Here is a 57,671-nt window from a genome sequence, read left to right on the forward strand (position 1 = left end):
GGTTAAAGCTTGCAAGCGCTTCGCTATACTTTTTAAGCCACATTTGGGCGCCGCCCAGGTAACCTAAGGCAGCGCCTTTTGTTGCGCGGCCCAATTCACTGGCCTCATACTCTTCACGCCATGGTAGTAGATTAACTGCTTGCTTTAAATCGCTTTCAACTTGTGCAAAAACCTCGTCCTGGCTGCTGCGCGGGCGTAAACCATCATTAACGCCGGTGGTTAGTTCTAACGGTACGCCGCCAAAACTTGCTGCCAGATAATAGTAGGTCATACCGCGTAAGAAGTAAATTTCGCCGGTTAAACGGTTAGCAAGCGCCTCCGTTAAAATGCCATTATCTTTCATCTTGGCGATGATTGGCAGAGCCGAATTTGCGCGGGCTATACCAATGTATGCGCGTTGCCAAAATACCTGTATAGCGCCAAAGGTAGCCGGTATGGAGTAGGTGTTGTAAAAACGGTCGTTACCCCAGTTAAAAAAGTCGTGCGTTTGAAAGTTGGCATAATACCAGAGTGATTTTTTCATCAAATCAGCATTCTGGTAAGTATCGTAAATTGCGTTTACTAAGGCTATACCATCTGCCGGTTTATCAAATAACGACTGCTCGGTAGGATTAGATGAATCCCGCTGATCGAGGAAACCTTTCTGGCAGCTCAGGGGCAGCATCACTGCAAAAGCTGCCGAAACTGTGTAAATATATCTTTTGATTTTTATAGTCATTTTCATCTTGAAGCCTCCACTTAAAAGGTTACGTTAATGCCCAATGTATAATATCTTGAAAGCGGGTATGTGCCTGCATCCAAACCGGCAACGGTAGGGCCTTGTATTTGATTGTTAGGATTGTTAGTATCCGTACCAACAGGCTGGCCAATTTCCGGATCAAGACCGGTGTACTTGGTAATGGTAAATATGTTTTGTGCGGATAATGCAAGCCTTACTTTGCTCACCCTTAGCCTTTTTGCCAATTCTCCGGGGAATGTATAGCCCAGTGTTACGTTACGCAAACGTAAATAGCTGCCATTTTCAACATATACGCTTGATGGTACGTTATTGGCGCTGATATCATCGTTGTAATTCACGCGGGCGTAACGGTTTGACGGGTTAGTAGGCGTCCAGCGGTTTTCGTAGTAATTTACGCTAACATTTTGTACACCAACAAATGGTGAAGCCTGGAAGCTCTCGAGGCTGCGGGCTGCATAGTTAAATATTTTGTTACCATAGCTGCCGTAAAAGAAGGCGTTAAAGTCAAAAGCTTTGTAATTCAGATCGAGGTTAAAGCCACCGAAGAATTTAGGTAGCGGACTACCAAGACTAACGCGGTCATCGGCGGTGATCTCACCGTCGCCATTAACGTCCTTAAACTTTCTGTCGCCCGGTACAGTTGCCTGCGCACTTGTACCTTGGTAGTGCCCATCTGGTGCGTTAGCATCCAATGCGTCAATCTCCGCCTGTGTTTGGAATATACCTAAAGCTTGATAACCATAGAATTCACCAATGCCCTGACCAATGTAGGTGCGGCTAAATTCATTCCATCCGTTACCTGAAGCTGCAGTAAGCGTTGCGAAGTTTCTCACAAATGTAGAATTACGGTTTATGCTTAACAATTTGTTGCTAACGGTAGTTACGTTTAAGCCTATGCTATAATTGAAATCTGATGAAACCTGACGCTTGTAGTTTAAGGAAATTTCAAATCCTTCGTTACGAATGCTGCCTGCATTTTGTGCTTGTGTTGGTGTTCCTGATTGAGTTGGCGTGGGTACATCAAGCAAAAAGTCTTTTGAGTCTTTGCGGTAGTAGTCAACGGTTAAACCTAAATCATTGTTCAGGAATGCCAGGTCAACACCGATATTAGTTTGGCGTGAAGTTTCCCATTTCAAATTCTGGTTATCCAAATTCAGAAATGCAAGGCCGGTTTGATATGAGCCTCCGAAAGGATAACCAACGTTGCTGCTTGAGGTAGCCGGGCCGCCTGAACCATAACGGGCGAGGAAAAGGAATGGGTTGATACCGGATTGGTTACCAACCTCGCCATAGCCTGCACGGAATTTCAGATCTGAGATGAAGTTAACATCTTTCAAAAAGTCTTCCTGTTTTACACGCCAGGCTAATGAAGCTGATGGAAATATACCATACTGGTTACCGGTATAAAATTTTGACGAACCGTCACGTCTAACAGTAGCCGTTAATAAATATCTGTCATCAAACTTGTAGTTGATACGCCCGAATTGAGAGGCGAGGGTTGTAATAACCTGGTTACCAAATGCTACTAGATTTTTTACCTGGCTTAAATCGCGTATGGCGTTGCTTGGCAAATCGTTACCGTTACCGCCTATTGAGCGGAATGATGTTTTCTGCTCAGACACACCACCTACAAAGTCAATAGAATGTTTGCCGAATGTTTTGCTGTAAGAGATGGTATTCTCCCAAAGCCACTCATAAGTGTTACTTGAATTTTGTGAATAGGTGCTCAACGCGTTCAAGCTGGCTACGCCGTATTGTTGTTGCGAGCGTAAGTCAGAAGGTGTGAAATAATAACCTGAGTTATCTGAAGCATTGATACCCAGGTTGGTTTTTACTTTCAGGCCGTCAACAATGGTCGCCTCCAATGAAGTTGTGCTCAAAAAGTAGTTTCCCTGATTTTTGGTGTCCAGAGTCTCGATAAAATAAACTGGGTTATTCCAGCTGCGGGTATAAATGTTAACCGGGTTGTAATAACCGTAGTTGCCGTTGCCATCTTTTATCTGGTCGGTAAGCTTATTACCTGTTACGGTAGGTATTAGGGCCGCTAATTGCAACAGGTTACCGGTTCCGAATGGATTGGCGCTGTTTTGGCGTGAATACTTAAGGCTTGTATTAGCTTTGAGCCATTTAGTAGCGTTATAATCAACGTTAGTGCTTAAGTTTACACGTTTAAAGAACGAGCCCAGTACAATACCTTTTTGGTCAAAATAACCGGCTGAAAATGCAGTTTGAACCTTTTCGTTGCCGCCGCGTATAGCCAGGTTATAGTTTTGCCTTGAGCCGGTACGGTAAACTGCATCCTGCCAGTCGGCGTTTATAAGTGATGCCGGATCGCTCCACTCAGGTAGTTTGTTAATGGGCGTTTCGTTTGCAAGGGTTGCCCATTGCTGTGCGTTCAGTACATCGTAAGTTTTTGGTCGTGATTGAATTGAACCATTCAAATCAAGCGCTACCTGCACGCCATCCTTACGGCCCTTTTTAGTGGTAATGATAACTACACCATTAGCTGCACGTACACCATAGATAGCGGTTGCTGATGCATCTTTCAATATATCCATTGTGGCAATATCGTTCGGATTGATGTTGTTTAAACCACCGGTTATCGGGTATCCGTCAACTACATAAAGCGGGTCATTGTTTCTTAAGCTACCAACACCACGTATTTGTACGCTCACGCTTGCACCCGGGGCGCCGTCATTATTGGTTACCTGTACACCTGCCGCGCGGCCCTGAAGGGCCTGGTCAAGCTGGGTAACAGGTACTTTTGCCACCTGGTCGGCACTAACCGAGCTTACCGAGCCGGTAAGATCCTTCCGCTGGGTGGTACCGTAGCCTACAACTACAATTTCCTGTAGCGACTGGCTGTTTGATAGCAGCGTTACGTTAATAGTGCTGCGATCATTAACCGGAATTTCCTGCGTGGCATAACCCACGTAGGTAACTACCAGTACCGCGCCATCGGGCACGTTCAGGCTGTAGGTACCGGTTGGTGTGGTGGTTGTACCTGCGGTACTGCCCTTTACGCGTACACTTGCGCCGGGTATTGGTCCTGCATTGTCAGAAACGGTACCCGTAACGCGTTTGCCTTGGGCATGGGCGCTTAAAAAGGCGAAAGCAGTAAGTAACACAGACAGGTAAAGCCTGAGGCACTTACTGTTCCTGAAAAACAGTAAATTTCTTTTCATGTGACTGTAATTTGATTAGAGAACTGGTTTATAATAATTGTATAAAACAAATTTAACAGACGGTACTACTGCGGTATAGTATTAAATTACCATTTTTCGATGCTTTTTAATCGCTTTCAGGGCAAAATGTACGGATTTTAGAAATTTCTGCAATCGATGCCAAAAACCGCTTGATAATTGTCTGTTCAACAAATAATAATGGTTACGGCCATGTTGAGGCTTATTTTATACGTATAATCTTATAAGTATAAGCTAATGCTAAAAAGCATTACATCAACCAATACTTATTTATCAATTGTTTATATTCGCCATTCCAAATATCTGTCTGCATGAAAAAATACGGGCTTATAGGATACCCGCTTTCCCATTCGTTTTCAAAAAAATATTTTACTGAAAAGTTTGAGCGCGAAGGTATAACCGATTGTGTTTACGAATTATATCCCATTGAGTCCATCAGTAATTTCAATGCCTTTTTGCACCAGCATCCTGACCTGTGCGGCCTTAACGTTACCATACCTTATAAGGTGGATGTTATGCAATATATTGACTGGCTGAATACTGAAGCCAAGCATGTCGGCGCAGTAAACACTATCCGTATTGACAAGGAGTCGCCGGTATCGGTAGCGTTTCAGGGTGAAGTAGGTTTTGGCGGCGATGATTTTAGGCTGGAAGGCTTCAATACCGATATATACGGGTTTGAGGAATCGCTAAAGCCATTGTTAAAATCGCGCCATAAAAGTGCTTTGGTACTCGGTAACGGCGGTGCGGCAAAAGCGGTTTTTTATGTGCTCGATAAACTGGAGATCCCTTATAAAATAGTAACACGCCGCGAGCAACCCGGAACCATACTTTTTGAGCAGCTCACGCCCGAAATGGTAGCCGAAAATAAGCTTATCATCAATACAACACCTGTAGGTACATCGCCTAAGGTTGACGAGTGTCCGCCTATACCTTACGAGGCTATAAGTGATGATCATTTACTGTACGATCTGATATACAACCCCGAACAAACCCTTTTTATGCAAAAAGGAGCCGAAGCAGGCGCCACCGTGAAAAACGGCCACGAGATGCTGATATTGCAGGCAGAACGGGCATGGGTAATATGGAACTCAACCGAACGCTATCCATGAGGATTATCGCACTAATAGTTGTATGGGCACTGTTGCTTTCTGCTTGCAGTAACGAGGTCGATTATTCGCCAAAGCCGCGCGGATATTTCCGTATTTATTACCCGGAAAAAGTGTACCGCCAGTATAACGAGGGCTGCCCATACAGTTTTCAGTACCCGGTGTATGCAGATATAATTGCTGACCCCAAAGCCGTTAACAAAAGCTGCTGGATCAACCTGAACTTTAAACAGTTTAACGGTATACTGCACTTGAGCTACCAACCTGTAACCTCAAAAAAGATTTTTAACGAGTTGGTTGAGGATGCGCATACCTTTGCTTTTAAGCATACGATTAAGGCAACATCTATTGATGAAGGATATATCAACTATCCCGACCGGAACGTTTACGGCCTGTATTATACCATTGATGGTAACGCGGCTTCATCCATCCAGTTTTTTTTAACGGATAGTACCAAACATTACCTGCGCGGTGCACTGTATTTTAGCAATGAGCCCCGGCTCGACTCGATACAGCCTGTGCTCGATTTTGTGAAGCAGGATGTTGATATGATGATCAAAAGCTTTAGGTGGAAATAACCGATGCTTTATTCTCCCCGTCAAAATTTACTATTTACAGCAACCTTTTCAGGCTAATTTAAATACTTTTGCTGGCATGGCTAAAGTTGAGGTTTTTGTAAATAACCCGTTTCAGGAAAATACGCATCTGTTATATGATGATAGCGGTGAGTGTGCCATTATAGATCCGGGCATGTATACAGGTACAGAACAAAATGCGGTGGTAAATTATATTGCCGAAAATAACCTGAAACCGGTACTGTTGCTAAACACCCATTGCCATATTGACCATGTGCTGGGCAATAAGTTTGTGTTTGATCAATATGGTTTAAAGCCTAAATTTCATATTGGCGAGAGCGTGGTACTTGACCATGCGCCGGTTAGCGCGCAGCAAATGGGCTTCCGTTATGATAATTCACCCTTGCCTGATGAGTATCTGCCTGAAAGCGGCACCATCACGTTTGGTAATACTACGCTTGAATTGATATTCGCGCCCGGCCACTCGCCTGCGCATTTATGTTTTTACGATAAGAAGGATGGGATACTGATAGGGGGCGATGTGCTTTTCAGGGGTAGCATTGGCCGTACCGACCTGCCGGGCGGTAACCATGCGGAGCTATTAAAAAACATTCGCGAAAAACTTTTTACCCTGCCTGATGATTGTACGGTATACCCGGGTCACGGGCCCGAAACAACCATAGGGTTTGAAAAGCATTACAATCCCTTTTTTAACGATTAATTAGTTTAACACTGCTGTAATAAATTGAATACCTCGGTATACATAGCCAAACGCTACCTTTTTTCACGGAAGAAGGTTCATGCCATCAATATCATATCAGGCATATCCATGCTTGGGGTATTTGTGGGCAGCGCGGCTTTGATCATTATCATGTCGGTATTTAACGGGTTTGAAAAGGTGATTTTGAACCTATACAGCAATTTTAGTCCGGAGTTGAAGATTGAAGCCAAACTGGGCAAAACATTTAACCCCGACACCATACACTTTAACGAATTGCAGAAGGATCCGCGGGTATTCTCTTACACCCGTGTGTTGCAGGAGAAAGCCTTGCTTCGGTATGGCACCAAGCAGTTCATCGGCACCTTAAAAGGGGTTAGCACCGACTTCTTAAAAAATACCGACCTGGATAGCACCATCTTATCCGGATCATTTACCTTGCGGATGGACGGACGTGATTATGCCGTAATTGGTACCACAATACAGGCCAGCCTCGGCGTAAATGTTTATGATCCCAACGCTAACCTGCAGATATATTCGCCACGGCGTAACGCAAGCGCGGCGGCTAATCCGCTTAATGAGTTTGTGGTGCGTAATATAACTCCCTCGGGCGTGTTTGGCATACAGCAGGATTTTGATGACATCGTAGTTGTTCCGTTGGATTTTGCCCGCGACTTGTTGGATGAGCCCCGGCAGGTATCGTCATTAGAAGTGAATTTTAAAAAGGGAACCAGCATCAATGCGGTGCAGGAGGAGTTAGAGGAAAAAATAGGCCGTAACTTTTATATAAAAAACCGGGCTCAGCAAAATACCGAATTATATAAAACGTTAAACTACGAACGGTGGTCGGTGTTTATGATATTGACCTTTGTACTGGTTATTGCTTTGTTTAATATTGTAGGCTCGTTAACCATGCTGGTTATTGACAAGAAAAAGGACATCGCCATACTTACCAGTTTAGGTGCCGGCAAACGGCTTATACAAGGCATTTTCTTTTTTGAGGGTATGATGATCTCGGTGGCCGGTTGCATTGCCGGATTGGCTATAGGGCTCATTTTTTGTATATTACAGCAGCAGTACGGTTTGGTACGCATCAATGGCTCGTTAATGGTTATTGACGCTTATCCCGTAGATATCAAGGTTACAGATTTTGGCCTGGTATTTTTAACAGTGGTCATCATAGCGGTAATAGCCTCGGGCATAAGTGCCAGATTGAGTGTTAAAGGATTAAGTGAAATAAAACAGGATCTATAAATAAAAGATGCAATCATCATCTGTTAAATATGTTTTTTTGGTTTTGGCCATTTTGTTGACCGCGCTTGCATCATGCAGCGGCGATAAGCAGGATGGTAAACCGCATGTATATAAGGGGCTTTACAGCTTTGGCCCCGAAATAAAGTCTTTCAGCGAATGCGGGCGCGAAAAGGAATTCTGGGTTACCGATAGCTCGGCGCAGTTAGAACTGCAATACTCACAGCTAAACTTTGAAAAACCTTACGAGCCGGTATATGTGGAGGTTGAGGGTGTCAAGCTACCGTCGGACAAGGACGGGCTGGGCGCCGAGTACGATAGTACCCTCGTGGTGCGTAAACTTATCAGGATAACCAAGGTTATACCGCAGGATATTTGCCATTAACGCCTGCGATCATTCATCTTTATTTAAACGTTAAAACAAAATTGGCAGCTTATGGCTTTTTACTATAGCTTTGAGCTTTAACCATGCGGCTTCAGCCCTAACAACTTCTTATCATGGAATCAAAACGTCAGCAAAAATTTGCAGGAGTAATACAACAGGACCTTGCCGCAATATTTCAGCGCGAAGGCGCAGCTTATTTGCCCGATACGCTGGTAACCATTACTAAAGTACGTGTAACGCCCGATTTAGCCATCGCACGCGTATTTTTAAGCTTTTTTAACAATAACAATACCCAGCAGGCACTGCAGCTGGTAAAATCGCATGCGTCAGAGATCCGTTACAAGCTGGGTGCCCGTATAAAAGACCAGGTGCGTATTATACCGCAGCTGGAGTTTTTTGTAGATGATACCAACGAGTATGTTGAGCGTATGGATAAGCTTTTTGACAAAATAAGCAAAGAGCCCCGCCAGCCAGACGAAGAGTAAATTTTTTAGCCATGGGAAAAGCATCGGTTACATTGGCGGCACACCTGGCGATGGCTGAGGTGCCGGTTTCGGTTGTGGTTGATTTTGAAAATGTTACAGATAAGCTTTACAGGATTGACCTGACCGCTGCCAATACCAAACTTACGACGGAAATTGTGGATGATGCAGATTCTTTCGGCGATTGGATCACCACACAACTTACCGATAACCAATGCCGATATGCCATAGGCGGCTACCTGGAAAACCGTACCGTTTACAGCCGTAAACAATTGTTCGGCGCAAATGATGATGAACCGCGTAGTGTCCACTTAGGAGTAGATATATGGGCCGCTGCAGGTACCATTGTGCGTGCGGCGCTTGATGGTGCGGTGCATAGTTTTAATGATAATGCCGGTAACGGCGATTATGGCCCAACCATAATTTTACAGCACGAGGTAAACGGGCTTAAGCTTTACAGCTTATACGGCCATCTAAACCGCAAATCCCTACAGAAAATACAAGTAGGGCAGCAGGTGCATGCCGGGCAAAAAATAGCTGAATTTGGCATCCCGGATGAAAATGGTAACTGGCCGCCGCATCTGCATTTTCAGCTTATACTGGATATGCAGGGCAAGCAGGGCGATTTCCCCGGCGTATGTAAACCGTCAGAAAAAACCGGGTACCTGGAAATTATTCCTGATCCGAATTTACTGTTAAACTTTTTGCCTGAGGATTATAAGTAACTCAGCCACCATTGCTTATGCGTCATCTTATACCTCATGTACCAGCGGCAGGGGAAGTATAGGATGATTATTGCAAGTAGCCACATCAGGTAAACAAAATACAACGGAGCGCCGCCCTGAGCTTTAGCGCCGCTACCGGTTGATGTAACGACAAGGTAAGCGATAAAAGCCATCAGGCGCAGCAGGTACAGGTGCAGTATGTAGTAAAACATGGGCACACGGCCAAACACTATAATTATTTTAGTAAAGCCATTCTCGGCATACTCAAACGCGGCTAACAGCAGGTTGCATACGCCGAGCGTAATCAGCAGATAATCTAACGATGGCGGATATTTTTGCACGTTGATGAACGACAGAATAGTGCGATGCCAGACGCCCTGATCCGTCCACTGGTTAGGGTCGCCGTAAACATTTAAAAATCTTAGTATAACGAACAGTGCAAGCGATGACAGGCCGATGGCAACCAGCAGGGGGCGCCTTTTGACGGCGTCAAGCTTAAATATCGTGCCGAATACATAACCTAAAGCCATAACGCCTATCCAGGGTATCAGCGGGTAAAGTATAAATACTTTGGTATAACCGGTAAGTTGTATAATGCCCTGCACATGTAAAATGCCCCACATGGTTCCCCATGGCGCGGGCAGTTGCGCTATCTTAATACCATCAAGCGCGTTATGCCCAAATATCATGATCAGCGCGAAGGTGGCTATTACACCTCGTGGCAGGTAGATCAGTCCGGCCAGTACAATCATGCTCACGCCCAGGGCCCATATCACCTGCACAAAAACAAAATCGAAAGCAATGTTAAGCGCCCAACCAAAGCGTATAATGGTGAACTCAAGCAGTATAAGCCAAAGGCCGCGGGTGATCAGAAACTTAGCGGCCTCGCCCTTGGTTTTGCCCCGGCTAAACGACAGGAATGCACCCGTACCCGCCAAAAAAACGAAAGTCGGCGCGCAAAAATGAGTGATGAACCGGGTAAGGAACAGCGAAGTTGAAGCTTTGGTAAGATCGGTCGGATCAAATTGTTGGGGCATAAAAAAATCGCGTGCATGGTCTAACGCCATGATCACCATGATCAGGCCGCGAACAATATCAATCGAGTCGATCCTCTTTTTAGGCTGAACAACAAAATCGGTCATTGTAATAAAGTTTATGCAAACTACGTAAAACTATCTATATGCGGGGCGTAAATTTAATTTATAGCTATACGATATGTAACTTCGCGGTTCAAGATGCAAAGAGAGCAGATTTCGGTATTCGATATATTTAAGATAGGCATAGGGCCGTCAAGTTCGCACACGTTGGGGCCATGGCGCGCGGCACAGCAATTTGTACAGTTACTTACTGATGCAGGTGTATTGCCGCAGGTGGTACAGGTAAAGGTGTTGCTGTACGGTTCGCTGGCCAAAACCGGTAAAGGCCACGGCACCGATATTGCCATACTGCTCGGCCTGAGTGGCGATGACCCGGTTACCTTTGAGGTTGACCAGGTAGAGCCTAAAGTAAACGAAATTATAACCTCGCGCCAGATGGTGTTGGGCGATGTTAAGCCTATCAGCTTTTATAAGGATGATGACCTGCTTTTTCTATTCAGCGAAAGTCTGCCGTTTCACCCTAACGCGGTAACTTTTCAGGCGTTTTTGAGTAATGGTAAGGCGATGTCGGCTACCTACTATTCCATAGGCGGTGGGTTTGTGGTTAAGGATGGTGAGGATAACAATGCCAGGGCTGAAGTTGACCTGCCTTTCCCTATTGAAACCGCCCGCGACCTGATGGTTTGGTGCATGAAAACCGGCCTCAAAATATCTGAGGTGGTGATGGAAAATGAATTAGCCTGGCGCACCGAGGCAGAAACACGTACGGGTGTGCTTAATATATTCAGGGTGATTAAGGAGTGCATATACCGCGGATGCCATACCGGCGGCTTTTTGCCCGGCGGCCTTAACGTGGCCCGTCGTGCAGCAAGCCTGAATAAGCGCCTAACCAAAGGCTTGCCTTATAGCAATTATGAGGAGTGGGTTGGCGTAATCAGGCAAAGCGGTAACAGTTTTCAAAATATATTGGATTGGGTAAGCTGTTTCGCACTGGCCGTAAATGAGGAAAATGCCTCGTTCGGCAGGGTGGTTACGGCGCCTACTAATGGCGCGGCAGGGGTTATACCGGCTGTGCTGCAATATTACATCGCTTTTTGCGATGGCTTTAGTGAGGATAAGATCATCAGGTTTATGCTGACTGCATCAGAGATAGGCAGCATCTTTAAAAAAGGCGCCACCATATCCGCGGCGATGGGTGGTTGCCAGGCCGAGATCGGCGTATCATCAGCCATGGCGGCGGCGGCGCTTACCGAATGTTTAGGCGGATCGCAAAGACAGGTTTTAATGGCCGCCGAAATTGCTATGGAGCATCACCTCGGTTTAACCTGCGACCCAATTGCCGGGTTGGTACAGGTGCCTTGTATTGAGCGCAATACGATGGGCGCTATCAAGGCCATCACCGCGTCGCAACTGGCCCTGCAAACCAATCCCGATAACGCAAAAGTAAGCCTGGATGCGGTGGTTAAAACCATGTGGCAAACCGCGCAGGATATGAATTCCAAATACAAAGAAACTTCAGATGGTGGCCTGGCGGTAAACATACCGATCAGCTTGCCTGAATGTTAATTTCATCTAAATAGAAACAGCATACCCATGGTCAATATATTCAGATCGTACAACCCGATAGTGATACTATGGCTGGCCGTGCTTGTTTTTGTTTTACGTATAGGCTACCTGGTTAATACGCCCGACAGGTTGGAGTTTATATTTGTTGAGTCGTTTTCACGATTGTTGGTACCGGTATCCTACGAATACGCTTTGTCGCCCTTTTTCAACGTATTGCTGGCCACGCTGCTCGTATTTATCCAGGCTTTATTGCTCAACACCATGGTTAACTATTTTAACCTGCTCAACAAACCATCCTACATGCCGGCGCTCATGTACATCACGGTATCGGCGCTGTTTACGCCATTTTTAAGGCTGAGTGCGCCGTTGATCTGCAACTTTCTGGTAATATGGTTGATGTATAAGCTGTTCAGTTTATATAAGGGCACCGAGGTTAAGTCAACCTGTTACGATCTGGGCTTGATCGTCGCTTTAGGATCATTGATTTATCTGCCTTTCAGTTGGATATTTCTGGTAGTGTTTATCGCCATTATCATATTCAGGCCATTTAACTGGCGCGAGTGGGCGGCGGTAATCATTGGCTATGCAACGGTTTTCTTTTTTTTGGCCGTGGTATACTTTTACAACGACAGGCTGAACCGTTTCTCGAGTATCTGGCTGCCGCTTGGCGGTAAATTTCCTACAAGCATCAGCATTAATAATTATACCTACGTGCTACTGGTGCCGGTAGCGGTAATACTGGTGCTCTCGGTTTATAAATTGCAGCAGGGCTTTTTTAAAAGCTACGTACACATCCGCAAATCATTCCAGTTACTGGTAGCTTATTTTTTGGTGGCGGGCCTGGCATTCTATGTAAAAACGGAATTTCAGCTCAATCATTTTCTGCTTTGCGCTATACCCGTGGCCATCACCTTTGCCTATTATTTTTTACATGCAACAAGCCGCTGGTTTTACGAAACGCTGTATTTATTGTTGGTTGCAGGTATAATTTACTTCCAGTTTAACACTTTTTAACTATAATATTCGTCCTAATTTCAGTGGTTATGTTAGCTTTGTAACATGAAATTTGGAGTTGTTATATTTCCCGGGTCTAATTGCGACGAAGACATTATCTACGTACTAAACAATATATTGGGCCAGGAGGTAGTGCGCCTTTGGCATAAAGACCACGACCTGCAGGGTTGCGATTTTATTGTGCTGCCGGGCGGTTTCTCATTCGGCGATTATTTGCGTTCAGGCGCTATTGCCCGTTTTTCGCCAATTATGCAGGAGGTGATACAGTTTGCTGCCAAAGGTGGTTATGTAATGGGCATATGCAACGGTTTCCAGATACTGACCGAATCAGGCTTGCTTGAGGGTGCTTTGCTGCATAACAAAAACCGTAAGTTTATTTGCCGCAATACCTTTGTGTTGCCACAAACCCAAAACTCATTACTAACCGCGCAGATAGATGCGCAGCGCGTGCTTAAAATTCCGGTGGCGCATGGCGAGGGTAATTATTTTGCCGATGCTGATACCCTGAAATCAATTAATGATAACGACCAGGTATTGTTCAGGTATTGTGACGAAGCCGGTAATATAACCAACGATGCCAACCCTAACGGTACGCTTGAAAACATCGCGGGTATTACCAATAAAAACCGCAACGTGTTTGGTTTTATGCCACACCCTGAGCGTGCGGCCGATGCTGTGTTAGCGAATGAAGATGGTTTGGCGATTTTTGAATCAATACTTTCAATGGTGAAGGCCTGATGGCTAACCTGGTTATTGATATCGGGAATACGCTTACCAAGGTTGCAGTTTTTGAGCAGCAACAATTGCTCGAAACCAGCCACTATGCCGATGCCGATACCGCTTTGTTTGATGAGTTGTTAAGCAAATACAATATTGGTAAGGCCATCATATCATCTGTAAAAAAAGATACGCCTTACTGGCTTGCTGTATTAAGCACAAGGGTAACGGTAGTTCATTTTACGGCAACAATGGCCAGGGGTATTACCAATCATTACCTTACCCCGCACACTTTAGGGCTCGACAGGGTAGCCGCGGTTAACGGCGCGGTAAACTTATTCCCCCAAAAAAACAGCCTGGTTATTGATGGCGGCACCACCATTACCTATGATTGGGTTGATGCCGGCGGAAATTATTTTGGCGGCAGTATATCGCCGGGGCTAAATACCCGTTATAAGGCTTTAAACCATTATACATCAGGCTTGCCGCTGGTTGAGGCCGACGGCGCTTTTGAAATGGCTTATGGTAACAGCACGCAAACCGCCATACAGTCAGGCGTGCAAAATGGCTTAAAATATGAGCTTGCAGGTTTTATTGAAACCTACAGGCAGAAAGATAAACAACTGAATATTATACTAACCGGTGGCGATAGCGATTTTTTTGATACTCTGCTGAAAAATAGCATCTTTGCCCCCCAAATTAATATTGAACCCAATTTGGTTTTAATAGGATTGAATGCCGCATTACTACAACATAATGATTAAATATACCAGGTTATTTGCTACGCTTGTTTTGGTTATAAGCGCACTTGGCGCAAGCGCACAAAACGGATCGACAACGAGTTCACCTTATTCAAAATACGGCATTGGCGATATCGACCCGAACTGGACACCCCAGACCGCCGGTATGGGCGGTATTGCAACGGCAACCAACGCTATAAGCGGTTACTCAACAATAAATACCCTCAACCCGGCTTCATACGGCGCTATAGGTTTAACTACTATTGATGTAGGTGTTTTTGGCAGCAGCCTTAAACTTAGCCGTGACGGGCAGGGCTCGCAAACCAGCAGTAATTTCAGGCTTAATCATTTGTTGTTCGCTTTCCCGGTAACCAAACGCTCGGCTATAAGCTTCGGTTTGCAGCCATACAGTCAGCGCGGGTATGAGTACACGCAAACCCAGGCTAACTTTGGTACTGGCGACCCTGCGGATACCAACGCGGTTAACTTCAAATACAGCGGCGAGGGCGGTTTGACCAAGGCTCATTTTGGTTACGGTTTCGGCATCGGTAAACATATTATGCTGGGCGCAAACGTGTCATACATCTTTGGTAACATGAAGGATTATGGCGTAACTTCTATACCTGATCTTTATGGTGCATTTAATACCCGCGTTGAGCAAAACAGCAGCGTACAGGGTTTTAACTACGATTACGGCGCGCAATTCATGTTCAACCTGAGCGAGCGTAATGTACTTACTTTCGGTTACTCCGGTTCGGCGCCTACAAAGCTCAATATTGAAAACAGTACCTACGTATCGCACTTTACCACCGGTACAGATGGCAGCGAAAACATTCCGCTGGATAGCGTGGTAAACGAGGTAAGCCCTAAATCAAAATTAAAATTACCTTCAATAAACCGGTTTGGTTTATCGTTTAAAGCGGGTGAAAAGTTGCTTTTGGGCGCTGATTACACTATGGGCAAATGGTCTGAGCTATCGGCCACGGGCGATGCTTATCAAACCATTAACCAGGGCATGAAGGACAGCAAGACCTATAACTTCGGCGCACAATTTACGCCCAACATCAATAAACTGAATAACTATTGGGCTTTGGTTGACTATCGTGTAGGTTTTATGTATAACCAAACCAACCTGCGCGTAAACAACACCGACATTAACCAATATGCTGCAACTTTTGGTTTAGGCCTGCCTTTGCGTCCGAGCCAAACCAGCAGCAGTTACTACAAGATCAATATTTCGGCTGAAGTAGGTAAACGCGGCGCGCTTACCAATAGCCTGGTAAAAGAAAACTACATTAATATACGTTTAGGGTTTACACTTAATGATAAGTGGTTTACCCGTTACAAGTTTGATTAATATGTTTTTTAGTTCGCGAACAAAAACAGCTGCTTTACTATTGTTGGCAATTATTTGCAGCAGCTTGTTTTTTGTCTCGTGCGAGAATGATCTGAAGAAGATCAAAGAATTATCGCAGCAGGATATTAAGCCTCAGGAAATAACCACCAATGCCGAAATTACCTATAGCGATTCGGCGCATGTAAAAGCCGTGGTATTTGCACCCGTGCTAATCAACCATAAAGTTGATACACCCTACTACGAGATGCCTAAGGGGGTGAAGATTGTATTTTACGATAAGGAGTTGAAAGTGATCAACACCCTTACTTCTAACTACGCATTAACTAAGGACGATAACAATCGTTTTGAGCTTTACAAAAACGTGGTATCAAAAAACGCGCAGGGCGACGTATTCAAATCGGAAGAATTGATTTGGAACGCCAAGACGCAACTCATCACATCAAGCCAGCCGGTGCAAATACTATTTGCAAATGGTAACATCTCCAACGGAACCAATTTTGAGAGTAACCAGGATTTTAGTCATTACACGATGAACCAGACAACCGGTATCTGGAATGTAGACCAAAAGGCAATAGAGTAATAAATAATTTCAACGTCAATTTTGTTTGATGGAATTTTACTAAAAATTGTATCTTGCGCCCTCTTTTTAAATAGTTAATAATTATAGAGTTTATATGGGAATTATGAGTTTTTTGCGTGAGAAGATGGGGGTGATACTCGTCATCGTTATAGGTCTTGCGCTTTTTGCTTTTGTTGCAGGTGAGGTTATCCATTTTGGCGGCTCGTTTTTCAGGGGCGATGCTAACACCATAGGTGTAGTAGCTGATGAAAAAATATCTGTACAGGAATTTAATCAAAGGGTTGAGCAAAATACAGAGCAGTACAAGCAGCAATCTGGCCAAACCAGCGTTAGCCCGCAAATTTTAGGCTACGTTCAGGAAAATACCTGGAACCAGATGATCAGCCGTTCTATCATCACCAGCCAAATCGCTAAACTGAATATTACTGTTGGCGAAAGCGAAACAAAATCACTCATCAGCGGCAACAACCCAAGCCCGCAAATTGTGCAGATGTTTGGCAACCCGCAAACCGGCCAGCTTGACCGCGCGCAATTAAACAACGTGCTAAGCAGCGTTAATGCCGCTAAAGATGGCGACCCGATGAAAAAACAATGGCAGGATTTTGTTGCCCAGATCATCGAATCAAAAAAGGCGGAAAAATATGTAGCCTTGGTAACCAATGGCCTGTACGTAAACTCGCTTGAGGCTACCGATGATTACGAGGCTAAAAACAAATTGGCTAATTTTCAATACGTAGCGCTTGATTATGCATCAATACCTGATAACAAAGTTACCGTTACTGATGCTGATTACCAGGAGTATTACGATGCGCATAAAAAACTTTTTGTAAACAAGCAGGAGCTGCGCAGCTTTAAATATGTAGCTGTAAACGGTGCCGCTTCTAAAGAGGATAGCGCCGCTGTTAAAACTCAAACTGAAAAACTGGCTCAGGATTTTAAAGCCAGCAATAACGATTCATTATTTGTTCAGTTAAATTCTGACACTAAAACGCCTATCGTTTACCGTAAAAAAGGCCAGCTTGATCCGGCGCTTGATTCGGTAATGTTCAGCGCGGCAAAAGGTTATGTTTATGGTCCATACCTGTCAAACGGTAGCTACAACATCGCCAAACTGATTGATTCACGTGTTGGTCCTGATTCGGTTAAGGCAAGCCATATCCTTATCTCAGCTCAATCAGCAGGTGGTGAAGAAAAAGCCGCTGCTAAAATTGACTCATTGAAAAAGCTGATCCAGGGCGGCCGCTCGTTCGACGAACTGGCCAAACTTTTCTCTGATGATAAACAGTCGGGCGAAAAAGGTGGCAGCTTGGGTACTTTCGGCCGTGGCGCTATGGTGCCTGCTTTTGACGAAGCAGTATTTAACGGCAGCAAAGGTGAGCTGAAAGTAGTTACCACGCAGTTTGGTGTTCACCTTATCCGTATCGAAGATCAAAAAGGTAGCGCTAAAGTAGTTAAGGTGGCCATTGTAAACAAACCGATACAGCCAAGCGAAAAAACACGTTCAACAGCCTACAGTAAAGCGCAGACTTTCCTGGCAAGCGTAAACAACGGCGATTTTGACGCGGAAGCCAAAAAAGAAAAACTTACCGTACAGCAAGGTACTGATGTTACCGGCATCGCGGCAGGCATACCAGGTTTAGATAATGCCCGTGATTTGGTTCGTTGGATATTCAAATCAGAAGTTGGTGACGTATCTGAGCAGGTTTTCACCGCCGGCGATCAGTACGTGGTTGCCCAGGTTTCGCAGGTTAAACCTGAAGGCCAGTTACCGCTCGAGGCTGTTAAAGCATCCATATTGCCTGTAGTACGTAACAAGGTTAAGGCAAAACAATTAATTGAGAAAATGCAGGGCGCTGTTAATGGTGCATCAAGCATTAACCAGGTAGCGCAAAAAGTTGGTGGTAAAGTAACCCCGGCGCAAAACATTGTATTAGCTAACCCGGTAATACCCGGCGTTGGTGTTGAATACAGCGTTATCGGTTCGGTATTTGGCTCGCAGCCTAAAAAGGTATCAAAACCGGTTGAAGGTACAAGCGGCGTATACGCTTTTGTAGTTGATGGTTTTGTTAAACCTGCCCCGTTGAGCAACTTAGTTAAACAAAAACAGCAGCTTGCTCAAATGGCGCTACAGCGTTCGCAAGGGCAGCTGTTTGAAGCCCTGCAAGATAAGGCGAATGTAAAAGATTACAGAGCCAAGTTCTTATAATCGTATTTTAAAGTAATTTTGTATCCGGGAATGATTATCGTTCCCGGATTTTTTATTTTAAGCTAAATGGAAATTCAGGAAAACATTATAAATAAGGTAGCCCAAAGCGGGTTGGTAACGCTTGACCCGGCGGAGTTTTACCAGCAGGGCGAACGTGTGGTATATGATATAAAGGACAATCTTTTCCACGGGCTTATCCTGAAGGAAAAGGACTTTCGTGAGTTTGTAAAAACACATGACTGGAGCCAGTACCAGGATAAATTTGTTGCGGTTACCTGCACTGCCGACGCCATAGTACCGGCCTGGGCATATATGTTGCTGGCCAACCGTATGGCGCCTTATGCCCGTGAGGTAGTTTTTGGTGACGCAGAAGTGCTGGAAACGGTATTGTTTGTAAAAGCGACTGCAAATCTTGACGTAGAGAAATATCGTGACCAGCGTTTGGTTATTAAAGGTTGTGGTGACGTGCCCGTGCCTGTTGCCGCCTATGTTGAATTAGCAAAAAAGCTTACCCCGGTAGCTAAAAGCCTCATGTTTGGCGAGCCGTGTTCAACTGTGCCTATCTATAAACGTAAAGACTGATTTTTTGGCGACGCCGACTACTTTGCAGACAACCCCCAAACAGGTATGTTAAACTATTGTTATCAGTTTCTGTCAAACCGGGTAGAGGAATTGCCTGATTTGTGCCATTCCGTTACAATCAAAATACACCGTTAATGAAGAAATTGATCATAATATGTTACCTGCTGCTGATAGCCGGTACCCCAATTTACGCCCAAACGCTCGATAACCTCGACAAGGCGGTATTTGGTGTTGGCGAGCAGTTGGATTATAAACTTAAATACGGCATTTTTACTGCAGCAGAGGCCAACCTTAAAGTGCAGGAGAGTCCGCAGAAGTTTGATGGTAAGCCCGCTTATCATATTATAGCCGAAGGTAAAACCGCCGGAACCTTTAACGTATTTTACAAGGTGCGTAACCGCTACGAAAGCTTTGTCGACAAAAATACGCTGATGCCTTACTTTTATACCGAGAACCGTAAAGAAGGAAGCTACAAGCATACCGATAAGGTAACCTTTAACCACAAGGATGGTAAGATAAAGGCGGATAAAGGCGAGTTTGAGTTTAAAGGCCAGATGTTTGATTTTGTATCTGCCTATTACTTTGCCCGCTCGCTGGATATATCAAAGATCAAGGTAGGGCAAACCATAGATATGCCATACTTTCTGGAAGATGGTATTCATAAACTGAGCATCACTTATATGGGTAAAGAGCAGGTGAAATGTTCAATGGGAACGTTTAACTGTTTAAAGTTTAATCCAACCATTATACCCGGTAAAATATTTAAAAAGAATAGTAAACTGTATCTTTGGATAACTGACGACGCTAACCGCATACCGGTACGTGCGCACGTTGAAGTAATTGTGGGTAGCCTTAGCATGGATTTGACCGGAGCTAAAGGACTTAAATACCCGCTAAATCCTGTTAAAAAGTAATAGTAATGATGATTGAAGTTGGCAATGTGCTGGTGCATGAGGATGTAATTAAGGAGAATTTTGTTTGCAACCTTAATAAATGTAAAGGAGCATGTTGTATTGAAGGCGACTCGGGCGCGCCACTGTTAAATGAAGAACGCGCTATCCTGGATGAGATATATCCGAAGGTAAAACCCTATATGAATACCAAGGGAATTGCCACAATTGAAAAGGAAGGTACTTATGTTACCGACTTTGAAGGCGATTATACCACGCCATGTGTTGATACGAATAAGGAGTGTGCCTATGTTATTATGGAAAATGGCATCACCAAGTGCGCTATTGAAAAAGCTTACGAGGCAGGCGATATCGATTGGAAAAAACCGATTTCATGCCATCTGTACCCTATACGCATCACAGCCTACCCGGAATTTGATGTTTTGCATTACGACCGTTGGAGTATTTGCAGCGACGCCTGCACCTTTGGCGATCAGTTGAAAGTACATGTCCACGAGTTTTTGAAGGGGCCGCTTATCCGCAAATATGGTGAAGAATGGTATAAGGAACTTGAAGAAGCTGTAGCAGCAGAGATATAAGGAGAAGCGATGGTATTATGCCATCGCTTTTTTTATGGTTACATGTACCTGCTTACCTTTTGGCTCCGGCCAATTAAAAAGTAAAGCAGGCAACCTAATAGGGGCGCAAGCAATACAATTACTATCCAAAGTAATTTAGTGAAATTATCCTTAAAGTCGGATTTTATAATGTCCACCAGGGTGAATAGCGGGATAACCACAACGAAGAAAATCAATATAATTTCCGGGGTGCCTAAATTCAGGAATGCGAGTGCCATAGGTTTTTGATTTAAATGTGATGTATGTGGTTAAGATACAAATAAGTACGTATTGTTACACCCTTTAACTAAATAAACCCGCGAGTAGCCTATGTGTGCCTTGATTTACAATTAAATTAAATATTATTGTAAACGCATAAGCTACATCGCAATGAAAACAGCTCTGATAACAGGTATAACCGGGCAGGATGGCGCATACTTAGCCGGATTTTTGCTCAAGAAGGGTTACACCGTGCACGGGCTTAAACGCAGGTCATCATTATTTAACACCGCCCGTATTGATCATTTATATAATGACCCGCATGAGCCGGACGTGAATTTCAGGCTGCATTACGGTGATCTTACTGACTCAACTAATTTGATCCGCATTATCCAGGATGTTCAGCCTGACGAAATATATAACCTGGCGGCGCAAAGCCATGTAAAGGTAAGCTTTGATACGCCGGAGTATACGGCTAATGCCGATGGTATAGGTATACTCCGCATTTTGGAAGCGGTGCGTTTGTTGGGTTTAGCACAAAAAACCAGGATCTACCAAGCGTCAACATCTGAACTTTATGGTTTAGTACAGGCTGTGCCGCAAAGCGAAATAACGCCTTTTTATCCGCGCTCTCCATATGCGGTAGCCAAATTGTACGGTTACTGGATAACCGTTAACTATCGCGAAGCTTATAATATGTATGCCTGTAACGGCATTTTGTTCAATCATGAAAGCCCGATTCGCGGCGAAACCTTTGTTACCCGCAAGATAACCCGTGCTGCGGCCAGGATAGCGATGGGGTTGCAAAGCCATCTGTATATGGGCAATCTGTCGGCGCAACGCGACTGGGGGCACGCCAAGGATTATGTGGAGGCAATGTGGCTGATGCTGCAGCAGCCCGAGCCGCTTGATTTTGTTATTGCTACCGGTGTTACTACTACCGTGCGTGATTTTATCAGGCTTGCATTTGCCGAGCTGGGTATTGAGGTGGAATTTAGCGGAAGAAATGAGAACGAAAAGGGTGTTATAATTGATTTAGACGAGGATCGGCTTACGGAATTAAATATCGATCAGGCCAAACTTAAGTTCGGCCAAACGGTTGTAAAGGTTGATCCGAAATATTACCGCCCAACCGAGGTAGAATTACTGATAGGGGATGCCACCAAAGCTCGTGAAAAACTGGGCTGGATGCCCAAGTACGATTTAGATGCCTTGGTTGCCGACATGGTACAGGCTGATCTGCTTGAGGTGCGTAAGGATGAGTATCTGCAAAAAGGCGGATTTAAGACATTGAATTATTTTGAATAGCTATAACAACATAAGCCTCAAATGAAAAAAATATTTACGCTTGTATTCTTCATTATATCATCAGTCACCTTAACAAAGGCGCAATCAGTTTATCAGCCGTATTCATACCAGTTCTATCAAAAGTTAAATGCCGATGTATACTCAACTAAAACGCGTGTACATAGTGCGCTAAAACCCTTTTTGGTTGATGACAGCCTGCTGCGCCGCAGTTACGATTCGATAATGAACTATGGCAGTGATGGAGAACATGGCGCCGGTTACCGTAAATTATTTACCGAGCACCAGATAGATGTAAAAAACGATAACAGCACCTTTTACGCCGATCTGCTGCCTGACCTGGTTGTTGGCCGTGATTTTAGGCAGTTCAAGCGCACTACGCGTATAACATCGGTAGGTTTGCAAGTTGGCGGTACCTTTGGCAATAAGGTATCATACAATGTAAGCGGGTTTTTAAACCGGGCTTTATTTCCGGAATATTTAACCACCTATATTAACCAGGTTGGTATCGTGCCCGGTCAGGCTTATGACAGGAGCTCGAACAGTGATACTAAGGATTGGTCTTTTATCACAGCAAACATATCCTATACGCCAGTCAAATATCTGAACATTTCAGCCGGCCGTGACCGTACCTTCATAGGCGATGGTTACCGCTCGTTATTATTATCTGACTATGCGTCGCCGGCTGCTTATTTCAGGCTAACGGGCACTTTGGGTAATGTACGTTATATGGCCATGTGGTCAAACTTTAGCGACCCGATGAACCCTAACCTGAACGATTACACACATAACCGACGTAAATGGGGGACTTTTCACTTTTTAGACTGGAATGTGAGCAACCGCTTATCATTAGGATTTTTTGATGCCATAGTATGGGCTAATGAAGATGAGGCAGGCCATACGCGCGGCTTTGATTTTTCATACATCAACCCGATTATATTTTTGCGCCCAATAGAAGCATCAAGCGGCTCTCCGGACAACGCAGTGATCGGCTTTACAAGTAAATATAAGTTTACCGATAATTTAACGGCTTATGGCCAGTTTATGCTCGACGAATTTGAGGCTGATAACTTTTTCTCCGGCAATGGCAGCTCGCGCAACAAGTTTGGTTGGCAATTAGGCGTACGCGGAGCGAACTTGTTTAACGTGCAAGGGCTTAACTATCTGCTCGAAACTAATACCATTACGCCATATACATTCTCGGAGCGCTTTTCAGCTATCAATTATACCGGTAACAGCGAATCGCTTGCGCACCCTTGGGGCGCTAATTTCAGGGAAGTGGTCGGCTTGTTAAATTACTCTTACAAAAGGTTTGATTTCTCGGGAGAGTTTGACTTTGGCCGTTATGGTTTGGACGTAAACGGCCTTAATTACGGTAAAAACCTTTTTGACAATTACCGCGAGCCTGCGCGCCTGACCGGCAACTGGATCGGGCAGGGGCTTACCACCAACATGTATTTGCTTGAAGGCAGGGTAGCATACCTGCTTAACCCCAAATATAACCTGCGCATTGAATTGGGCGGCCTGATACGTGACGATATTAATGACCAGTTTAAAAGCCGTACCGGCATGATCACTATTGGCCTGCGTAGCTCATTCCGCAGCTTTTATAATGACCTTGCCAGCTTTAAAACCCGCAACCCTATAATGGCTAACTAAACTTACAGGTTAAAGCCGTGTATTCGGCTTAGTTGTTTATCCAGCTCTACCGCCGCGCTTATTAACGCCAGGTGTGTAAACGCCTGCGGGAAATTGCCCAGGTGCTCACCGCGTTTACCCAGCTCCTCGCTAAACAATCCGAGGTGATTGGCGTAGCCCATCATTTTTTCAAAATTTTCAACAGCGCGGTCAACCTCGCCGCTTTTGGCCAGTGCCTCAATAAACCAAAAGGAGCACATGTTAAACGTTCCTTCTTCACCATCCAGCCCGTCAATTTTTTCGAGATGGTTACGGTAACGGTAGATGAGCACATCCAAACGAAGATCGCGGTCTATCACCTTCATGGTTGATAGCCACCTCGGCTCCAGGGGCGATATAAAATGGGTAAGCGGCATCAGCAGGGCACTTGCATCTACATTGTTTGCGCCCTTATACTGTACCCAGGCCTGCAGGTCGTCATTCCAAAAGTTGTGGTAGATGTCGTTATAAATTTCATTGCGTACGGCTTTCCATTCGTTTTCGGGATATGGGAATGAGCGGTTCTCGGCTATCTTGATCGCCCTGTCCATAGCTACCCAGCACATTAAACGCGTATGTAAAAACTCTCGTTTCATGTTACGAATTTCCCATATGCCATGGTCTGGCTCCTGCCAGCGTTCAATAACGTGTTCTACCTGCTTTTGGATGATGCTCCAAAATTCAAATGTGATGGGTTTATATGATTTATTGTAGATGTAAATGGTATCAATCAGCTCGCCATAAATATCCAGCTGGGTTTGTTCAGCTGCTTCATTACCTATGCGTACGGGTTTTGAGCTTTTGTAACCATCCAGATGATTAAGCTCCTTTTCAGATAACGTACGGGTGCCATCAATACCATACAGCAACTGCAGGTTGTTGTCCTTGCAGAGCTCATATATCCATTCTAAAAATTTTGTGGCTTCCTCATTCATCCCTAAACGCAAAAACGCGTACATGGTAAACGCAGCATCGCGTATCCAGGTAAAACGGTAGTCCCAATTACGGTTACCGCCAAGGGTTTCAGGCAGTCCAAAAGTCGGGGCCGCCACTACCGAACCAAATTCTGCAGAAGTAAGCAGTTTTAGGGTGATTGCAGAGCGATAGATCACCTCACTATACCTGCCTTTATAAGCAGCCTTATTAAGCCATTTGCGCCACTGGTTAATGGTATCGCCATATGTATTATCAATATAATGGCTGATGTCGCGCAGTTGTTCCTCATCGCCGGATTTTATAGATTCCAGCACAATAACAGCGCTGTTTGATTCACTGATGGTTATATCAGCGCAGCCACTCTGTTGGTCAATGGTAAGGTCAAAGTCGGCAATCAGGCGTAATTTGGCATTACCGTCATTAATGCTGGTAAATATCAGTTCGTTGTCGCTGCGGGCTTCAACTTCATGTTCAGCCTTAGCATAATCAAAACGCGGAACGCAATTTATACGAAAGCTGATATTACCCCTGATGGTTTTAATACGCCTTACGATAGCGCATACCGAACCTTTCGGATCGCCTGTGATGGGCATATAATCGGTAACCTCGGCAATGCCATATTCAGAGAAGAAACGGGTGAGCAAAACCGCGGTACCGGGTATGTATAACTGGCGCGTGGTATAATCTTCCAGTTGTGGTTCGATGGAGAAATAGCCGCCCTTATTTTCATCCAGCATAGCGGCAAATATGGTAGGCGAGTCAAACCTCGGGAACGACATAAAATCTATCGACCCATTGCGGGAAACCAAGGCAACGGTTTTCATGTTGCCTATTATCCCGTAGTTTTCGATAGGCTGGTAGGGGCGTTTGTTATGCTCCATGCGGTATAGCTATTTTTATAAGGATAACCGCATATAGCATTAAAGGTTTAGCGTTACAACCTTTACGCGTGTTTAAACAACAAAGGAGCGGTAATTGCCGCTCCTTTTGCTTTATGACGCTATGGTGTGTGTAGTATCTTTTTTTATACCCATCAACCTTACCTGTGTGGCTATTGCCGCGGCATCGTAACCGCATTCGGCCCAGAGCTCGGGTTGCTCGCCGTGTTCAATCACGGCATCAGGCATACCCAGGCGTTTTACTTTGGCGCTGTAACCATTATCGGCCATAAACTCCAGCACCGCGCTGCCCATACCGCCCTCAAGGCAGCCGTCCTCTACGGTTATTACCTTATCAAACTTTTGGAAAACGCTGTGCAGCAGGCTTTCGTCTAACGGTTTAACAAAGCGTAGGTCATAGTGTGCAGGGTAGTAACCCTCGGTGTTCAACTCGTTAATTGCCTTCGCGGCTTCGTTACCTATAGTGCCAATGGTCAAAATGGCTACATCGTCACCCTCAGTAACTAAACGGCCTTTACCTACCGGAATGGCTTTCATCGGGCGCTGCCAGTCAACCATGACACCGTTGCCGCGGGGGTAACGTATGGTGAATGGCCCCATGTTTTCCTGCTGGGCAGTATACATTAGGTTACGCAGTTCTTCCTCGTTCATTGGCGCCGATACGATCATGTTCGGTATGCAGCGCATATATGCCAGGTCATAAGCGCCATGGTGAGTAGGCCCGTCGGCACCGGCAATACCGGCACGGTCAAGACAGAACACTACATTGAGTTTCTGTATAGCTACGTCATGCACCACCTGGTCAAACGCTCGTTGCATAAAGCTGGAGTAGATATTACAGAACGGTGTTAAACCCTGCGTTGCCAAACCTGCCGAAAAGGTTACGGCATGCTGCTCTGCAATGCCCACGTCAAACGCGCGTTCAGGCATCGCCTTCATCATCAGGTTGAGCGAACATCCTGATGGCATAGCCGGCGTAATGCCCATTATTTTAGGGTTCTGCTCGGCCAGCTCAATAATGGTGTGGCCAAACACATCCTGGTATTTGGGCGGCTGCGGTTTTTCGTAATATGTTTTTTTAATTTCGCCGGTGATCTTGTCAAACAAGCCCGGGGCATGCCATTTGGTCTGATCTTTCTCGGCCAATGCATAACCTTTGCCTTTTACGGTAACGCAATGCAATAGCTTAGGGCCGGGTATATCGCGCAGGTCGCGCAGTACTTTTGCCAGATGTTTAACATCGTGCCCGTCAATCGGCCCAAAGTACCTGAACTTAAGCGCCTCAAAAAAGTTGCTCTTTTTAAGTAGAGTGCCTTTAATGCTTTTCTCCAGTTTTTTTGCCAGTTTAAAAGCGTCCGGACCAACTGATGATAGCTTGGAAAGTACACTTGCCACATCATCCCTGAAACGGTTGTATGGTTTTGAGGTGGTAATATCGGTCAGGTATTCCTTTAAAGCGCCCACGTTCGGGTCGATAGACATGTTATTGTCATTCAGGATCACTAACAAGTTTGAGTTTTCAATACCTGCATGATTCAAGGCCTCAAAGGCCAGGCCGGCGGTCATGGCACCATCGCCGATAACGGCCACATGCTGCCTGTCCGTTTCGCCTTTGTAGTGCGATGCCACAGCCATACCCAATGCTGCTGATATGGAAGTAGAGGAGTGGCCAACGCCAAAGGTATCGTATTCGCTTTCGCCGCGTTTAGGGAAACCGCTGATGCCTTTGTAAACACGGTTGGTATGAAATACATCGCGGCGGCCGGTTAATATTTTGTGGCCGTAAGCTTGGTGACCAACGTCCCACACCAACTGATCGTAAGGGGTGTTCATGATGTAATGCAGGGCAACGGTAAGCTCAACCACACCTAAACTGGCGGCAAAATGCCCGCCGTTTACTGATACTACATCAATAATATATTGGCGAAGCTCCTGGCATACCTGCTCAAGTTCATCTTCGCTAAATTGCTTTAAATCAGAAGGATTGTTGATTTTTTCCAACAAATTACCTGCCGGTACCTGCATCGACATCAATTAGAATATTTAACCTGCAAATTACGTGAAATAATATGATAAAAAACAGGACAAGCCGCAACATATAATTGTTTTAAATAATTTAGCGCGTATGGCGTAAAAGCTTCAATTTAACTAATTTTGAACAGGTTATGACCGAAAATTATTTCGAAATAAAGTTACCACAGTTTGAAGGCCCGTTTGATTTGCTGCTGTTTTTCATCGAGCGCGACGAACTTAATATTCACGACATATCCATTGCCCGCATTACCAACGATTTTTTACAATATATACACCACCTTACCAGCCTGAATATGGAAGTGGCCAGCGAATTTATATTTGTAGCCGCTACGCTGATGCGCATCAAAGCCAAAATGCTACTGCCCCGTCATGAAACCGACGAGCAGGGCAATGAAATTGATACCAAGGAAGAGCTGATACGTAAACTGATAGCGTATAAACGCTTTAAGGATTTGTGCGAAGAGTTACGCCCGCTTGAGGACGAGCGTTTTAAACAGGAGAAACGCGGCAACATAAAGGTAGATGTTGAGGGGATGGAAAAAGCCGCGTTACCCGGCGAGGAGCTTACCGAACTTACCTTGTACCGCCTCATGGTGGTTTACGAGCGGGTGATGAAAAATTTTATGAGCCGCAGCGAAGAGGTAAAGCACACGGTGGTGCAATACCCTTACTCCATAGAGCAGCAGAAAAAGGCGATTGATGACCTGCTCAGGATCAACCAGCGGCTTGATTTCAAGGCAATGGCTGCCAGTTCAGAAAATAAGGTACATTTTGTTTATAATTTTTTAGCCATGCTGGAGATGCTGCAGCAGGAACTGATAGATATACAAATAGGTTTAGGATATAATAATTTCTGGATATCACCCAAAAGCGGCACAGATGCTGATATAGCTTAAAGGTTTAAATCATCGGCGGCTTATATCAAACTAAAAGCTCATATCTAACATCTTATAACTAACTTAGGGGCGTTTTTTAGCTAACACATGAAAAGAGATAAAGTAATTTTTAAACTGCTGGATGAAGAACAGCAACGCCAGGAAGAAGGCATTGAACTGATTGCGTCAGAAAACTTTGTGAGCCGCCAGGTGATGGAAGCCGCCGGTTCGGTAGCAACCAACAAATATGCCGAAGGCCTGCCGGGCAAACGTTATTATGGCGGCTGCCAGATAGTTGACGAGATTGAGACCATCGCTATTGAGCGTGCCAAGCAATTATTCAACGCCGAATGGGTTAACGTACAGCCGCATTCGGGCGCACAGGCTAACGCAGCTGTAATGCTGGCCTGCCTTCAGCCCGGCGATAAAATATTGGGTTTTGATCTTTCTCATGGTGGCCACCTTACGCATGGTTCGCCGGTTAACTTTTCGGGCAAACTATATGAGCCGCATTTTTACGGTGTTGATAAAGAAACTGGTTTAATTGACTATGCACAGCTTGAAAGGGTAGCGCTTGAGCAAAAACCGAAACTGATTGTTTGCGGGGCTTCGGCTTACTCGCGCGATTGGGATTATGAGTTTATCCGCAGCGTGGCTGACAAAGTCGGCGCGCTGGTTTTGGCTGATATATCACATCCGTCGGGCTTAATTGCGCGTGGTTTATTAACTGATCCGCTGCCGCATTGCCATATTGTTACTACTACCACCCACAAAACATTGCGAGGCCCGCGCGGCGGCCTGATTATGCTGGGCAAGGATTTTGAAAATCCATGGGGCCATAAAACACCTAAAGGCGAAGTGCGCATGATGTCGTCACTGCTGGATATGGCTGTTTTCCCCGGCACGCAAGGTGGTCCGCTGGAGCACATTATCGCGGCTAAGGCTGTTGCTTTTGGCGAAGCGCTGAGCGATAGTTATATGAAATACATTGTTCAGGTTAAAAAGAACGCCCAGGCTATGGCTAAAGCGTTTGTTGACCGTGGTTACCAGATCATTTCAGGCGGTACAGATAATCACCTGATGCTGATTGATCTGCGTAATAAAAACATTACCGGTAAAGCTGCCGAGAACGCTTTGGTGGCTGCCGATATCACCGTGAACAAAAATATGGTTCCGTTTGATGATAAATCACCGTTTGTAACCTCGGGCATCCGTGTTGGTACTGCTGCCATTACCACCCGTGGCTTAAAAGAAAAACAAATGGACGAGATTGTAGAACTTATAGACGCTGTAATTGTTGACCCTGAAAACGAACATTCTTTAAAGAAAGTACGTAAAAAAGTACATAAATTAATGGCGGATTACCCTTTATACCGCGAAAAGGGAATAGAATAACTATAAGTGACGAATATCAAACTATTTCCGGACAACGAACAAGAACGTTTATTAGCCTTAGCGTCATACCAAATTCTGGATACGCTGCCCGAAAAGGAGTTTGACGCTATAACACGCCTTGCATCATACATTTGCAACGCGCCTATAGCGCTGATAACGTTGATTGACGAACAACGGCAATGGTTTAAATCAAAAGTTGGTATTGATGGTACGGAAACCCTTCGTTCAGACGCGTTTTGCAACCACACCATCATGCGCGATGATATTCTCGAAATAACCGACGCTACTGCTGATGAACGCTTTAAAGACAATATTTATGTAACCGGCGCGCCCAACGTAAAGTTTTACGCGGGCGCACCGCTTATTGATCCGGACGGTTACCGCTTAGGGTCACTTTGCGTTATTGACAGCGTTCCGCATCACTTAACTGATCAGCAAAAGGAAGCGCTTAAAACGCTTGCAGATGAGGTAATGTCGCATCTCATCCTCCGCAAACAAAAAAAGGAGCTTGAACAAAGTCTGAAGATCCACCAGGAATTTTTTACTTTATTTGATACCTCGTCTGAGATGCACTGCATCATGGATAAGGATTTTAAACTGCAACTGATTAATAAAGCCATTGAGCCGGTTTTGGGTTACAAACCTGAAGAAGCCATAGGCAGGCCCATCTGGGATTTTTACGTTGAAGAAAGTAAGCAGCAATCGCTTACCGTGCTGCGTAAAGCGTTGAATCGACAAAAACGATCTGTAGAGGTTGAAACCCAGGTGAATACCCGCTCGGGCGAAAGGAAATGGATAAGCTGGTCGCTCACTTTTAATGATGATAAATGGTATGCCAGCGGCCGTGATGTTACCCACCACATAAAATTAAGCAAGGAGTTACAGGAGCTTTCGCTGGTGGCCAGCAAAATCAGTAACGGCGTGGTGATTAGTGACGCTAACGACAATGTGGTGTGGACAAACAGCGCCTTTGAAACCATAACAGGCTTTAACCTGGCCGATGTAGCTGGCAGGCGGCTGCGAAGCGTAATATTGAGGCAGGGTGAAGGGCATCAGCTGATTCCACATCTGGATGAGCTGACGAATAGCAGGCAATCGTATGAGATTGACTTGCTGATGACCAGGAAAGACGGCAACGATTTGTGGGTTAAAGTAGCCAACTCTATAATTTATGATGCCGACGGCAACGTTGAAAAGTATATCAGTGTAATAATCAACATCAATAACCGTAAGCGTGCAGAGCATGACCTGGATATCCTGTCATTCGCCGCGCGTAAATCACCGGGCGGCATTTTAATACGCGATGCCAACGGCCATGTGATGTGGATGAACGAAACGATGGAGACCCTAACGGGCTACACCTTTGCCGAAATGGAAGGTAAGCAGTTTGGTACCATGCTGCTTGGCGAAGAAAGCGATATGTCGGTATTCATAGCTGCAAAAAAGGCAATCGACGAAAACCGGCCGTATGAGGTAGAGCTAAAAATATACCGCAAAGACGGTACACCGGTATGGGTTTGGATATCAAACAACCCGCTGTTTGACGAAACCGGATCTGTACACAGGCACGTAGGGGTGATGGTGGATATAAGCGAGCGTAAAAAAACAGAGCAGCAATTAAAATTGCTGTCGCTTGTGGCAAGCAGCATTACCAGTGGCGTAGTGATTAATGATAGCAGCGGCAATGTGGAATGGGTAAATACCGGTTTCGAAAAAATTACCGGGTACGCCATAGATGATGTTCGTGGCCGACACCTGGGCGACCTGGTTAAGGGTGAACTAACCGACATTGGCATTATTGAACGCAGCCGTGAACTGTCTAAAAACAAACAATCTTTCGAGGTTGACCTGCTTATTTACCGAAAGGATGGCCAGCCGCTGTGGATCTCGGTAATCAACTCTGTAATACTGGATGACCTTGGCCGGGTTGAGAAATATATCGAGGTAATTATCGACATCACCCTGAAAAAGAAGGTAGAGCTGGAATTGATAGCCGCTAAGGAAGAGGCTATTCAGCTGAACCGGGCAAAGGATATGTTTATATCCGTATTGACCCACGAAATGCGTACACCGCTTAACGCGGTTATCGGCATGTCGCACCTCTTGATAGAGGATAGCCCGTCCGAATCGCAAAAAGAAAACCTGAACATCCTCAAGTTCTCTGCTGAAAACCTGCTGAGGCTTATTAACGATGTGCTGGATTTTACAAAGATTGAAACCGGCAACGTAGAGCTTGAAAAGGTTAACGTAAATATACGCGAGCTTTTGAAAAGCGTTACCAGCTCGGTACAATACAAAGCCCACGAGAAAAACATCTACATAGAATACCGGGTTGACGAAGCCGTGCCGGATTTTATACTGGGCGACGCCACGCGCCTGAGCCAGATATTGCTTAACCTGGCAAGCAATTCCGTTAAGTTTACCTCAACCGGCGGTGTAACTATTGATTTAAAGGTAATTGAACAAAACAGTAAAACCGTGCGCATACGTTTCGCCGTAATTGATACGGGTATTGGTATTGCGCACGATAAAATAAGCACTATTTTTGAATCGTTTAAGCAGGCTGAGTCTGATACCACACGTAAATATGGCGGTACTGGCTTAGGTTTACCAATAACCAAGCGGTTGATTGAACTGCACGACTCGCGCATAAATGTAGACAGTACGCCGGGGCAGGGATCAACATTTTGGTTTACAATAACGTTTGATAAAGCGGAGAGCGAAAGAAACAACATGGATAACGCAGTAGAAGCAGGATTAAATATAAATGTGTTGGTAGTTGATGATAACCAGATAAACCGGTTATTGGTTAACAAAGTGCTGAAGAAATGGGGCGCCACAGCTGATTTTGCCGAAAACGGGCAGGAAGCGGTTGAGAAAATCGAATCGTCTGCCCAGTATGATGCTGTTTTGATGGACATTCACATGCCGGTTATGGGCGGGTTGGAAGCCACGCAGGTTATACGTTCAAAATCCGAAGCTTATTTTCAGCAGCTGCCTATCATAGCCTTAACTGCCTCTATGCTTAACTCGGAGATAGAACGCATTAGCCTGGCCGGTATGAATGATTATATATTGAAGCCTTTTGAACCAAAAACACTTTATACCAAACTGAGCCGCTATCAAAAGCAATAGCGTGTGCCGGATTATTCCGGCATCAATTATTTGTTAAGCCGTTAAGGTAACACTCCCGCACTACCGAAATCTTTATATCTTTGCCGATTATCACTTTCTGGCATAATGAAGATATCATATAACTGGCTTAAAAATTTCATAAATACCGATAAAACTCCCGAAGAAATATCGAGGATACTAACAGGTACCGGCCTTGAGGTGGAGAGCCTTGAAAAAGTACAGGCCGTACCCGGCGGGTTAGAGGGGCTGGTAATAGGCTATGTAAAAACCTGTGCTGACCATGCCAATTCAGACCACCTGCATGTAACTACGGTTGATGTTGGTGGCGCTGAGGACCTGCATATTGTTTGTGGCGCAACCAATGTGGCTGCCGGGCAAAAAGTGGTTGTTGCTACCGTAGGTACCACGGTATACCCAGTCTCGGGTGATCCGTTTACCATAAAAAAATCAAAGATACGCGGCGAACTTTCTGAGGGTATGATCTGCGCTGAGGATGAGATCGGCCTGGGTGCCTCGCACGACGGTATCATGGTACTGGCTGATGATGCCGTGGTAGGTACGCCCGCCAAAGAATATTTTAAGCTGAATGATGATTACCTGTACGAAATAGGCCTGACACCAAACCGTGCCGATGCCGCGTCGCACCTGGGTACAGCCCGCGATATTGCCGCTTTTTTAAAGATCAGCCTTCAAAAACCGGATGTGTTAGCTTTCAAAGTAGATGATAATAGCCTGGTTATTGATGTAAGCGTTGAAAATAGCGAGGCTGCGCCACGCTACAGCGGCGTTACCATTACCGGTGTAGAGGTTAAGGAATCGCCAAAATGGTTGAAGGAAAAACTGGCGGTTATCGGCATACGCTCCATCAACAATATAGTTGACGTTACCAATTACGTACTGCATGATCTGGGTCAGCCGCTGCACGCCTTTGATGCGGATAAGATAGCCGGCGGCAAAGTGATCGTAAAAACAACGGCCGAAAGTACAGCATTCAAAACTCTTGATGGTGTTGAGCGCAAACTATCTGCCGATGACCTGATGATTTGCAGCGAAACCGAGCCGATGTGTATTGCCGGTGTGTTTGGTGGTATTGATTCGGGCGTTACTGAGGGTACTAACAGTATCTTTTTAGAGAGCGCTTACTTTAACCCGGTATGGGTGCGTAAAACGGCAAAAAGGCATGGCTTAAAAACTGATTCATCATTCCGTTTTGAGCGTGGTACCGATCCTGACAATACAGTTTATGCCTTAAAGCGTGCCGCATTGCTAATACAGGAAGTGGCAGGCGGTAAAATATCATCTGACGTGGTGGATATCTACCCCGCGCCGGTTGAGCCTTTTGCAGTGGAGCTATCTTACAAAAATACTACCCGTTTAATTGGTAAGGATATTCCGCACAGCGAGATCAAAAGCATTATCGAAGCGTTGGATATTGAAGTGGTTGCCGAAACAGCAGAAGGCCTTTCGTTAAAAGTGCCGCCTTACCGCGTTGACGTTACCCGCGAGGTGGATGTAATTGAGGAGGTGCTGCGTATATACGGTTACAATAATATTGAAATACCTACACAAATCAGGGCATCGTTGAACAACTCGCAACGCCCGGAGCGCGATACCGTGCAAAATATGTTGTCGGATTTGCTGACCGCTAACGGATTTAACGAGATATTATCAAACTCGCTTACCAAATCGGCCTATTCAGATGATCCGGATAGCGCGGTTAAGATATTGAACCCGCTGAGCAGTGATCTTGATGTGATGCGTCAAACGCTGCTTTATTCAGGTTTAGAGGCCATTGCTTATAACCAAAACCGTAAAAATGCCGACCTGAAACTGTACGAATTTGGCAAGGTGTATAGCCTGGCCGATGATAAGTATAACGAGGTGCAGCGCTTTTCGGTATTTATTACCGGCGCTAAAACTGCCGAACAATGGAATAGCAAGGTTACCGCGGTATCCTTTTATAACCTGAAAGCCATTGTTGATGGTATTGTTGAAAAGCTGAATGTTAAAGACATAGCAGTGGCTGATGCTGAAGGTAATGAATTTGCTTATGGCTTACAATATACCCGCGGCAACAAAACGCTGGTTAAATTTGGCGCGGTAGCGGCAGCGGCACTAAAAAAGGCTGATGTTGATAAGGAAGTTTTTTACGCCGACTTTAACTTTGATATGGTATTAACGCTGGCACGTAAAAACACCATCGTTTACCAGGAGGTATCAAAATTCCCGGCTGTAAGGCGCGATCTATCGATGTTAGTTGATAAAGCCGTTACCTTCGAACAGATCAGGCAGGTGGCACAAAAGACAGAGCGTAAATTGCTTAAGGAAGTAAATGTGTTTGATGTATACGAGGGCGATAAACTACCCGCGGGCAAAAAATCGTATGCGGTAAGCTTTATTTTGCAGGACGCGGAAAAAACGCTTACCGATAAAGCCATTGATGCCATAATGCAAAAATTAATTCTTAATTTAGGTAAAGAGGTAGGAGCGGAGATTAGGAAGTAAGAGTTGCAGTTATTGAGTTAATGATTTATTGAATTATTGATTTTATCATCAATCGATAGCTCTTCATTAAATCAGTCGCTCATAATTCATTAAATCAATAATTAAAAAGATGCCACAATTAGGCGAACAATTAAATTCGATTATTGACAAAACCGAAAGGTTGATGGAACTTTGTGCTGCCCTGCAGGAGGAAAATGACCTGATGCGGCTTGAAAATCAGTCGTTGAGTGTGGCGTTAACAACCAGTAAAAATAAAACAGCGGAGCTTGAAGAGAAGCTTCGTGTATTGAAAGTGGCCAGGTCGTTTTCAGAAACAAATGAAAAAAGCCTTGACATTAAGCAAAAAATTAACGACTTTGTGCAGGAAATTGACAAGTGTATTGTATTGCTGAAAAAGTAATGCAAAAATGTGAATAGCTCAAATGGGAGAAATCTCCATAAAAATAAATATTGCTGACAGAGTTTACCCTTTAAAGGTGAACATGGAGGAAGAGGAAATTATAAGGCGGGCAGCGAAATTGATTAACGACCGTATAAAAGAGTACCAGGAAAATTATGCGGTAAGAGATAAGCAAGATCTGCTGTCGATGTGTGTATTGCATTATGCTACATCATCATTAAAGGCGGAGAAGAAAGTCACGGCGGAAGATACCGAAGTGGCCGATAAAGTTTATCAGCTTGATCAGTTACTGACCGAGTTTTTCTCTAAGTAGTAATAACGTTCTTTACATAATCATGAGCGAATTAAGATTTAGCCGCGGTTAAGTCTTGAGTTTCACTATTAAAAACTTAACGCTTCAATATCAGCGTGCCAATGGAAGCATACGTTACTTCGTGTATTTAACGATAGCACCGGCCCAATTATCTGATGAGAGGTTTTTCAATACATGACACTTAAGATTTAGTTGCGGTTTTTTTATTTTATAAACTTAAAGAATGGATTTTTTATATGTTATTATCGGGCTGCTGATTGGTGTCGGGGTTGGCATCGTCATCGGCCGTTTTTTATTACGCAAGCTGTTTAAGGATCAGGAAGTATCTGCACAAAACAAGGTTAAAAAGATATTGAAGGATGCGGAGAACAATGCGGAGATATTAAAAAAGAACAAGCTGCTTGAAGCCAAAGAGAAATTTTTGGTATTGAAAGCCGAGCATGAGCAGGATGTAAACCAAAAAAATAATGCCCTTTCTCAACGTGAAAACGGCATCCGCCAAAAAGAGCAATCACTTAACTCCAAGCTGGAAAATGCCAACCGCAAGGAGCAGGAACTGGACAATGTGCGCAAAAATCTGGAAAAGCAAACCGAGATCGCTTTAAAAAAGCAGGAAGAAGTTGATTTGCTGAAGCAAGAGCATGTTAAGCAATTGGAATCTATTGCTGGCCTTTCGGCCGAGGAAGCCAAGAACCAGTTGGTAGATAACCTGCGCGAAGAAGCACGCAGCAAAGCCATGGCGCAAATTAAGGATATTGTTGACGAGGCTAAGCTTACCGCTACCAAGGAGGCTAAGAAAATAGTTATCCAAACTATACAGCGTACCGCAACAGAGGCAGCTATTGAGAATACGGTTTCTATCTTCAACATAGAGAACGATGAGATCAAAGGCCGTATTATTGGTCGTGAGGGGCGTAACATACGTGCGCTTGAGGCAGCTACCGGCATCGAGATTATTGTTGACGATACGCCGGAGGCGATCATCCTTTCGGGCTTTGACCCGGTAAGGCGCGAGATTGCCCGTTTAGCTATGCACCGCCTGGTTACGGACGGGCGTATACACCCGGCCCGTATTGAGGAGGTGGTGGCCAAAACCAAAAAGCAGATAGAGGAAGAGATTGTGGAGATAGGTGAGCGCACCGTGATTGATTTGGGCATCAATGGCCTGCACCCGGAGTTGATCCGTATGGTTGGCCGTATGCGTTACCGTTCATCATACGGACAGAACCTGCTGCAGCACTCACGAGAGGTTGCCAACTTTTGCGCTACCATGGCGGCTGAATTAGGTCTGAACGTAAAATTGGCTAAACGTGCCGGCTTACTGCACGATATTGGTAAAGTGCCTGATGATAACCCGGAACTGCCGCACGCTATTTTGGGTATGCAGCTGGCCGAAAAATATAAAGAACATCCTGAAGTTTGTAACGCCATAGGCGCTCACCACGATGAGATAGAGATGACTTCAATGTTGTCGCCTATCATCCAGGTGTGCGATGCCATATCGGGCGCACGTCCCGGTGCACGCCGCGAGGTGGTTGAAAGCTACATTAAACGTTTAAAGGAGCTGGAAGACCTGGCACTGTCATACCCGGGTGTTGAAAAAACCTTCGCTATACAGGCTGGCCGTGAGCTGCGCGTAGTGGTTGAAAGTGAAAAAATAACTGATGCACAATCAGAAGTATTGGCGGCAGATATTTCCAACCGTATACAAACCGAGATGACCTATCCGGGCCAGATCAAGGTAACTGTGATCAGGGAAACACGTTCAGTATCTTACGCAAAATAATAACAAACCCTCTGCCTGGCAGAGGGTTTTCGCTTTTACTACAGTGTCTAAAAATAATACAGCACGAAAATCATCATCCAACGCTCAAACTCAGCGCAAGGTACAGCAGCTTTTCGTCGCTTATGAGGCTGCCCATCGGCATCCGGTTAATAAAGTCGTTAGCTATATAGCCACGCCTCTGCTATTCTTTGGCTTGTTTGCACTGGTTTGGGCCATACCATTTCCGCACATTGATTTTTTAGGACAGTATAATGGTTTTGTTAATTGGGCTTCTTTTGTGCTGGCTGTAAGTGTATTTTGTTATTATCGGCTGTCGCCGGTGCTTTCATACTTCATCTTGTTTACTTATTTCGCGTTTAGTTTTTTTATCATTAAACTCGAGCATTGGGAGCAAGCGGGTGGTCCGGCGTTTCACATAGTGCCGCTAATCATAACTATTGCAGGTATTATCGCCATGATGATTGCTGAAGGTTTTGAGCAAATGAAACCAGCAACATCAATACGATTGCAAAACCTGCTCATTGGGCCATTATATTTATGGTACCTCATATTAAAGCCATTGCGCCTGAATATTTAAGTTGTTAATATTTAATTAACATTTATACTAAATTAAGGTAATGTGTTTGTAACATACCGCTAACATTGGGTTAATAGTTTTGCGCTTGATTAAAATCAGATCAAGTGAAAAAATTATTTACATTAATTGTTGTCCTGCTCACGCTAAGCTTATCGGCAGGTAACTTATTTGCTCAGTCAACCGGGAAAATAGCCGGTAAAATCATCGATCAAAAAACAAGTGAAACTCTTATTGGTGCTACCGTAATGGTGCAAGGCACTACAAAAGGTGTTGCCACTAACGTTGATGGCCAGTATACGCTTACTTTAGCGCCTGGTCATTACGCAGTAGTGATTAAATACGTAGGCTATCAAACCAAGTCAATTTCTGATGTTGTGGTTAAAGCCAACGCGGTTACCAACTTAGATGTTACACTATCTGAATCGGCCTCAAATGCATTAGGCGAGGTTGTGGTTAAAGCAACCTATAAGCAAGCATCCGTGGCATCACTGTATGCAGTTCAAAAAAACAATGCTTCAATTTCAGATGGTATATCTTCAGAACTTATCCGGCGTACACCAGACAGAAGTACAAGTGACGTATTAAAAAGGGTTAGTGGTACTACTATTCAGGATAATAAATTCGTAGTAGTACGTGGCCTGAGCGATCGTTACAACAACGCATTGCTGGATGGTACCCCGCTACCAAGTACCGAAGCTAACCGTAAGGCGTTTTCGTTTGATATTGTACCTTCAAACCTTATTGATAACATTGTTATCACAAAAACAGCAACGCCTGATATTCCTGCTGATTTCGCCGGTGGTACGGTACAGATATCAACCAAAGATATACCTGATCAAAACTTTATGTCGTTTGGTGCCGGTTACAGCTATAACTCGCTCAGTACATTTAAGAATTTTCAGAGCGGTTACCGCAATACCAGCGATTACTTTGGTTTTGATGGAGGAGCACGCAAATTGCTTAACAATTTCCCTACTACCGATCAAATTGTTAGAAGACAATTGAACGCCACGCAAAATATTCAGGCTATCAACTCTCTTAACAATAATTACAATGTGTACAATAAAAACGCTTTCTTAAACCAAAGCTACCAGTTCAGCATGGGTAACGTGTCGGACATAGGTAAGAATGGAAACCGTTTGGGTACAACATTCGCTTTAACCTACCGTAATTCAGAGGCTACAACTCCTGATATCAGACGTAACTATGATGGTTTTGATTATAACGATGATCAATACCGTTTTCAAACCAATGTTGGTGCGTTGTTAAATTTTGGTTACACTTACGGCAAAAGCAAAATCACATTTAAAAACTTATATAATCGTATTTTTGATGATCTGTTTACTTACCGCACAGGTGCAAACGTAAATGCATCAACAGTTGATAATAAGTTTTACGCTTATGACTTGGTGCAAAAGGCCTTATTCAAATCCACCCTTGAGGGCGACCACCAAATAGGTTCGAAAAATGCTAAGATAAACTGGAACCTGGGTTACAGTAACATTATCAACGATCAGCCCGATCAACGTAAAACCAATTACGCCCAATTTAATGCCGGCGATCCTTATTTAGCAAGCGTTACCACGCTTGGTAAAGCAAACACCAGGTTATTCTCATACTTAACTGAAGATATTTATTCAGGTAAGGTGGACTATAAAATGCCTGTTAAACTATGGAATCAAACCAGTACCTTTAAAGTTGGTGTATCATCACAATATCGTGATCGTACATTCAACGCACGTTTTATCGGTTTACTGATTGACGGTAGTAATCCAAATTCAGAGGATGTTCGTCAGCGCCCAATCGAAACACTTTTTGGCCAGAATGCGATAAACAGCGGGTTATACAGACTTGACGAGATACCCAACCCCAACGATCGTTACACTGCCCATAGCTGGACTAACGCCGGTTACGTAATGCTGGATAATAAGATAACAGAAAATTTTAGGGCGGTTTACGGTTTGCGTGTTGAAAAGTTTGATCTTAGCCTGAGTACTAAAGATGATAGCCAGCCGCAGCCGCGCGCAGAGTTGAATAATGTTGACTTCCTGCCATCGGCTAACTTCACTTACAGCCTGAACCCTAAAACTAACTTAAGGGCATCATACTATCGTACATTGGCGCGCCCTGAGTTTAGGGAACTTGCCCCTTTCGCGTATTATGATTATGAGATATTGGCTACGCAGATTGGTAACAATACGCTTAAAAGAACGCTGATTGACAACGCCGATTTAAGATACGAATTTTACCCTTCTGCGGGAGAGATCATGTCAGTATCATTGTTCTATAAAAACTTTAATAATGCTATCGAGCCATTCATCGATGACGTTAATTCAACTACCACAATATCGTACATCAACAGGCAAGCAGAAGCTTACGGACTTGAACTTGAAGCACGTAAAACACTCGATTTTATCAGCGAAAATCCATTCTACAAAAATACCACCGTGTACGCCAACTTTGCGTTAACGCGTTCAAAAGTTCGCAATCCTGATATTGGTAACCCGATTGAAAAGGAAAGGCCGCTTGTTGGCCAGTCGCCGTATGTAATTAACGGCGGTATTCAGCATATGGCTTATAACAACAAGTTGTCACTTAACATACTTTATAACCGTTTAGGCCGCAGGATATTTTACGCCGGTGGTTCCCGCTTCCCAAGTGTTTACGAGAACCCGAGAGATGTAGTTGACCTACAGGTAGGGTACAAGGTTATTAAAAGTAAAGGCGAAATAAAATTATCAGCCAGCGATATATTTAATCAAAAAAATGCTTTCTACTATGATATAGATGGTAACAAGAAATATGATACCGCAGGTGGTGATCTTGACTTTAAGCGCTACAACTTGGGTACTACAATTTCATTATCATTCAATTATACATTCTAATAACAATATGGTAACCTATTGTTAAATACCGATTAACGGTAATTTAACAAAGCGGGATGAATTTTACAGAAAATTTCAAAGAAGATAAAAATGAAAAAACAATTATTATTTCTTGCTCTATCACTATCGGTTTTGGTTACCGCTTGTAGCAAAAGAGACAGCACGATTGATCCGGTAATTCCAGGCGGAGGCGAAGAGACATCGGACGTGGTTGAGGTTACTGGTGATATTTCAGCAAATACAACTTGGAAAGCCGACAAAATATATCTTTTAAAAGGTTTCGTATTTGTAACTAATGGCGCTACGCTTACTATTGAGCCGGGTACTATTATAAAAGGTGATAAAGTTACTTTAGGTACATTAACTATAACCCGCGGTTCAAAAATAAATGCCACCGGTACTGTTGATAAGCCAATTGTGTTTACTTCAAGTTTCCCTGCTGGTGCACGTGCCGCTGGTGACTGGGGTGGTTTGATCCTTTTAGGTAAAGCTCCTGTTAACAAAGCGGAAGGCGTAAAAATTGAAGGCGGCCTTGATCCTAAGGGTGATGCTGCTAAATATATCCAATACGGCGGTACTGACGCAAATGACAATTCAGGTACATTAAAATATGTACGTGTTGAATATGCCGGTGTAGCATTCTCCCCTGATAACGAAATAAACGGTATCACTTTTGGTGGTGTTGGTGCAGGTACTACAATTGATTATGTTCAGGTTTACCGTTCAGGTGACGACGCTTTTGAGTGGTTTGGTGGTACTGTAAACGCTAAACACTTATTAGCTATTGGTACTTGGGATGATGACTTCGATACAGATTATGGTTACTCAGGTCACATCCAGTTTGGTTTAGCTCAACGCTATCCAACTTTAGCTGATATTTCCGGTTCTAACGGTTTTGAGTCTGATAACGATGGTTCAGGAACTAATGATGCTCCTCAAACTTCAGCTGTATTTTCAAACATGACTATCATCGGCCCTGCAGTAAGCGCTTCTAACAGCATTAACGGTAACTACCAACACGCTGCTCAAATACGCCGTAACTCTGCTATCAGCATTTATAACTCTGTATTCGCTGGTTTCCCTCAAGGTATTTACATTGACGACTCAAAAGTTGTTACTGCAAAAGCTACTACAGCTAATTACCTTGCCGGTCGTTTAGCATTTGCTAATAACCTGATTTACGGTTGTAACAGAAGCAATGCCGAAGTTAAAGGTGAAAATAAAGTTGATTTTGAAACTGCTTTACGTGCGGCTAACACTTTCGATGCTGCACTGTTTGCTAATGCGGTAATTACTGATCCTTACAAATTCTCATCAGATTACGCTAATGCAGGTACACCAAACTTTACGGTTATAGCTGACAAAGCCGCTGCAACCGGCGCCCTCTTCACAGCTACTAAGCTAACTAACGATTTCTTTACTAAAGTTGAGTATCGTGGTGCTTTTGGTACCGAGAACTGGGCTGCTGGCTGGACTAACTTTGATCCTCAAAAAACAGCTTATACCACTCCGGGCGCTGTTAAATAATCAAATAACAACTACATAAAAAAGGGTTGGCAATTTTGCCAACCCTTTTTTTGTTATGAGCTTTTCGCAAGTTTTTCCAGCATCTCCTGCGGAACCTTTTCGAGGTCAAGCACCAGGAAGCCGTCCAGCGAATCGGCAAACTTAGGGTCGATATTAAAACAAATGATCTTGGCATTTAAGCCGATGTACTGGCGAAGCAATACAGGTACCTTCATGCTGCGCACCTCAATGTCAGATATAATGCTGTCAAGCATCTTAAAGTTATCCTCGCCGCCTTTCAATATATCCGCATCAACGCTGGAGAAGTCAACCTTAAACTTTTTGCGCGGTTTAACATACTGCGCCAATTCATGGTCAAAGTGATTGCGGTTGATGTAATCAACAATGAGCGATTTTGATAGCTTGGAGAAGGAGTTGCTAATGCTAACCGGCCCGATCAGGTAACGGTAACGTGGGTTTTCAACCAAAAAGCGAAAAATTCCCTTCCACATCAGGAAAAGCGGTATGGGTTTTTGCTGGTATTCCTTACGGATGAACGACCGGCCAAGCTCCAAACTTTTACGCAGCACCGGCATTAATTGAGATTTTATTTTGAATAACTCGGCTACATAAAAGCCTTTTTTGCCCATGCTGTAAAATATCTCATCGCCCAGGCCTATTCGGTATGCGCCAACAATCTTCTTAGCCTCAATGTCCCATATAAAAAGGTGATGATAATAGATGTCGTACTCATCAAGGTCGATCTTTTTATTAGTGCCTTCGCCCACTTCTCTGAAAGTAATTTCACGGAGGCGGCCAATCTCCCTTATTACGCAAGGCACCGTAGATGGGGGAGCAATAAATAGTTCGTAATTGCCCTCTGCCACATAGCGGTATTTCTGGCGTAAAGTCGATATCTCTTTTTCAAGCACTGTGGCGTCTGTTTCAGCTACAATCTCTTCGGGCGTTTTACGTATCTTGAACAGGTTACTCGGACTAAACAGTTTTTTCTCCTCGGCCAAACCGGCACCCAGGGCATAAGTTTTAGCGCGTAAAAAGCTTAGTACTTTAGTACTGTTGTTATTATCGGGGATATCAGTGTACTGAATAGGCTTGCCAATGCGCAGCTTAATAGTATGCCCCTGCTTGTTGAACAACTCCGACGGTAGCTTAGCCGTGCGCAGGGTAGGGTGTATAAGGCTGAGTAAATTAAAAATCAGGCCATTATTACCATGGAAATAAACAGGTACCACGGGTACTTTTGCTTTAGCGATGATTTTTCCTACCACCGGATGCCATAGCTTATCTGTAACCTCACGCTGGTCAATCTGGAAAGTTGATACCTCGCCGGCCGGGAATATCCCGATAGGGGTACCATTGGTTAACAGTTCGAGAGTGTTTTTTAAACCGCTTATGCTCGATGAATGGTCGATGTTTTCAAACGGGTTCACCGCGATAAAGTATTCAGCCAGGTTAGGTATTTTTTTTAGCAAAAAGTTGGCCATTATTTTGGCGTCAGGCCTTACCGTACAAAGCATCTTGAGTAATACCATGCCCTCAATACCACCGTACGGATGGTTAGCAATAGCGATGAAGCCACCTTCGCGCGGTATGTTTTTAAGATCGGCCTCATCATATTCAATGTTAACACCGCAGCCCTCAAGTATGGCGTCAACAAAATCAGGCCCTTGTTTGGGTTGAGCCTGGGCAAACAAATCGTTCACCTGGTTTATTTTCATCAACTCCATCAGCAACGAGGCAAGTCCGGGCATTTTTAGCTTGTCCAGCTTGGTGGCTTTCGCGAATTCGTCGGTAGTTATTATTTTCATTTAGTTAATGTAATCAGGTAATCGTGCACAAAAAAAATTAAATATCCGCAATTTTATCTAATATTGATAGTGTAGCCCATTCAATATGTCATATTTAAATAAGCAGCTGGCAATAACTAAAAAAACGTGGAATGGGCTGGTTGTATTATTCTGTATCATTATACTTGTACTTATTGCTAAGCTTTATGTAAGTGATATCACCGCTGATGTTATTGATGATAAGGCGTTAATAGCTCTCGTGAGTAAGTTAACTAGCGCACCTGTCGAAACTAAATATGCTGTATCGGGAATAAAAAAGTTCAATCCTGATACACTATCATCATCGGGCTGGCAAGGGCTGGGTTTAACTGAAAGGCAGGTCGCTGTTATTATACATTATAAACAAAAAGGAGGTAGGTTTTTTACCAAGGCAGATGTAGCTAAGCTTTACAGTATTTCGTCAGATAAATATAAACAGCTTGAGCCCTTTATTGACCTGCCCGAAGGTAAGTCTGGTTATGCGCATAAAGTTAAATTAACCGTGCCGCTGGAGTTAAACAGCGCAGATACCGCGATGCTAAAAACCGTTTATGGTATAGGCCCCGCCTTTGCAAAACGGATTGTTAAGTACAGGGAATTGCTCGGCGGTTTTCACAGTAAGCAACAATTACTCGAAGTTTATGGTGTTGATGCAGATAAGTACCGGGAAATAGTCAGCCAGGTTAAAGTAAATCCGGCATCTATTAAAAAGATTGACATTAACACGGCGGAAGCTAACGAACTGAACCGTTTGCCTTACCTGAGTTACAAGCAGGCTAACGCCATTGTACAATACCGGTTACAGCACGGCGAATATTTATCGGCCAATGATTTAGCAGATATTGCGATATTAGACGCCGCAACTATAAATAAGATAAAGCCATATTTAGTATTTAAATGATAGCGCAAAAAATAAAGCAGGCCATACGCGATATACCTGACTTTCCGAAGCCTGGAGTAGTTTTTAAAGATATCACCCCTATATTAAAGGATGCTGAATTATGCAGCGTCATTACCGACGCGTTTGTTGAGCAGCTTAAAGGCAAACACATTGATGCCGTTGCCGGTGTTGAAAGCAGGGGCTTTTTGTTTGGGCTTACCTTGGCCAACAAACTGGGCGTACCATTTGTGCCCGTGCGTAAGGCCGGTAAGCTGCCGTTTGCCGTAAAGCAAAAGGTTTACGATCTGGAATATGGTACCGCCACCATTGAATTGCATACCGATGCTTTTGAACCTGGCGCGCGGATATTAATTCATGATGATTTACTGGCTACAGGAGGTACCGTAAGCGCAGCCAGCGAACTTATACAGGAGATGGGCGGCAAAGTGGCCGGTTTTACCTTTGTAGTGGGCCTCGGTTTTTTAAACGGCCGCGAGCGTATAGCGTCAGTTAGCGATAATATTATTGTACTGGCCGAGTACTAAAATACAAGTGCTTATTAATCATTAAAATAAAACGCAATCAGCACTTTAAAAATTAAAACTTTATATCTACCTTTGTCGTCCCTGAAAGGAGGTATTTAGAGCATATGATCATTATCAACGTTAAAGAAGGCGAATCATTAGATAAAGCGTTAAAACGCTTCAAAAAGAAATTTGAAAAAACTGGTGTTTTAAGAGAACTTCGCAGCCGCCAGGCTTTCGAGAAAAAATCAGTTACTCGCCGCACGGTAGTTAAAAACGCTATCTACAAACAAGGCTTAAACTTAGATACTACTGCGTAATTCTTTTCAACCGATCAAGAATTTTCAGTTTTTCTATAAAACATATTAAAAACTATTTGTACATTCAATTTACACGAATGCGCAAATAGTTTTTATGTTTTTAGAGCGTTTTATAAATTACTTACAGTTTGAGAAAAGGTATTCGCCGCACACGGTTGCCGCGTACCGTTCAGATCTGGAGCAGTTTTTCGCTTACCTCACAATAGGAGGGAACCCGCCTCAAAATCACTCCGAAATTTCGCATCACGACATTCGCGCCTGGATGGTTACCCTGATGGACGAAGATGAACGCAGCGCACGCAGTGTTAACCGTAAAGTAGCCACTTTGCGCAAGTACTTTAAATTTTTATTGCAGGAACAGCTAGTTGCCGTTAACCCGGCGGCAAAAATTAATACCCCTAAAATACCTAAAACGCTGCCGGTAGTGGTTGATGATGATAAGCTTAGCCGATTGCTTGACAGCGAAACTGTTTTCGATGGCAGTTTTGAAGGCCGGCGCAATAAACTGGTGATAGAATTACTATTTGGTACCGGTATACGCCTCGCAGAACTTATCGGCCTGAAAGAGACAGATTATAACGCCTATGAGGGCACTATAAAAGTTTTGGGTAAACGCAATAAACAACGAATAGTTCCGGTGAACCGCGAGTTATGCATATTGCTTGCCGAATACCTGGAGTTAAAGAAAAATCAAAATTTTGATAACAATTTGTTAACGCTAATCGTTACAAATAAAGGAGCAATGGCCTATCCGAAACTAATTTATTTGATCGTGCAAAAATACCTTTCCTACATATCAACCCAAAAAAAGCGCAGCCCGCACGTGCTGAGGCATACTTTTGCAACCACGCTTTTAAACAAAGGCGCCGACCTGAATGCTATCAAGGAATTATTGGGGCATGCCAGCCTCAGCGCAACTCAGGTGTATACGCATAACTCAGTTGAACGATTAAAGTCTATTTATAAACTCGCCCATCCCAAGGCATAAAAAGGAGGAAACATGAAAATTACAGTGCAATCAATTCATTTCACAGCAGACAAAAAATTGTTAGACTTTATCCAGAAGAAGGCCGATAAACTCGATACGTTTTACGATCATATCGTTAGCGGACAGGTTTATCTTAAACTGGAGAATGTTGAGGACGAAGCAAATAAGGTAACTGAAATAAAATTGCAGCTTCCGGGCAGCCAACTATTTGCCAAGGAGCAATGTAAAACGTTTGAAGAAGCAACCGACCTTGCCATTGAAGGCTTACGCAAGCAAATAGAAAAACATAAACAAAAGAAAAACGCAACCGAAGCAGCGGCTAAAAAAGCTATTTTAACCAACGCTGAGTACGAAATATAATTTGTATAATACTGTAAATCAAACAGCAAATCGGCAGGTATTTAACCTGCCGATTTTTTTTGTGAAAAAATTTGCAGGCGCATTTAAATTGTGTAGATTTGCAGTCCATTTCGGAAGGGTGCTTTAAGCGCGCCCGAACACGAAAAAAGGACGTTCATTAAAATAAAAAATAAAGTTTGTAATTAATAAACCATTAATATCTTTGCACCCACAATTGCGGGAAGATGCAGAGAGGACAAGGTTGAAAAGTATAAGCCTCCTTAGCTCAGCTGGTAGAGCAACTGACTTGTAATCAGTAGGTCATTGGTTCGATCCCGATAGGAGGCTCTTTTGTTAGTTTCAAAATTCGAGAATAACAAAAATGGGGAGATACCAGAGCGGTCAAATGGGACGGACTGTAAATCCGTTGCTTCGGCTACGAAGGTTCGAATCCTTCTCTCCCCACGTTATTGAATTCTAAAAATCTAAATACTAAATCCGGAAGTTGATACTGAGGGTTTGGGATTTAGATTTTAGAGTTTAAAAAAAAGCGGAAGTAGCTCAGTTGGTAGAGCGATAGCCTTCCAAGCTATAGGTCGCGAGTTCGAACCTCGTCTTCCGCTCAGATACATAGTATGCAGAAGGTGGTTCGCAGCAAGCAGTTTAACTGCAAACTAAAAACTGGCAACTGTAAACTGAAAGAGAAAAATAAGCCGACGTAGCTCAGGGGTAGAGCACTTCCTTGGTAAGGAAGAGGTCATGGGTTCAAATCCCATTGTTGGCTCAGGTATATAAATACAAAGTTAAATTAACCTACAAATTAATATAAATCATGGCAAAAGAAAAGTTTGACCGTAGTAAGCCGCACTTAAACATCGGTACTATTGGTCACGTTGACCACGGCAAAACCACCCTTACAGCTGCAATTACTAAAGTATTAGCTGATGCGGGTTTATCTGAAGCTCGTTCTTTCGATTCAATCGACTCTGCTCCTGAAGAAAAAGAGCGTGGTATAACAATCAATACTGCACACGTTGAGTACTCAACTGCTAACCGTCACTACGCACACGTTGACTGTCCAGGTCACGCGGATTACGTGAAAAACATGGTTACCGGTGCTGCTCAGATGGACGGTGCAATCATCGTAGTTGCTGCAACTGATGGTCCGATGCCACAAACCCGTGAGCACATCCTGTTAGCTCGTCAGGTAGGTGTACCTGCACTTGTTGTTTTCATGAACAAAGTTGACATGGTTGATGATCCGGAATTATTAGAATTAGTTGAAATGGAAATTCGTGAATTATTATCATTCTACGAATATCCAGGTGATGATATTCCAGTTATCCAAGGTTCTGCACTTGGTGGCTTAAACGCTGATCCGAAATGGGTTGGTAAAATTATGGAGTTGATGGATGCTGTAGATAACTACATTCCAATCCCTCCACGTTTGACAGATCTTCCATTCCTGATGCCGGTTGAGGACGTGTTCTCAATCACTGGTCGTGGTACGGTTGCTACCGGCCGTATCGAGCGTGGTGTGATCAACTCTGGTGATCCTGTTGATATCCTGGGTATGGGTGCTGAGAACTTAAAATCAACCGTTACCGGTGTTGAGATGTTCCGTAAGATCCTTGACCGTGGTGAAGCTGGTGACAACGTAGGTTTATTGTTACGTGGTATTGAGAAAACTGATATCCGTCGTGGTATGGTTATCTGTAAACCAGGTTCAGTAACTCCTCACACAGATTTTAAAGCAGAAGTTTACGTACTTTCAAAAGCTGAAGGTGGCCGTCACACTCCATTCTTCAACAAATACCGTCCGCAATTCTATTTCCGTACAACTGACGTAACAGGTGAAATTTCACTTGCTGAAGGTGTAGAAATGGTTATGCCAGGTGATAACGTAACGATCACTGTAAAACTGATCAACGCTATCGCTATGGAAAAGGGCTTACGTTTCGCTATCCGTGAAGGTGGCAGAACAGTAGGTGCTGGTCAGGTAACTGAGATCTTAAACTAATCTCTCCTTATCCTGCGATAGCAGTAAAAGGTTAGGTTAATTATAAAACAAAGTACTCGGAAGCGATTCTGAGTACTTTGTTTAATATAACAATACTAATCACACGGGAATAGTTCAACGGTAGAATAGAGGTCTCCAAAACCTTTGATCAGGGTTCGAATCCTTGTTCCCGTGCTTATACAGAGAGAGCAAACACTAAAATGGCTAACGTAACTGAGTATATAAAAGAGTCGTACATAGAGTTGACCGAGAAGGTAACCTGGCCTACCTGGAGAGAGTTGCTTAACAGCGCTATTTTAGTGTTGGTGGCAGCTATCATCATTTCGGCGGTTATTTTCGGGATGGACCAGTTGATTGGTTATGTTCTGAAACAATTCTATAGTTCACTGGCTTAATTTTTTGATAGGATGAGTGATCAGTTAAAATGGTATGTAGTTAGGGCCATCAGTGGTAAAGAAAAAAAGGTTAAGCAATACATTGATGCCGAGGTTAGTCGTTTAGGTATTTCACATTTGGTGCCCCAGGTGCTAATACCAACCGAGAAATACTACCAGATGCGCGATGGAAAGAAGATCGCTAAAGAGCGTAATTACTTTCCGGGCTACGTTTTAATGGAAGCCGCTCTGGATGGTGAGCTTGAGCACATCATAAAAAACATAAACAGCGTAATAGGCTTTTTAGGTGATAAAGCCGGAAATGCCATACCGTTACGCCAATCAGAAGTTAACCGTATTTTAGGTAAGGTTGACGAGATGACCGCCCAAACCGAAACCATAAACGTACCATATTATGTGGGCGAGAATGTAAAGGTGATGGACGGGCCTTTCAACGGTTTCAGCGGGGTGATTGAAGAAGTGAACGAAGAGAAGAAGAAACTGAAGGTAATGGTGAAGATATTCGGGCGCCGCACGCCGCTTGAATTGAATTACATGCAGGTAGAAAAGGAATAAAACATAAGGAGATCAAATACCGTAAAAAGCAATTCTTGCGGAGTTTGATCTCTTAAACATATAATAGGAACGAGAGAAGAGAGCGAGTCTCAAACCTCATCATCTCAATACTCCTCCGCTAAAGATCTTAAATGTTACATAGCTTCCACTTACTAACATTGAGTAATTAATTAAAGTAGAACAAAAATGGCAAAAGAAGTCGGTGCGTTAGTAAAACTACAAGTTAAAGGCGGCGCTGCAAATCCATCTCCTCCAATTGGCCCTGCATTGGGTGCAAAAGGTGTGAACATCATGGAGTTTTGCAAGCAGTTTAATGCACGTACCCAGGATCGTCCTGGTAAAGTGTTACCTGTGGTTATTACTGTGTACGTTGACAAGTCATTTGATTTTATCATTAAAACCCCTCCGGTAGCTATCCAGTTGCTTGAGGTATCAGGTTTAAAAAGTGGTTCAGCTGAGCCTAACCGTAAAAAGGTAGCTACAGTAACCTGGGAACAGGTAGAAACCATCGCTAAAGATAAAATGACTGACTTAAACGCGTTCACAGTTGAATCGGCCATGAAAATGGTAGCAGGTACTGCGCGCAGCATGGGGATCAACGTATCAGGTACGGCTCCCTGGAACAATTAATTTTTAAAATCAGTTTAAGACAGTGGCAAGATTAACAAAAAATCAAAAAGCGGCACTATCCAAAATTGAGGCCAATAAAGCATACTCATTACAGGATGCATCTGCTTTGGTAAAGGAAATTACCTTAACCAAGTTTGATGCATCAGTAGATATAGATGTACGTTTAGGTGTTGACCCGCGTAAAGCCAATCAAATGGTGCGTGGTATAGCCACCTTACCTCATGGAACCGGTAAAACTGTACGTGTACTGGTACTTTGCACGCCTGACAAAGAGCAGGAAGCAAAAGACGCAGGTGCAGATTACGTAGGTTTGGATGATTATATTGCCAAAATTGAAGGCGGATGGACTGATGTTGATATTATCATCACTATGCCAAGTGTTATGGCTAAGGTAGGTCGTTTGGGTCGTATACTAGGCCCGCGTAACCTGATGCCTAACCCTAAATCAGGCACCGTAACTACCGAGATCGGTAAAGCGGTAACTGAGGTAAAAGCTGGTAAAATCGACTTTAAGGTTGACAAAACCGGTATCATCCATGCCTCAATAGGAAAGTCATCTTTCCCTGCTGATAAAATTTATGAGAATGCTCTGGAAATTTTACAGACCATCTCTAAATTAAAACCATCAGCAGCAAAAGGAACATATTTCAAGAGTATCCACATCTCTTCAACTATGTCGCCAGGAATCGAAGTTGAAACCAAAACAGTAGCGGGGATCTAATCATGAATAAAGAAGAAAAATACGAACTTGTTCTTGCCCTTACTGAGCAAATCAAAGAGTACGGTAATTTCTATATTACTGATACCGCTGATTTAACGGTTGCAAAAATCAATGATATCCGTCGTAAGTGTTTTGAGAATGATATCAAAATACAGGTAGCTAAAAACAGCTTAATCAAAAAAGCTATGGAAGCTGCAGGCGGAGACTTTGATCCGATATATGATGTATTAAAAGGTTCATCATCTATACTTTTCTCAAAATCAGCAACAGCCCCGGCCAAGTTGATTAAACAACTGAGAAAAAAAGGTGACAAACCGGTATTAAAGGCAGCATATATTGATTCATCTGTATTTATTGGTGATAACCAACTTGATACTTTGACCAAATTAAAGTCAAAAGAAGAGTTGATTGGCGAGATCATCGGATTACTGCAATCACCAGCCAAAAACGTTGTTTCTGCCCTTCAATCAGGCGGCAACAAATTGGCAGGTATTGTGAAAACATTACAAGAAAGAGAAGGTTAACGAACACCTTATTAAAGTTCGCAATTAACAAACACAAAGTATTAAAGTAAAAATTTAAATAAAATGGCAGATTTAAAAGCGTTTGCTGAACAGTTGGTAAACTTAACAGTAAAAGAAGTAAACGAATTAGCTCAGATTTTAAAAGACGAGTACGGTATTGAGCCTGCTGCTGCAGCTGTTGCTGTTGCTGCTCCTGCTGCTGGTGGCGACGACGCTGCTCCTGCTGCTGCTGAGAAAACTTCATTCGACGTTATCCTGAAAGAAGCTGGCGGTCAGAAATTAGCTGTAGTTAAATTAGTAAAAGACTTAACCGGTCTTGGTTTGAAAGAAGCAAAAGATCTTGTTGACGGTGCACCAAAAGAATTAAAAGCTGGTGTAACTAAAGAAGAAGCTGAGGCGCTTAAAAAACAATTAGAAGAAGCCGGAGCTGTAGTTGAGGTTAAATAATTTAACCCAACACACAATAGCATCAGACTCCGACCGTTTTAGGTCGGGGTCTATTGCTGTTTATACAGGTTTTAGATTTGAGAGAGCAGATATGGGTATACAGATAGTTCTCAAATCGTTATGAATCAGGAAAGAAAACTCATATCTGACAATATAAGTAAACTAAAATTTTAATCCCTTGGCAAACACAAAAAATCAAAGAGTAAACTTTGCAACCAGCCGTAAGGTATTGGAATACCCGGATTTCCTGGATGTTCAGTTACAATCTTTCCGGGAATTTTTTCAATTGGAAACAACTTCAGACAACCGCTATAAAGAGGGGTTGTTCAAAGTATTTGCCGAAAACTTTCCTATATCAGATTCAAGGAACATCTTCGTTCTTGAATTTCTTGATTATTTTATTGATCCGCCACGTTACGATATACAGGAATGTATTGAGCGCGGATTGACTTACAGCGTGCCATTAAAAGCAAAGCTTAAGTTATCATGTAATGACGAGGAGCATGAAGATTTTGAAACAATAGTACAGGACGTGTACCTGGGTACCATCCCTTACATGACACCGAAAGGTACTTTTGTTATAAATGGTGCAGAGCGCGTTATCGTATCGCAATTGCACCGCTCACCGGGTGTGTTCTTTGGCCAGAGCCGCCACACCAACGGTACCAAACTTTACTCTGCCCGTGTAATTCCGTTCAAGGGATCATGGATCGAGTTTGCTACTGACGTGAACAACGTTATGTATGCTTACATTGACCGTAAAAAGAAATTCCCGGTTACCACGCTGCTTCGCGCCATTGGTTACGATTCAGACAAGGACATCCTTGAGCTGTTTGAACTGGCTGACGAGGTTAAGGTAAGCAAATCAGGCCTGAAGAAATTTATTGGCCGTAAGCTTGCTGCAAGGGTGCTTAAAAAATGGGTGGAAGATTTTGTGGACGAGGATACCGGCGAAGTGGTATCAATCGACCGTAATGAGATCATCCTGGAGCGCGAAACCATACTGGAAGACGATCATATTGATATGATAATTGACGCCGGTGTAAAAACCATCATCCTGAATAAGGAAGATGCATCAACCAGTGGCGATTATACCATTATATATAATACTTTACAGAAAGACACTTCAAACTCGGAGAAAGAAGCGGTTGAGCACATCTACCGCCAGTTACGTAACGCTGAACCACCTGATGAGGAAACCGCCCGTGGTATCATCGATCGTTTGTTCTTCTCTGATAAAAGATATGATTTGGGTGATGTGGGTCGTTACCGCATTAACCGTAAGCTTAAGTTAGATACTTCTGAAGAGATCAAAGTATTAACCAAGCAGGATATTATCGCCATTGTTAAATACCTGATCAAACTGATCAACTCAAAAGCAGAGGTGGATGATATCGATCACTTGTCAAACCGTCGTGTACGCACCGTGGGCGAGCAGCTTTATGCTCAATTCGGTGTAGGTTTGGCACGTATGGCCCGTACCATACGTGAGCGTATGAACATTCGTGACAACGAGGTGTTCACGCCAACCGACCTGATCAACGCGCGTACACTGTCGTCAGTGATCAACTCATTCTTTGGTACCAACCAGCTTTCACAGTTCATGGACCAAACCAATCCATTGGCGGAGATTACGCACAAGCGTCGTCTTTCAGCTTTAGGTCCCGGTGGTCTTTCTCGTGAGCGTGCCGGTTTCGAGGTTCGTGACGTTCACTATACGCACTACGGTCGTTTGTGTACTATCGAAACTCCGGAAGGTCCAAACATCGGTTTGATCTCATCACTGTGCGTTCACGCCAAGATCAATAACCTGGGCTTTATCGAAACACCGTACAAACGTGTGGTTGATGGTAAGGTAGCGGTTGAAGAGCCTGTTGTGTATTTATCAGCAGAGGACGAAGACGGCAAAACCATTGCACAGGCAAACGCCATGTACGATGATAAAGGTAACTTTGATACTCCGCGCGTTAAAGCTCGTTTCGAGGGTGACTTCCCGGTAATTGAGCCTGAAAGGCTGGATTACATGGATGTTGCGCCAAACCAGATCACGTCTATCGCTGCATCACTGATCCCGTTCCTGGAGCATGATGATGCTAACCGTGCATTGATGGGTTCGAACATGCAACGCCAGGCCGTGCCGCTTTTACGCCCTGAGGCGCCAATTGTAGGTACCGGTTTGGAAGGCCGTGTAGCGAAAGACTCTCGTACCCTGATCAATGCTGAAGGCAATGGTGTGGTTGAGTATGTTGATGCTAACGAGATCCGTATTAAGTATGACCGTAACGAGCTTGACCGCCTGGTTTCATTCGATGGCGATTCAAAATCATACAGACTGACCAAGTTCAAGAAAACCAACCAGAGCACGACTATGAACCTTAAGCCGATTGTTAAAAAAGGCGAAAGGGTGGAGAAAGGCCAGGTGCTTTGCGAAGGTTACGCAACACAAGATGGCGAGCTGGCATTAGGCCGTAACCTTAAAGTAGCATTCATGCCTTGGCAAGGCTATAACTTTGAGGATGCGATCGTAATTTCAGAACGTGTTGTATCGCAGGATATATTCACTTCATTACACGTTGAAGAATTCGAGCTTGAAGTGCGGGATACTAAGCGTGGTGAGGAAGAGCTGACTGCAGATATTCCTAACGTATCAGAAGAAGCTACCAAAGACCTTGACGAAGACGGTATCATCCGCGTTGGCGCCGAGGTTAAGGAAGGCGACATCCTGATCGGTAAAATCACCCCTAAAGGCGAATCAGACCCTTCACCAGAAGAGAAACTGTTACGTGCGATATTTGGTGATAAAGCAGGCGATGTTAAGGATGCTTCATTGAAAACGCCGCCGTCTATAAGCGGTGTGGTAATTGATACCAAGCTGTTCTCACGTGCTAAAAAGACTTCGAAAGCTGAAGAAAAAGCGCAGTTAGAGAAACTGGATACCAAGCATGACAGAGCTTTAAAAGAGCTTAAGACTACTTTGGTTGATAAGTTGTTCGAAATTGTTAACGGTAAAACATCACAAGGTGTTTATAACGTTTACAAGGAGCTGTTTGTAGCTAAAGGCGTCAAGTTCACGCAAAAAATTCTTGCTGAGCTAAACTACGAGAACATCAACCCGACCAAATGGACTACTGATGAAGATAAGAATGATCAGATTAAATTGCTGCTTCATAACTATAACATCAAGGTAAATGAGGAACTGGGCGCTTACCGTCGCGATAAATTTGCGATCAGCGTGGGCGACGAGCTTCCGTCAGGTATTGTTCAGATGGCTAAGGTTTACATCGCTAAAAAGCGTAAGCTTAAAGTAGGTGATAAAATGGCTGGCCGCCACGGTAACAAGGGTATTGTTGCACGTATTGTACGTGATGAGGATATGCCATTCCTGGAAGACGGTACGCCGGTTGACATCGTATTGAACCCGCTGGGTGTACCTTCGCGTATGAACCTTGGGCAGATATATGAAACCGTATTAGGTTGGGCCGGTAAGGAGCTTGGCGTAAAATTCGCTACCCCGATATTTGATGGTGCTACGCACGAAGAGGTTGAGGAGTGGATTAAGAAAGCGGGCGTTCCTGAATCGGGGCAAACTTACCTTTACAACGGCTTAACAGGTGATCGTTTTGACCAGCCAACTACTGTAGGTATTATCTACATGCTTAAACTGGGCCACATGGTTGATGATAAGATGCACGCCCGTTCAATCGGTCCGTACTCGCTTATCACGCAACAGCCATTGGGTGGTAAAGCACAATTTGGTGGTCAGCGTTTTGGTGAGATGGAGGTTTGGGCACTGGAAGCATTCGGTGCAGCCAATATCCTGCAGGAGATACTTACCGTTAAATCGGACGATGTTATCGGCCGTGCCAAAACTTACGAAGCTATTGTTAAAGGTGAAAACCTGCCTACACCATCAGTTCCGGAATCATTCAACGTATTGGTTCACGAGCTGCGCGGCTTAGGCTTGGATATCACACTGGAATAATTATAGAGTTATTGAAGGACTGAGTTATTGATTTAATTCAGTCCTTTAAAAATATTCAATAGTTCAATAATTAAATCCTACAATAATTAAAATCAAAGGGGACTATGTCTTACAAAAAGGATAATAAAATCAAAAGTAACTTTACCAGCATTACGATCAGCCTGGCCTCTCCGGAGTCCATATTAGAGCGTTCAAGCGGTGAGGTTTTGAAGCCGGAAACCATCAACTACAGGACTTACAAGCCTGAGCGCGATGGTTTGTTTTGCGAACGTATCTTCGGTCCGGTTAAAGATTATGAGTGCCATTGCGGTAAATACAAACGTATCCGTTACAAAGGCATCGTGTGCGACCGCTGCGGTGTTGAAGTGACTGAGAAAAAAGTACGCCGTGAGCGCATGGGACACATTAACTTAGTGGTTCCGGTAGCGCACATCTGGTACTTCCGTTCGTTACCAAACAAAATAGGTTACCTTTTAGGCTTACCAACCAAAAAGCTCGA

50 protein-coding genes and 5 tRNA genes (2 of these 55 only partly in view) are annotated in these 57,671 nt (G+C 43.9%); 48 read left to right on the forward strand and 7 right to left on the reverse strand.

The genetic code is table 11. The features are described 5' to 3' along the window. Both ABD960_RS00990 and ABD960_RS00995 read right to left on the reverse strand, forming a co-directional pair. Nucleotides 1-718 carry the beginning of a RagB/SusD family nutrient uptake outer membrane protein gene (locus ABD960_RS00990; RefSeq protein WP_345328965.1) on the reverse strand. It extends 905 nt beyond the left edge of the window, so only the first 718 of its 1,623 coding nucleotides appear in the window; its start codon is at nucleotides 716-718; its stop codon lies beyond the left edge, outside the window. Between the two features lie 20 nt (nucleotides 719-738). After that, complete coding sequence (locus ABD960_RS00995; protein ID WP_345328966.1) at nucleotides 739-3,924, reverse strand: SusC/RagA family TonB-linked outer membrane protein; 3,186 nt, start codon at nucleotides 3,922-3,924, stop codon at nucleotides 739-741. Nucleotides 3,925-4,253: 329 nt separating this feature from the next. Here ABD960_RS00995 and ABD960_RS01000 point away from each other — a divergent pair, with 329 nt between their 5' ends. The 7 genes from ABD960_RS01000 to ABD960_RS01030 all read left to right on the forward strand — a co-directional run bounded on the left by ABD960_RS01000 (nucleotide 4,254) and on the right by ABD960_RS01030 (nucleotide 9,187). Next, the gene (locus ABD960_RS01000; protein WP_345328967.1) at nucleotides 4,254-5,054 is read left to right on the forward strand and encodes a shikimate dehydrogenase family protein; all 801 of its coding nucleotides are present in this window, start codon (nucleotides 4,254-4,256) and stop codon (nucleotides 5,052-5,054) included. Beyond that, nucleotides 5,051-5,629: a gliding motility lipoprotein GldD gene (gene gldD / locus ABD960_RS01005; protein WP_345328968.1), complete on the forward strand. Its 579-nt coding sequence runs from the start codon at nucleotides 5,051-5,053 to the stop codon at nucleotides 5,627-5,629. Before ABD960_RS01000 ends, gldD begins: the two co-directional genes overlap by 4 nt. 76 nt (nucleotides 5,630-5,705) lie before the next feature. Then, a complete protein-coding gene (locus ABD960_RS01010; protein WP_345328969.1) occupies nucleotides 5,706-6,347 on the forward strand; it encodes an MBL fold metallo-hydrolase in 642 nt (213 codons plus the stop codon). Nucleotides 6,348-6,371: 24 nt separating this feature from the next. Further along, nucleotides 6,372-7,598: an ABC transporter permease gene (locus ABD960_RS01015; RefSeq protein ID WP_345328970.1), complete on the forward strand. Its 1,227-nt coding sequence runs from the start codon at nucleotides 6,372-6,374 to the stop codon at nucleotides 7,596-7,598. Nucleotides 7,599-7,605: 7 nt separating this feature from the next. Further along, the gene (locus tag ABD960_RS01020; protein WP_345328971.1) at nucleotides 7,606-7,980 is read left to right on the forward strand and encodes a hypothetical protein; all 375 of its coding nucleotides are present in this window, start codon (nucleotides 7,606-7,608) and stop codon (nucleotides 7,978-7,980) included. 113 nt (nucleotides 7,981-8,093) lie between these two features. Next, nucleotides 8,094-8,465 carry a 30S ribosome-binding factor RbfA gene (gene rbfA / locus ABD960_RS01025; protein WP_345328972.1) on the forward strand — a complete coding sequence of 124 codons (372 nt, stop codon included), beginning with the start codon at nucleotides 8,094-8,096 and terminating at the stop codon, nucleotides 8,463-8,465. Between the two features lie 11 nt (nucleotides 8,466-8,476). Continuing rightward, nucleotides 8,477-9,187, forward strand: a complete 711-nt coding sequence (locus tag ABD960_RS01030; protein ID WP_345328974.1) for a peptidoglycan DD-metalloendopeptidase family protein — start codon at nucleotides 8,477-8,479, stop codon at nucleotides 9,185-9,187. Here the strand turns inward: ABD960_RS01030 and ABD960_RS01035 are convergent. Beyond that, the gene (locus ABD960_RS01035; protein WP_345328975.1) at nucleotides 9,178-10,329 is read right to left on the reverse strand and encodes an acetyltransferase domain-containing protein; all 1,152 of its coding nucleotides are present in this window, start codon (nucleotides 10,327-10,329) and stop codon (nucleotides 9,178-9,180) included. The genes ABD960_RS01030 and ABD960_RS01035 overlap by 10 nt on opposite strands. Nucleotides 10,330-10,422: 93 nt before the next feature. Between ABD960_RS01035 and ABD960_RS01040 the strand changes: the two genes are divergently transcribed. The 10 genes from ABD960_RS01040 (at nucleotide 10,423) to ABD960_RS01085 (ending at nucleotide 20,535) form a co-directional block, all read left to right on the forward strand. Next, nucleotides 10,423-11,850, forward strand: a complete 1,428-nt coding sequence (locus tag ABD960_RS01040) for an L-serine ammonia-lyase (protein WP_345328976.1) — start codon at nucleotides 10,423-10,425, stop codon at nucleotides 11,848-11,850. Nucleotides 11,851-11,877: 27 nt separating this feature from the next. Next, nucleotides 11,878-12,864: a DUF6427 family protein gene (locus ABD960_RS01045; protein ID WP_345328977.1), complete on the forward strand. Its 987-nt coding sequence runs from the start codon at nucleotides 11,878-11,880 to the stop codon at nucleotides 12,862-12,864. A gap of 45 nt (nucleotides 12,865-12,909) precedes the next feature. Next, entirely contained in the window at nucleotides 12,910-13,602 is a 693-nt protein-coding gene (gene purQ, locus ABD960_RS01050; RefSeq protein ID WP_345328978.1) for a phosphoribosylformylglycinamidine synthase subunit PurQ, read from the forward strand. Beyond that, a complete protein-coding gene (locus ABD960_RS01055; protein WP_345328979.1) occupies nucleotides 13,602-14,345 on the forward strand; it encodes a type III pantothenate kinase in 744 nt (247 codons plus the stop codon). The genes purQ and ABD960_RS01055 overlap by 1 nt, the downstream gene beginning before the upstream one ends. Beyond that, complete coding sequence (gene bamG, locus ABD960_RS01060) at nucleotides 14,338-15,678, forward strand: BamG family beta-barrel-assembly machinery protein (protein WP_345328980.1); 1,341 nt, start codon at nucleotides 14,338-14,340, stop codon at nucleotides 15,676-15,678. Before ABD960_RS01055 ends, bamG begins: the two co-directional genes overlap by 8 nt. Before the next feature lie 43 nt (nucleotides 15,679-15,721). After that, nucleotides 15,722-16,258, forward strand: coding sequence for an LPS export ABC transporter periplasmic protein LptC (gene lptC / locus ABD960_RS01065; protein ID WP_345328982.1), 537 nt, complete (start codon nucleotides 15,722-15,724; stop codon nucleotides 16,256-16,258). 94 nt (nucleotides 16,259-16,352) lie between these two features. Continuing rightward, nucleotides 16,353-18,464 (forward strand): peptidylprolyl isomerase, encoded by a 2,112-nt coding sequence (locus ABD960_RS01070; protein WP_345328984.1) that lies wholly within the window; start codon nucleotides 16,353-16,355, stop codon nucleotides 18,462-18,464. A gap of 66 nt (nucleotides 18,465-18,530) precedes the next feature. Beyond that, the gene (locus ABD960_RS01075; RefSeq protein ID WP_345328986.1) at nucleotides 18,531-19,046 is read left to right on the forward strand and encodes a DUF2480 family protein; all 516 of its coding nucleotides are present in this window, start codon (nucleotides 18,531-18,533) and stop codon (nucleotides 19,044-19,046) included. A gap of 134 nt (nucleotides 19,047-19,180) precedes the next feature. Beyond that, on the forward strand, nucleotides 19,181-19,960 hold the full coding sequence (locus tag ABD960_RS01080) for a DUF3108 domain-containing protein (RefSeq protein ID WP_345328988.1): 780 nt from the start codon (nucleotides 19,181-19,183) through the stop codon (nucleotides 19,958-19,960). Nucleotides 19,961-19,968: 8 nt separating this feature from the next. After that, a complete protein-coding gene (locus ABD960_RS01085; protein WP_345330069.1) occupies nucleotides 19,969-20,535 on the forward strand; it encodes a DUF3109 family protein in 567 nt (188 codons plus the stop codon). A gap of 38 nt (nucleotides 20,536-20,573) precedes the next feature. On the opposite strand, the gene ABD960_RS01090 is transcribed toward ABD960_RS01085, so the two are convergent. After that, nucleotides 20,574-20,792, reverse strand: a complete 219-nt coding sequence (locus tag ABD960_RS01090) for a PLDc N-terminal domain-containing protein (protein WP_345328989.1) — start codon at nucleotides 20,790-20,792, stop codon at nucleotides 20,574-20,576. Between the two features lie 151 nt (nucleotides 20,793-20,943). Between ABD960_RS01090 and gmd the strand changes: the two genes are divergently transcribed. Together gmd and ABD960_RS01100 are read left to right on the forward strand one after the other, a co-directional pair. Then, nucleotides 20,944-22,080, forward strand: a complete 1,137-nt coding sequence (gene gmd, locus ABD960_RS01095) for a GDP-mannose 4,6-dehydratase (protein WP_345328990.1) — start codon at nucleotides 20,944-20,946, stop codon at nucleotides 22,078-22,080. Nucleotides 22,081-22,101: 21 nt separating this feature from the next. After that, nucleotides 22,102-23,736, forward strand: a complete 1,635-nt coding sequence (locus tag ABD960_RS01100; RefSeq protein WP_345328991.1) for a gliding motility protein RemB — start codon at nucleotides 22,102-22,104, stop codon at nucleotides 23,734-23,736. A 2-nt stretch (nucleotides 23,737-23,738) separates the two neighbouring features. On the opposite strand, the gene ABD960_RS01105 is transcribed toward ABD960_RS01100, so the two are convergent. Both ABD960_RS01105 and dxs read right to left on the reverse strand, forming a co-directional pair. After that, nucleotides 23,739-25,571, reverse strand: coding sequence for a glycoside hydrolase family 15 protein (locus ABD960_RS01105; protein WP_345328992.1), 1,833 nt, complete (start codon nucleotides 25,569-25,571; stop codon nucleotides 23,739-23,741). Between the two features lie 111 nt (nucleotides 25,572-25,682). Next, the gene (dxs, locus tag ABD960_RS01110; protein ID WP_345330070.1) at nucleotides 25,683-27,614 is read right to left on the reverse strand and encodes a 1-deoxy-D-xylulose-5-phosphate synthase; all 1,932 of its coding nucleotides are present in this window, start codon (nucleotides 27,612-27,614) and stop codon (nucleotides 25,683-25,685) included. 140 nt (nucleotides 27,615-27,754) lie between these two features. Here dxs and ABD960_RS01115 point away from each other — a divergent pair, with 140 nt between their 5' ends. The 10 genes from ABD960_RS01115 (at nucleotide 27,755) to ABD960_RS01160 (ending at nucleotide 43,021) form a co-directional block, all read left to right on the forward strand. After that, nucleotides 27,755-28,519, forward strand: coding sequence for a segregation and condensation protein A (locus ABD960_RS01115; protein ID WP_345328993.1), 765 nt, complete (start codon nucleotides 27,755-27,757; stop codon nucleotides 28,517-28,519). A gap of 87 nt (nucleotides 28,520-28,606) precedes the next feature. Further along, on the forward strand, nucleotides 28,607-29,893 hold the full coding sequence (gene glyA / locus ABD960_RS01120) for a serine hydroxymethyltransferase (RefSeq protein WP_345328994.1): 1,287 nt from the start codon (nucleotides 28,607-28,609) through the stop codon (nucleotides 29,891-29,893). Between the two features lie 6 nt (nucleotides 29,894-29,899). Continuing rightward, nucleotides 29,900-33,028, forward strand: a complete 3,129-nt coding sequence (locus tag ABD960_RS01125) for a PAS domain S-box protein (protein ID WP_345328995.1) — start codon at nucleotides 29,900-29,902, stop codon at nucleotides 33,026-33,028. A 105-nt stretch (nucleotides 33,029-33,133) separates the two neighbouring features. Then, nucleotides 33,134-35,533 carry a phenylalanine--tRNA ligase subunit beta gene (pheT, locus tag ABD960_RS01130; RefSeq protein ID WP_345328996.1) on the forward strand — a complete coding sequence of 800 codons (2,400 nt, stop codon included), beginning with the start codon at nucleotides 33,134-33,136 and terminating at the stop codon, nucleotides 35,531-35,533. Between the two features lie 109 nt (nucleotides 35,534-35,642). Then, nucleotides 35,643-35,933 (forward strand): hypothetical protein, encoded by a 291-nt coding sequence (locus ABD960_RS01135; protein ID WP_345328997.1) that lies wholly within the window; start codon nucleotides 35,643-35,645, stop codon nucleotides 35,931-35,933. Between the two features lie 22 nt (nucleotides 35,934-35,955). Further along, nucleotides 35,956-36,246: a cell division protein ZapA gene (locus tag ABD960_RS01140; protein ID WP_345328998.1), complete on the forward strand. Its 291-nt coding sequence runs from the start codon at nucleotides 35,956-35,958 to the stop codon at nucleotides 36,244-36,246. A gap of 223 nt (nucleotides 36,247-36,469) precedes the next feature. Then, nucleotides 36,470-38,032, forward strand: coding sequence for a ribonuclease Y (gene rny, locus ABD960_RS01145; protein WP_345328999.1), 1,563 nt, complete (start codon nucleotides 36,470-36,472; stop codon nucleotides 38,030-38,032). Between the two features lie 43 nt (nucleotides 38,033-38,075). Further along, nucleotides 38,076-38,609, forward strand: a complete 534-nt coding sequence (locus ABD960_RS01150; protein ID WP_345329000.1) for an Mpo1-like protein — start codon at nucleotides 38,076-38,078, stop codon at nucleotides 38,607-38,609. 104 nt (nucleotides 38,610-38,713) lie between these two features. Further along, the gene (locus tag ABD960_RS01155) at nucleotides 38,714-41,494 is read left to right on the forward strand and encodes a TonB-dependent receptor (RefSeq protein ID WP_345329001.1); all 2,781 of its coding nucleotides are present in this window, start codon (nucleotides 38,714-38,716) and stop codon (nucleotides 41,492-41,494) included. A gap of 90 nt (nucleotides 41,495-41,584) precedes the next feature. Next, nucleotides 41,585-43,021: a hypothetical protein gene (locus ABD960_RS01160; protein ID WP_345329002.1), complete on the forward strand. Its 1,437-nt coding sequence runs from the start codon at nucleotides 41,585-41,587 to the stop codon at nucleotides 43,019-43,021. 53 nt (nucleotides 43,022-43,074) lie between these two features. Here the strand turns inward: ABD960_RS01160 and ABD960_RS01165 are convergent, their stop codons facing one another. Continuing rightward, entirely contained in the window at nucleotides 43,075-44,829 is a 1,755-nt protein-coding gene (locus ABD960_RS01165; RefSeq protein ID WP_345329003.1) for a bifunctional lysophospholipid acyltransferase family protein/GNAT family N-acetyltransferase, read from the reverse strand. An 85-nt stretch (nucleotides 44,830-44,914) separates the two neighbouring features. Between ABD960_RS01165 and ABD960_RS01170 the strand changes: the two genes are divergently transcribed. The 19 genes from ABD960_RS01170 to rpoC form a co-directional block, all read left to right on the forward strand. Beyond that, entirely contained in the window at nucleotides 44,915-45,748 is an 834-nt protein-coding gene (locus tag ABD960_RS01170) for a helix-hairpin-helix domain-containing protein (RefSeq protein ID WP_345329004.1), read from the forward strand. Then, complete coding sequence (locus ABD960_RS01175) at nucleotides 45,745-46,272, forward strand: adenine phosphoribosyltransferase (RefSeq protein ID WP_345329006.1); 528 nt, start codon at nucleotides 45,745-45,747, stop codon at nucleotides 46,270-46,272. Before ABD960_RS01170 ends, ABD960_RS01175 begins: the two co-directional genes overlap by 4 nt. A gap of 104 nt (nucleotides 46,273-46,376) precedes the next feature. Then, nucleotides 46,377-46,571: a 30S ribosomal protein S21 gene (gene rpsU / locus ABD960_RS01180; RefSeq protein WP_228952509.1), complete on the forward strand. Its 195-nt coding sequence runs from the start codon at nucleotides 46,377-46,379 to the stop codon at nucleotides 46,569-46,571. A gap of 94 nt (nucleotides 46,572-46,665) precedes the next feature. Beyond that, nucleotides 46,666-47,559 carry a tyrosine-type recombinase/integrase gene (locus tag ABD960_RS01185; protein ID WP_345329008.1) on the forward strand — a complete coding sequence of 298 codons (894 nt, stop codon included), beginning with the start codon at nucleotides 46,666-46,668 and terminating at the stop codon, nucleotides 47,557-47,559. Between the two features lie 12 nt (nucleotides 47,560-47,571). After that, nucleotides 47,572-47,919: a ribosome hibernation-promoting factor, HPF/YfiA family gene (gene hpf, locus ABD960_RS01190; protein WP_345329009.1), complete on the forward strand. Its 348-nt coding sequence runs from the start codon at nucleotides 47,572-47,574 to the stop codon at nucleotides 47,917-47,919. Nucleotides 47,920-48,173: 254 nt separating this feature from the next. Beyond that, nucleotides 48,174-48,246 (forward strand) — tRNA-Thr (locus tag ABD960_RS01195). A gap of 36 nt (nucleotides 48,247-48,282) precedes the next feature. Continuing rightward, nucleotides 48,283-48,363, forward strand: a tRNA-Tyr gene (locus tag ABD960_RS01200). Nucleotides 48,364-48,448: 85 nt separating this feature from the next. Beyond that, a tRNA-Gly gene (locus ABD960_RS01205) sits at nucleotides 48,449-48,521 on the forward strand. An 89-nt stretch (nucleotides 48,522-48,610) separates the two neighbouring features. After that, nucleotides 48,611-48,682, forward strand: a tRNA-Thr gene (locus ABD960_RS01210). A gap of 48 nt (nucleotides 48,683-48,730) precedes the next feature. Continuing rightward, the gene (tuf, locus tag ABD960_RS01215; protein WP_232176958.1) at nucleotides 48,731-49,918 is read left to right on the forward strand and encodes an elongation factor Tu; all 1,188 of its coding nucleotides are present in this window, start codon (nucleotides 48,731-48,733) and stop codon (nucleotides 49,916-49,918) included. 103 nt (nucleotides 49,919-50,021) lie between these two features. After that, nucleotides 50,022-50,092 (forward strand) — tRNA-Trp (locus ABD960_RS01220). 26 nt (nucleotides 50,093-50,118) lie between these two features. Then, a complete protein-coding gene (gene secE / locus ABD960_RS01225) occupies nucleotides 50,119-50,313 on the forward strand; it encodes a preprotein translocase subunit SecE (RefSeq protein WP_232176957.1) in 195 nt (64 codons plus the stop codon). 12 nt (nucleotides 50,314-50,325) lie between these two features. Then, nucleotides 50,326-50,868: a transcription termination/antitermination protein NusG gene (gene nusG, locus ABD960_RS01230; protein ID WP_345329010.1), complete on the forward strand. Its 543-nt coding sequence runs from the start codon at nucleotides 50,326-50,328 to the stop codon at nucleotides 50,866-50,868. Between the two features lie 186 nt (nucleotides 50,869-51,054). Next, complete coding sequence (gene rplK, locus ABD960_RS01235; protein ID WP_232176955.1) at nucleotides 51,055-51,498, forward strand: 50S ribosomal protein L11; 444 nt, start codon at nucleotides 51,055-51,057, stop codon at nucleotides 51,496-51,498. A 22-nt stretch (nucleotides 51,499-51,520) separates the two neighbouring features. Then, nucleotides 51,521-52,219 (forward strand): 50S ribosomal protein L1, encoded by a 699-nt coding sequence (gene rplA / locus ABD960_RS01240; protein WP_345329011.1) that lies wholly within the window; start codon nucleotides 51,521-51,523, stop codon nucleotides 52,217-52,219. A 2-nt stretch (nucleotides 52,220-52,221) separates the two neighbouring features. After that, a complete protein-coding gene (gene rplJ / locus ABD960_RS01245) occupies nucleotides 52,222-52,743 on the forward strand; it encodes a 50S ribosomal protein L10 (RefSeq protein ID WP_345329012.1) in 522 nt (173 codons plus the stop codon). 63 nt (nucleotides 52,744-52,806) lie between these two features. Beyond that, entirely contained in the window at nucleotides 52,807-53,190 is a 384-nt protein-coding gene (gene rplL, locus ABD960_RS01250; RefSeq protein ID WP_345329013.1) for a 50S ribosomal protein L7/L12, read from the forward strand. A gap of 178 nt (nucleotides 53,191-53,368) precedes the next feature. After that, nucleotides 53,369-57,172 (forward strand): DNA-directed RNA polymerase subunit beta, encoded by a 3,804-nt coding sequence (gene rpoB, locus ABD960_RS01255; RefSeq protein ID WP_345329014.1) that lies wholly within the window; start codon nucleotides 53,369-53,371, stop codon nucleotides 57,170-57,172. A gap of 104 nt (nucleotides 57,173-57,276) precedes the next feature. Beyond that, nucleotides 57,277-57,671, forward strand: partial view of a DNA-directed RNA polymerase subunit beta' gene (rpoC, locus tag ABD960_RS01260; RefSeq protein ID WP_345329015.1) — the start only. It continues 3,892 nt past the right edge of the window; only the first 395 of its 4,287 coding nucleotides appear in the window; the start codon lies at nucleotides 57,277-57,279; the stop codon falls past the right edge of the window.

The sequence above is a fragment of the Mucilaginibacter defluvii genome (assembly GCF_039543225.1).
GTDB classification, from domain to species: domain Bacteria; phylum Bacteroidota; class Bacteroidia; order Sphingobacteriales; family Sphingobacteriaceae; genus Mucilaginibacter; species Mucilaginibacter defluvii.

Excerpts from the sequence above, each read along its gene's own strand:
- ABD960_RS00995 (WP_345328966.1), bottom strand. The coding sequence starts at position 3,924 with ATGAAAAGAAATTTACTGTTTTTCAGGAACAGTAAGTGCCTCAGGCTT.
- ABD960_RS01000 (WP_345328967.1), top strand. The coding sequence starts at position 4,254 with ATGAAAAAATACGGGCTTATAGGATACCCGCTTTCCCATTCGTTTTCA.
- gldD (WP_345328968.1), top strand. The coding sequence starts at position 5,051 with ATGAGGATTATCGCACTAATAGTTGTATGGGCACTGTTGCTTTCTGCT.
- ABD960_RS01010 (WP_345328969.1), top strand. The coding sequence starts at position 5,706 with ATGGCTAAAGTTGAGGTTTTTGTAAATAACCCGTTTCAGGAAAATACG.
- ABD960_RS01020 (WP_345328971.1), top strand. The coding sequence starts at position 7,606 with ATGCAATCATCATCTGTTAAATATGTTTTTTTGGTTTTGGCCATTTTG.
- rbfA (WP_345328972.1), top strand. The coding sequence starts at position 8,094 with ATGGAATCAAAACGTCAGCAAAAATTTGCAGGAGTAATACAACAGGAC.
- ABD960_RS01030 (WP_345328974.1), top strand. The coding sequence starts at position 8,477 with ATGGGAAAAGCATCGGTTACATTGGCGGCACACCTGGCGATGGCTGAG.
- ABD960_RS01035 (WP_345328975.1), bottom strand. The coding sequence starts at position 10,329 with ATGACCGATTTTGTTGTTCAGCCTAAAAAGAGGATCGACTCGATTGAT.
- ABD960_RS01040 (WP_345328976.1), top strand. The coding sequence starts at position 10,423 with ATGCAAAGAGAGCAGATTTCGGTATTCGATATATTTAAGATAGGCATA.
- ABD960_RS01045 (WP_345328977.1), top strand. The coding sequence starts at position 11,878 with ATGGTCAATATATTCAGATCGTACAACCCGATAGTGATACTATGGCTG.
- purQ (WP_345328978.1), top strand. The coding sequence starts at position 12,910 with ATGAAATTTGGAGTTGTTATATTTCCCGGGTCTAATTGCGACGAAGAC.
- ABD960_RS01055 (WP_345328979.1), top strand. The coding sequence starts at position 13,602 with ATGGCTAACCTGGTTATTGATATCGGGAATACGCTTACCAAGGTTGCA.
- bamG (WP_345328980.1), top strand. The coding sequence starts at position 14,338 with ATGATTAAATATACCAGGTTATTTGCTACGCTTGTTTTGGTTATAAGC.
- ABD960_RS01070 (WP_345328984.1), top strand. The coding sequence starts at position 16,353 with ATGGGAATTATGAGTTTTTTGCGTGAGAAGATGGGGGTGATACTCGTC.
- ABD960_RS01075 (WP_345328986.1), top strand. The coding sequence starts at position 18,531 with ATGGAAATTCAGGAAAACATTATAAATAAGGTAGCCCAAAGCGGGTTG.
- ABD960_RS01080 (WP_345328988.1), top strand. The coding sequence starts at position 19,181 with ATGAAGAAATTGATCATAATATGTTACCTGCTGCTGATAGCCGGTACC.
- ABD960_RS01085 (WP_345330069.1), top strand. The coding sequence starts at position 19,969 with ATGATTGAAGTTGGCAATGTGCTGGTGCATGAGGATGTAATTAAGGAG.
- ABD960_RS01090 (WP_345328989.1), bottom strand. The coding sequence starts at position 20,792 with ATGGCACTCGCATTCCTGAATTTAGGCACCCCGGAAATTATATTGATT.
- gmd (WP_345328990.1), top strand. The coding sequence starts at position 20,944 with ATGAAAACAGCTCTGATAACAGGTATAACCGGGCAGGATGGCGCATAC.
- ABD960_RS01100 (WP_345328991.1), top strand. The coding sequence starts at position 22,102 with ATGAAAAAAATATTTACGCTTGTATTCTTCATTATATCATCAGTCACC.
- ABD960_RS01105 (WP_345328992.1), bottom strand. The coding sequence starts at position 25,571 with ATGGAGCATAACAAACGCCCCTACCAGCCTATCGAAAACTACGGGATA.
- dxs (WP_345330070.1), bottom strand. The coding sequence starts at position 27,614 with ATGCAGGTACCGGCAGGTAATTTGTTGGAAAAAATCAACAATCCTTCT.
- ABD960_RS01115 (WP_345328993.1), top strand. The coding sequence starts at position 27,755 with ATGACCGAAAATTATTTCGAAATAAAGTTACCACAGTTTGAAGGCCCG.
- glyA (WP_345328994.1), top strand. The coding sequence starts at position 28,607 with ATGAAAAGAGATAAAGTAATTTTTAAACTGCTGGATGAAGAACAGCAA.
- pheT (WP_345328996.1), top strand. The coding sequence starts at position 33,134 with ATGAAGATATCATATAACTGGCTTAAAAATTTCATAAATACCGATAAA.
- ABD960_RS01135 (WP_345328997.1), top strand. The coding sequence starts at position 35,643 with ATGCCACAATTAGGCGAACAATTAAATTCGATTATTGACAAAACCGAA.
- ABD960_RS01140 (WP_345328998.1), top strand. The coding sequence starts at position 35,956 with ATGGGAGAAATCTCCATAAAAATAAATATTGCTGACAGAGTTTACCCT.
- rny (WP_345328999.1), top strand. The coding sequence starts at position 36,470 with ATGGATTTTTTATATGTTATTATCGGGCTGCTGATTGGTGTCGGGGTT.
- ABD960_RS01160 (WP_345329002.1), top strand. The coding sequence starts at position 41,585 with ATGAAAAAACAATTATTATTTCTTGCTCTATCACTATCGGTTTTGGTT.
- ABD960_RS01165 (WP_345329003.1), bottom strand. The coding sequence starts at position 44,829 with ATGAAAATAATAACTACCGACGAATTCGCGAAAGCCACCAAGCTGGAC.
- ABD960_RS01170 (WP_345329004.1), top strand. The coding sequence starts at position 44,915 with ATGTCATATTTAAATAAGCAGCTGGCAATAACTAAAAAAACGTGGAAT.
- ABD960_RS01175 (WP_345329006.1), top strand. The coding sequence starts at position 45,745 with ATGATAGCGCAAAAAATAAAGCAGGCCATACGCGATATACCTGACTTT.
- rpsU (WP_228952509.1), top strand. The coding sequence starts at position 46,377 with ATGATCATTATCAACGTTAAAGAAGGCGAATCATTAGATAAAGCGTTA.
- ABD960_RS01185 (WP_345329008.1), top strand. The coding sequence starts at position 46,666 with ATGTTTTTAGAGCGTTTTATAAATTACTTACAGTTTGAGAAAAGGTAT.
- hpf (WP_345329009.1), top strand. The coding sequence starts at position 47,572 with ATGAAAATTACAGTGCAATCAATTCATTTCACAGCAGACAAAAAATTG.
- tuf (WP_232176958.1), top strand. The coding sequence starts at position 48,731 with ATGGCAAAAGAAAAGTTTGACCGTAGTAAGCCGCACTTAAACATCGGT.
- secE (WP_232176957.1), top strand. The coding sequence starts at position 50,119 with ATGGCTAACGTAACTGAGTATATAAAAGAGTCGTACATAGAGTTGACC.
- nusG (WP_345329010.1), top strand. The coding sequence starts at position 50,326 with ATGAGTGATCAGTTAAAATGGTATGTAGTTAGGGCCATCAGTGGTAAA.
- rplK (WP_232176955.1), top strand. The coding sequence starts at position 51,055 with ATGGCAAAAGAAGTCGGTGCGTTAGTAAAACTACAAGTTAAAGGCGGC.
- rplJ (WP_345329012.1), top strand. The coding sequence starts at position 52,222 with ATGAATAAAGAAGAAAAATACGAACTTGTTCTTGCCCTTACTGAGCAA.
- rplL (WP_345329013.1), top strand. The coding sequence starts at position 52,807 with ATGGCAGATTTAAAAGCGTTTGCTGAACAGTTGGTAAACTTAACAGTA.